Genomic DNA, 57,671 nt, shown 5'->3' on the forward strand with positions numbered 1-57,671 from the left:
GGATATGGATTTGATCATATTTTTTAATGATATTTCCCGCCGACTCCCAATCACCGCATGACGGAGAATGGTTGAATATGCCATTGAAGTCTTCTAAGTATACGTCCTCATTAAGAAAGAACCTGTAGAACATCTGCCGGGTCACGTTTCGGTCGGTCAATGAAAAGGGAGGAGACGCGACTGATTGCTCCAGTTTGATGGTCAGTTCTGCAGCAGCTTCTTCCGGAACAAGACCGAACAGTCCCGTTCCCGCATTCCAAACGAGACGATCCAATTTGTCTCCGACAGCGTGTTTTATAACATCCTCATGTTCCTGTGTAAAACCCTCCAGCTTGAAGCAGCACAAATGGCGTTCACCTAAAAATTCAGTATAAGCATCATATTGCTTCCTTAATGTCTCATTGTGACCAAGCAAGGAAAGCAGGTACTCCAATCCATCGAAGTTCTCCCATGCAACAGATTGAGCGGGCCGTGTCTTTGTAATATTGTTGATGGCTTTGGACATGGCTTTCTCCACATCATCTTTGTCGACAGGTTTGAGCAAGTAGTCGAGCGCACCTAAACGAATTCCTTGTTGCGCGTATTCGAACTCAGAGTAGCCGGAAAGGATGATCACTTTGGTTGGCAAGTTATGTTGATGGATATGTTGAAGCAGATCAATGCCGGAAACCTCAGGCATTCGGATGTCAGTGATCAGAATATCGATGTGGTTTTGAGTCAACATGTCTCGGGCTTCAATCGAATTGGTCATCGTCTCGATCTGATCAATGCCAAAGGTGTTCCAATCGAGCAAGTGTTTCATATATTCAACGACATAATGTCCGTCATCCACAATCAATAATCGCATTAGTTATCTCCTTTCACCTCGGGAATGCTGATGAGCAGCAGGACGGACAAGCCGCCCCAATCATTAGTAGTAAAATGTAACCCGCTACGTTCGCCGTACGTATTTTTCAGACGTTGATTTACATTCCAGAGCCCTACGCCTTTAATTCCTTCAGGCGGGGTATCACTCTCAAGCCGAGCCTCCAGGCTGTGGATATTATCGAGCGAAAGACCTTTTCCGTCATCGGAGACCTTGATCGTTATCGCAGTCTCTGTCTGTTTGACATCAATTGTTACCCGATGCGCACCTTGCTGTCCTTCAATTCCATGTTGAATCGCATTTTCCACCACTGGCTGGATGATCAACGGCATGAGGGGAAGCGAGGCCAGTTCTGGTGGCAGATCAATGCTGTACTCCATTTTTTTGCTGAGAGCCATAATAATCAGGAAATGTTCCGCAAACTGAAGCTCGCTTTCCAGCGTAACTTCATGCCGGTCCAACTTGGTTAAATAACGATAATATTCAGCCAGATGTTTGCTCATGCGCATGACAGAATCAGGTGAAAACTGAGCCACCGACATGATGAAAAACAAACTGTTGTACAAAAAATGAGGATTAATCTGAGCTTGAAGTTGTTGAAGTTCCGCACTTCGTCTTAGTTCCGTTTCGGTTTTCAAAGATACGAATAGATCCTGGATCTCGGTAACCATATGATTAAAACTTCTAAACAAGCTGTAAAACTCTCTATCCGTATTTTCGGTAATACGTGTATTGTGATTGCCTTGTTCGACCTGTGAAAACTTCCTTTCCAACAAACGAATATTACGGTAATAGTTCCGGTAAAACGTAAAGATTACAACCAAACCAAGCGTGAAAACGGCTAAAATGCTGGCAAAAAATACTTTACGGTTACGGTCAATCGGTTGCAGGAAATCATTCGTCTGTGTATATGTAATCAGGTAGGCGTCAATTGATTCAATATATCGGGAAAGAACATAGTAATCGTCCGAATTGGTATGATAATCATATTTTAAAGTGACCTCCGGCTGTGGAGAAAGCATATCAGTAACCGCTTTCAAGAGATCGTTATCAACTTCCTTTTCACTCCATAACTGCTGGGGGTTAAACCAAAAAAAAGCGTTTGAGCTGTCGTTGTTCACAGCCTTTTTCAGCAGATTTTTCAAATATTCGGTATTCAGCTTTACTCCAACTACGTACTGAGTTGGTTCGTTTTGTCCGGATTTTTGGATGTAAGGGTAGAGGGCAAAGTAATACAAGCTATTGCCGACAATTTGCCATCCCCGCTCATGAACATCCTTGAACGGAAGTCTCGCCTCCGGCGTACTGTTGGTGGACAGAAACGTTTCTTCAGACTTCCAGTAAATGCCGATCGATTCAATCGATCGACTGGATAGGAGCGTTTGCCGCAGGCGATCAACGATATCGTTTTTTTTCATTTGGGAATCGTAATTGCTCAGCTCGATAACATGCCTCTGATAAAATCGGACATCACTGTCAGCTGCATATTGAACTCCGTACATGTTAGCCTCGTATATAATCCCGTCCAGAATGCCTTTCACATAATCAAGCTGGTTTTTGGAAGCTCCAATCAGATTTTCTTCAAGTGTCTTGGAGCTTAATCGGTTCATCACGAAAAACAAACTTAACGTCAGCAGCAGAAAAAAAACAAAGAAATAGATGAATCGCTTCATATACATTTTTCTGATCATATGTGTTTCCTTTCATTTCGCTAAACGTAGAAGTTTAAACTCCAGATTGGATTAACTTTAATATAAGCCAAACCTTGTAAAAGCGGAAGGGCAGCATCAACGATAAATGAAAGCGGTTTTAAAATGCTTCAGGGCGGGGTGATGATCTTGAAATTTTGGCATTTTGGAGTGAAAGCGCTTTTGTTAAGCTTATCTTCAAGGATCGCTTTCGAAAAGCCATCATAGAGGAGGTATGCAACATTAACGAGATTGTGCCCGTCAGATCCGCTAAAAAAACAAAAACAAAGCTTTCCCAGCGGACTTCATTCAAAAAGGAAATTAAGAAAAGCTGGCCTTTGTACGTACTTTGTATTCCCGCATTTGTGTTTGTCTGCATCTTTTCTTATGGCCCGATGGTAGGTTTGCTCATGGCATTTCAGGACTACAAACCATGGCTGGGCATCACAGGTTCACGGTGGATCGGGTTAGATAATTTCGAACGAATTTTCCAGTACAAAGAAGCCACACAAGCGATTGTTAATACGTTAATTATCGCCGTTTCTAAAATTATCGTTGGCATTATCGTTCCAATCGTCATGGCTATTCTGCTGAGCGAGATCCGAAATATGGGCATTAAGAAAAGTGTTCAGACACTGGTGTATCTGCCGCATTTCTTGTCCTGGGTTACTGTGGCAGGGTTGATGATCGACATTCTCGGATTAGACGGAGGAATCAATCACATCTTGACACGTATTTTCGGGAACGATCCCATTTACTTCTTGGGTGATCCTGATCTGTTTCGATTCACGGTTGTGATCAGCGATGTGTGGAAGAGCTTTGGCTTTGGCATGATTGTTTATCTGGCGACCATTGCGGGAATTAATCCTTCTTATTACGAAGCGGCCGAGATCGATGGTGCCACACGCCGGCAGCAAATTCGATACGTCACCTTGCCTAGCATGTTGCCTATGATTATCGTCATTTCTACGCTGAGTCTGGGCAATATTCTGGACGCGGGCTTTGATCAGGTCTTCAATCTGTACAATCCGCTTGTCTACAGTACGGGAGATATCATTGACACCTATGTCTACCGTTCATCCTTGTTAAACGGGCAATACGGCTTCGGGACCGCTGTAGGACTGTTCAAATCGGGAATTAGCTTGATCTTGATCGTTGTCTCTTACAGGCTGGCCTATAAGTATGCCAATTACAAAATATTCTAACAAGGAGGGGGAGGGATCATGTACCATAAAACGACAGGTTATAGAGTATTCTCCTATTTTAATTACGCGTTCATGATACTGGCGGGTCTGGCGTGTTTTCTTCCACTGCTTCATCTGTTGGCGCAATCTCTAAGCAGCAAAGCGGCCATTAGCGGTAATATGGTTTCATTTTGGCCGGTGGGGTTCAACGTGGATGCCTATGTAAAAACGTTCAACAATTCTAATTTCAACGGTGCCATGCTGACATCCATCACTCGAACCGTATTGGGTACAACCATCAGCATGTTTATTCTTACCTGTGCAGGATATGCCTTGTCCAAGGAATTCCGGGGACGCAATGTGCTCATGTGGTTTTTTATCTTTACCATGCTCTTCTCGGGGGGATTGATACCTTCTTACATATTGATCACAGCCCTTGGATTAAAGGATACCATATGGGCTCTTGTGTTACCGGGCGCTTTTGGTGCTTATAATTTGATTCTTCTCGTCAATTTTTTCAAAACGATTCCAAAAGCCCTGGAAGAAGCAGCTTTCATTGACGGAGCTTCCTTTTTCGTAATTCTCAGCAAAATATATTTACCATTATCTCTGCCTGGCATAGCGACCGTATCCTTGTTCATTATGGTGGGGCACTGGAACTCCTGGTTTGACGGGATATTGTACATGTCGGATGCAAGTAAGTATCCGCTGGCTTCGTTCTTACAGACCGTTGTCGTGCAGAGCAATATGCAAAATATGGCGATGAGCCAGTCTGAGGTGGCAGCCATGTCTGAACAGAGCATCAAGGCAGCGCAAATTTTTGTCAGTACGCTGCCGATCATTTTGGTCTATCCTTTTTTACAAAGATATTTCGTGAAGGGAATTGTACTAGGAGCCGTCAAAGAATAGTTAGGATGACGAAAAATTGGATCGCTATATATGTTCAACTAAACATTTACACGATAACGTAGAGGACAGAAGAGACCTGAAGAAGCGGAGCGTTCGCCTTTATTCCAGAATTTCACCTTTGTAAAAGTGAATCAAAAATTCTGGGAATAACAGCGATCGGAAGGTTGTTCTGTCATCGGAGTGCCAGTGTAAATAGGCAATTAGTTGAACTTATATAGAAAACAAATTGAGTATGAGTGAAGGGAGCATGTTTCCATGAAGAAAAGAACTGATTTATGGAAAATGGTAAGTATGGTTATGCTGTCGGCTGTTCTTGTGGCTGGCTGTAGCAAAGGGGAGAGTGCTTCCGAGACCGCACCGGCATCGGTGCTTAAAGACGGAAAATATGATCCACCGTTTACGATCACCATCGCCAAACAACAGGATGAAAATGCTGGAAAGTACATCAACGGTGAGACGTTGAATGACAATGTATTGACTCGCTGGGGCGAACAAAATCTGGGTATCAAAATCCAAACCACCCTGCTGGGAGGTGATGCTTCACAATATAATACCAAGCTACGGTTGGCGTTGACAGGTTCCGAGAAGTTGCCCGACGTTCTGCCCGTCTATGACACCATGCTGGTCAATGATCTGATCGATTCGGGGCAAGTCAAAGAGATAACGGAAGACATCTCAGCCTACATGCCTGACCGGATAAAAGAAATATACAAACAATACCCAACCACCTTCAATCCAGTGGTTAGGGAGGGCAAGGTCTACGGGATGGCGATTGCGCCGAATCTGACGGAAGGCGAAGTCATGTTGATCCGCCAGGACTGGTTAGACAGGTTAAATTTGAAAGCGCCAACAACGATTGATGAGTTTGAACAAGTCATCGCGGCGTTCACTAATGAGGACCCAGATGGGAACGGCAAGAAAGACACATACGGCTTTACTTTTTCAGGGAAAGATTCCTACAACACGGGCTGGGTCAGCGATCCAGTCATGATATTCAGCGCATACACGGGCAAACATCTTCCAAGGCAATGGCATAACGACAATGGCAAACTAACCTATGGATCTGTGGCTCCTGGCAACAAAGAGGCACTTGCCAAGTTACGCGATTGGTATGCACAAGGGTACTTGAACAAAGAATTGGCCACCCAAGGGGCCTGGGATGCTCTGTCCGATTTTACGGAGGGGAAAGCTGGTATCATCATTGGTCGTCCTTGGCTGTACGACAGTGTGAAGGACGTAGAGAAAAATGTGGATGGTGCAAAAATTAGTGCTTATCCGACCATTCAAGGTGTGAACGGTGATAAGACCTACCAATCCGCCCAGTTGAACGATGGTGTGTTCATGTTTAACAAGGATTTTCAGAACATGGAAGCCTTCTTCCTGTACTACGATAAAATGTACGACGCAGCGTTCAGCACGGGAGAGTTCAAATACGGCTACGCTCAAGGATACGATTACGATATCGTTAACGACGAAGTCACTTTTGATCCAACGAAATTTAATACGCCATTAGAGGCTGTGCAGGGCGTTGGGAAAATGGCATTTACCAAAAATACGCCGAGTGTTGATGGTCCCGGCCAATCCTACTACGATCTGGCGAATGGAGTTAAAGCCGACACGGGTGTCCTCATTCAGAGCGCCTCGAAGGATCAAACGACGCAGGACGGATACCGGATTTCGTATGAAAACAGAGATGTTTTACTGCCAAATGAGTTTAACGGTCCACCAACGCCAACGATGCAAAATGTGTGGGAACAGTTGACCACTATGGAACAGGAGACGTTCACCAAAATCATATATGGCAATGAGCCGCTTGAAGCATTTGATACCTTTGTGAAACAGTGGCATGAAAAAGGCGGAGACACCGTGATCGAAGAAGTTAACGAATGGTACAACCAAGCCAGTGAGACGGATGTAATGACACTGATGAATTTGAAATAAAGTCTAGTTTCACCTGAACCAGCCTTCCGGCAACAGGAAGGTTGGTCTTCTAAAAAAGGAGATGATGAGACATGATCAAAGGTAAATCGTGGATGGCTATCGTCATTGCATTGATGTTGTTAATAGTGCATTTAACGTCCTCAGCTCAAACCGTTCACGCTGCTGGTGAAGAGACCCATATTGCTGCAACACTGTTTGTGCTGAAGAATGAATCCGAAGTATCCAATGCCAAAATTCATTGGGCACCTGTCCAGGGAGCGACTGCATACGAGTTATACAGATCAGAGAACAATGCGCCTTATACGTTATTACAGACCTTAACAGGTACAACGACGGATGATTATGAACTCAATATAGGCAACACATACAAGTATCAAGTGAAGGCATATGGCGGAACTTCCTTGTTAACCTCCGCTGTCTCACCAGAATATACCCCTTACAGCCTTCCAGAGAACCTCACAACTTTTGATAACACAACGCAATCAACGCTTATGCTCCCCAATGAGCTTAAAGTTGGAGACACCTACTACAGATTTAACTTTGTGCAAAAGTCATCAGGCGGTTTTGGCGAAATGATTCAACAGACGTCAACGGATGACATCTCCTACGGTAACGACAAAGTGGTCCTGTCCTACACGGATCATCCCGATCTGGCGGATTCTAAATTTGAGGGGATCAATATCTTCTATCATGCACCCACGAACAAATTTGTTTTTTGGGCTCACTATGAAAACAGTACAGACTACACACTTGCGAGGGTATCGGTGGCTTCGGCCACGCCTGGAGAAGACTTTACCTTTCACAAAAGCTTTCGGCCGGAAGGGAACCAATCCCGGGATATCTCCATTTTCAAAGATGATGATGATTCGGCGTATCTGATCTCTACGGCCAATAATAATTCGGACACCATCTTATATAAGTTAACCCCCGATTGGTTGGATGTGGATCATCAAGTTTCAGTTATTTATCAAAGTCAACACAGGGAACTGCCCAAGATGATCAAAAAAGATGGCATTTATTATTTGTTCTCTTCCCAAGCGGCAGGTTGGTACCCGAGCATACCCTTGTATTCATCAGCAACAAGCATTGACGGAGATTGGTCTGAATTACGGACGATTGGTAACACGTCAACCTTCTCGGCGCAGTCGGGTTCCGTCATGCGGGTGAAGCCAGATACGGGTAACAACGTGGTTATGGTTGCGTATCGCTGGATGTTCGGCTGGGCAGGCACGCAAAATGGAACAACGGAGGAACGTTTGCTTCCCGTTTGGTTCTCTGATGGTTACGCATTTTATGATTATTTTGATCAAGTCCTGTACAACACAAGCGATGATGTTGTCGTTCCCGTTCAGAATGGAAAACTGCTGTCGCAAGGTAAACCTGCAACAGCCCAAACGGCTACTGGAACAAACCCGGCAAGTTATGCTAATGATGGTAACTATCAAACCGAATGGGTAGGCACAGGCAGTTCTTGGCCACATTGGTGGAAGGTCGATCTCGGCTCTGTTCAACAGTTGAATAATGTGCAAATCTCCTGGTGGATGCAAAAAGGCTCCGAAGGTTATTACAAATACAAAATCGAGACCAGTACGGATAATGTAAACTGGACCGTGGCATTGGATCGAACCAATAATACATCTTACGGTTTCACATCAGATACGCTATCGAGCACTGCTGCCAGGTATGTACGAATTAATATGCAAAATGCGGCACTTCATAACAACCCCAACAATTGGTACACGCCAAGACTATGGGAAGTGAAGGTATTTGGATCGGACACCAATTAACGATGTTCCTATAAGAAGAGAGGTAACGGTGTGAATAATCAATTAACTAATGGTGGCATCTGGAATGATTCAAGCGGTAATCCGATCCATGCCCATGGTGGACATATGTTATTCCATGACGACTATTATTACTGGTATGGCGAAGATCGGAGAGACGATATATATGTGAGTTGTTACCGTTCCAAAGATCTATTCAACTGGGAGTTTCGAAACCATATCTTGACCACCTCTACACCAGCTGCACCCATTCGAGTTCGGACAAATCTGGCATTAGTGAACGATAAAGGTGGAAAAGTAAATCTCGAACGGCCTAAAGTGCTTTTCAACGCGGTGACCAAAAAGTTTGTACTCTGGGCTCACTATGAGAATGGTAACAATTACAACGATGCCGCATGCGCCATTGCCACATCGGATTCTCCGGATAGTCATTTCGTGTATCATGGCAGCTTTAATCCGTACGGGTATATGTCGCGTGACTGCACGCTCTTTCAGGATGATGACGGGACAGCGTATTTTATTTCAGCTGCCAGAGACAATGCGGACCTGCACATCTATCGCCTGCAGGGAGATTACCTTAATGTTGAAAGTCTTGTCGGAAAGCTGTGGCAGGGGGAATATCGGGAGGCGCCAGCCGTCTTCAAACGGAAAGGGAAGTATTATATGGTGACCTCATTTTGCACGGGTTGGGCTCCAAATCAAGGGAAATACGCGATGGGACCATGGGGGATGCTAAGCGATTTTGGCGATGAAACGACGTACCAAACGCAACCAGCATTTGTACTTAAGCGATCAGAAGAGGAGTACCTATACTTTTCGGATCGCTGGAACGGATCGGATTATTTTCAGTCCAGCTATGTGGTACTGCCCATTGAATTCAATGGGCACATTCTGATTCTAAATGATTATTCCACATTATCTTTGCGAGAGGACGCACATCTGATTCATTTTGAACGATAATTTGAACGATAAAACGACTGATGAGAAAAGACTTTGTTCCTACAGCGAATGCAGGTTCAAAGTCTTTTTGAATGAAATTTATAATTTCAAATCCAACGAATAACGATCGCGAAGTACTGATAAATGGTGGAGCTCATGTCCAGCCATAACAAATGCAATCGATCGAGCTGAAGCAGTGTTATCACTGACGATCCCTCTACAGAGCCATGCTTCCGGGGTGAGGCGACGAAGCATAAGAATGGTTGAGCGGCGTGTGACGGCATATTCTTCGCTCAAATCGGCCAGGGTATACGCTTTAAAAGGGTGGGTCTGCATAAGCACGTCCTGATCGTAGCCGGGATGATTCGCTTGGTCACCTCTGGCGATGCGAAGCAATCGGCTACTCATGATGCGTTCGTTATCCAAAAGGTGACCGATGACCTCTTTCACGCTCCATTTGCCTTCGGCGTACCGATAATTTGCTTGCTCCTCTGTCAATGAAGTGAGCAAAGTTGGTACGATGTTGGCTTGCAGCTCTAAGCGTTCGATGATGTTCCCTTCAGGAACAAGCTGGATGTACCCTTCATAATAAGCTGCATATTCCTCTGTAGTTGGTCTTTCAACCATGGTAATGCCTCCTTTGGGATTCGTAGATCTGGAATATATTGTAGCATAAATCTTACTTCCAGCATTAAAATTGGCCCTTCCGCTTGATGTGTGGAAGGGCTTCTTCATGTGATTTGATTTGAACAGTTTATAGCGTTTGGGTGTACCACTTCTAATCCGTACGTCGTATCCTTTTATTTTGAACAAATCTCTCTAAAACCTCAAAATCCTCCGTCACTTTTTTGAACGGCAACGTGTCCAACACCTGTTCCCGGTAACTCTTTTTAGCCGTTGTGCTGAGACGGGAGTCAAGTATGCTGAGTATGCCAAGGTCCGTTTCACTGCGGATCAAGCGTCCAGTTCCTTGCCGTAATCGAAGAAGCATGTCCGGTACAAACACCTCCATGAACGGATTCTCTGTTACAGATGCCTTATATTCATAAACAGGATCCGATGGAACAGGGAAGGGCAGCCGGAAAATAATGACCTGTGACAGGTCAGACCCCTCGATATTCACACCTTCCCAGAATACACCAGTACCCAGGAGGACACCTTTGCTTTTCCTGAAATCAGCGATGACACTGTCCTGGGAAGATCCTTCTTTTTGAACATGGACTGCCCATGTGTATTCATTAGCCTTTGAGATCAACTTTTTGTGAATGTACTTCATGTCCTCTTTTGCTGAAAAAAGGACGATTGTTCTTCCCTGAGTTAGATTACAGAGTTGAACCACTTCGTTGTACGCTGCTTCAAGATAGTTTTCGCCCTGATCGTGGTGGTAATAGGGAACTTTGTTCGAAATATACATCATGGCATGGTTGGTGTAGTCAAAAGGGGAGGGTTGGCGCTCTAAGAAACCTCCCTTATAACCAAGGGAGTGCGTCATATAAGAATATTGTTCCTCCAGTGTATCCCCGCCTTGGCACAGCGTTGCTGATGTTAGGATTACAGGTACCTTACCATTAAATAAAGCGTATTTCAGAAATTGGCTTATATCTTTGGGACAGATGCTGATTGTGGTTACTCTAAGGGGACTGCTTGCCCATAAAAGATAGTTGTCCTCTATTTCAGATAAGACACTAATAAGGGTAATTAGCCCGTTGATGGCTTCAAAAGCGTCATCGATCTCCCGCTCGTGGCGTGAGGTCAAAATGGAAAGGCGCAGACTGAGATCTTTTAAATTGTTTAAGACTTGGTTTAACGGTATTCCTTTGATCTCCGACACTTTGATTCGGTCGTTATCCTGCTTGGCATGGTGGAGCAGATCCGCGTTTACCTGTTTGAAGATGCGCTCAGCGCAGTTTTTGATGAACTTGGATTGTGAGAAGAGACTTTTATCCCCGGACTGCTTCGTTAGAAGCTGCACCGTGGTATCCAGAATGCGGCAAATTCCCCGATAAGTGAACTCAAGTGTTCTGGCATCCCGAACTTTTGCTTCCAGATTATGCGCTTCATCAATGACGATCAGAGCAGGCTGTTCTGAGATGATGCTCTTGGTTCCTTCTTTTTTCTTCATCAGATCCCGTATGAGCAAGTCCTGGTTCACGATAATAAAATCAATCTCGTGAGCTTTTGCATTTAATTTCGCTCTCATATCGTAAAACAAACATGCAGTTTTGTGATGACAACGTTCAAATTTGCAATCATTCACGGAAACGTGGGACCATTCGGCATCACTAACTCCAGCTTTAATATCGGCTCTTTCATCAATTTCATAATCTAATATGCGCTGTGCGAGGGTAGATACGGAGGAGTTTGCATCATCAAGATTGATCCATTCCGCTGCTCTACTTCGGCAGGCATACTGCCCCATGCCTTTTCCCACCACGGAGCGAACCGTTGAGAATCCCAACCGGCTACCAATAATCCTTAAATCTTTATGTATCTGTTCCGAGAGCTGAATGGAGGATGTCGCTATAATGACTGGTTTCTGAGACATTTGATTCGTGAGCAGACTTGGGATCAGGTACGCAAAAGACTTACCGATTCCGACACCAGCTTCAATCATGGCATTATGCCCATGGATATAAGCATCGGCGATATCGAGAGACATTTCTTGCTGTCCAATTCGCTCTCTAAGGCCAATTCGGGGGAACCGGTCATATATTCGGAAGATGGCGTTAACCAAAGAACGTTCGATTTCCTTGTCCGGTTCCTGTTTATTAATTTTGTACAGTTCATTTAACCAATTCATAACGATCGCCTCTCTTCCGAATGATGATCTTCTTGTACTTACTTTGGAGACGATTTACCTCACAATGTAGTTGTAACGGCATTTTTTAATCTGGATACGCCTTCCTGTAATTGTTCATCTGACAAATGTGCAAAAGACAAATAGATACCATACTTCGTACCAACAGACGTTGAACTGCTGACTTCTGAGTATACCACACCTTGTGACCGAGCTGATTCCCTAAAGGCCTCATAAGTGGTCACATTACCTCGCCACCAACCAAACACGTGTAGACCCGCTTCATTCTCCACCCAATCAAACCATGTAGAGAGCTGCTTGTTCAAAAGTTTGAGTAACAGATGGAATTTCCGACTGTATAATCGATTCATTCTGCGCAGATGACGTTCATATTGACCACTTGTCATGAATGCGGCTAATGCCCGTTGTTCGATCAGGTTGACGGGTCTTGGCTCGTATAATGCTTGTGCCTTTCTAAAGGTGTCAGCCAAGGTAGGGGGAAGAACCACATAACCAAGTCGTACTTCTAAAGGCAAGGTTTTGGTAAAGCTACCCAGGTAGATTACACGTCCTGCTTTATCGAGTGTTTTCAGTGGTTCAACATGCATTCCGCGATATCGGAATTCACTATCATAATCATCCTCAACAATCATGGCATCATTTCGCTGTGCCCAGTCCAGCAAGGTTTGTCTGCGTTCCAGACTGAGCATTTCACCAGTAGGAAATTGTCGTGACGGCGTGACAAACAACATACGTGCTTCCCAGTCCTGGGGCACAACGCCCTGACCATCGAGATTAGCTTCAATCAACTTTGCACCCGCAGCCAATATGGCTTTAGAAATCCCGACATAACAAGGACTCTCTGTCACTACATAATCCCCAGGATCTGCAAGTAATTGAGTGAGTAGAGCTATAGCTTGCATGGAGCCTGCAGTTACTGCAATATGATCCGGATCGACTTGAATGCCCCGCATCCTCCGCAGATAGGCAGCAATAGCTTCTCTCAATTTTGGATCCCCGGTTGAACTAACCATGGCAGAGGTTGTTTTCAGGTGATGCTCACGGTGTCTTATCTCTGCATACAATCGATTATTCCATTCATCGTAAGGAAACTTGGAGAAATCAGGTTGATATTTGCTGAAGTCGATCACTTCGTCGCTATTCATTCTGGAATCATGTGTATGAGCATTGGCTGGTGTATTTCTTTGAATCGACTGCTGTTCAAACTGCTGAATACGATTCCCCCAGGCGGATAAGTGATGCGTACAAGCTTTCTCGGTGGACGCATTATTGTTCAAATCCAACTGGTAAGCAACAAAGGTTCCTCTTCCATGCTCTGAATGAATGTAACCTTGTGCAGTCAACGTATCATAGACCTGATTCACGGTTCCTCTGGAAATGTGATACGTCGCGGCTAACTCTCGAGTAGAGGGTAACTTCTCGCCATGTATAAGATTACCTTCATGAATTGCATCACGAATGGCATGATAGAGAGCCTTCATCTTCGTATATTTTCGGTTCAAATATGAACTGTAAGCTACATGAAATTGCATAGGACCTCCAGATTTATAAATGAAGTGGTACAATAAAAACCAAAAATATTGGATCTTTTTATATGACCATTCTCATTCTATACTAAATGATAGATTAGAGCGATGCCTTTATTGAAAATCACCCAAAAGTTAATTAGGAGGACTACAATCATGCAAACAGGTACAGATCGTGTAAAAAGAGGAATGGCTGAAATGCAAAAAGGTGGCGTCATCATGGACGTTATGAATGCAGAGCAAGCTAAAATTGCTGAGGCGGCAGGGGCAACAGCTGTTATGGCTCTTGAACGGGTACCTTCCGATATTCGCGCTGCTGGCGGTGTAGCTCGTATGGCAGATCCAACCATCGTTGAAGAGGTTATGAAGGTTGTATCTATCCCAGTTATGGCCAAAGCACGTATCGGTCATTACATAGAAGCCAAAGTGCTTGAATCCCTAGGTGTGGACTATCTCGATGAAAGTGAAGTTCTTACGCCTGCAGACGAAGTGTTCCATATCGATAAACATGAGTTTACTGTACCATTTGTATGTGGAGCCAAAGATTTGGGAGAAGCTCTTCGCCGTATTGGTGAGGGTGCATCGATGATTCGTACAAAAGGTGAGCCTGGAACGGGCAACATTGTTGAGGCAGTTCGTCATATGCGTCTAATTAACAGCCAGCTCCGCAAAGTGCAAAACATGTCCAAAGACGAGCTGTACGCTGAAGCCAAAAATCTGGGTGTAGCTTATGAGTTGCTGCGCGAAGTTCATGAAAATGGAAAACTTCCTGTCGTTAACTTTGCAGCAGGCGGTGTAGCTACTCCGGCGGACGCAGCATTAATGATGCACCTGGGAGCAGACGGTGTGTTTGTAGGATCAGGTATTTTCAAATCCGATAGCCCTGAGAAATTCGCTCGTGCAATCGTTGAAGCTACAACACATTACACGGATTACAAACTGATTGCCGAAGTATCCAAAAACTTGGGCGCCCCGATGAAAGGGATTGAAATTTCTAAATTGGCTCCAGAAGAGCGCATGTCCAACCGCGGTTGGTAAGATAACAGTGCATTTAGTTGAATAGGTAGTTTGAACATTTATATAGAAGAGCCGATCAATTGAACCTTAATTGATCGGCTTTTTTGTTCTTACTGTTTAGCTTGTTGATATCTTCAAAATGCTGTGGCTATAATAATCGGTATGAAGGAAGGTGCAGACAATTCGCTATCTATATGAGTTTATTCAACATCAGGACGATCTGCCTATGAAACTCTTCGTGAACTCGGTAAAACATATTGATTTTCATTGGCACAAGGAAGTGGAAGTTGTATATGTTCTCCACGGTTCAATCATCATGTATCTGGACCAGCAGCAATATACACTGCATGAAGATGATGTGATCGTGGTTAACAGTATGTCCGTCCACAAGATCGAACGAACCAATCAGGACAATGTGTTATTAACATTGCAGTTCGGTCCCGAGTTAATGAACAATAATGCGTTTATCTCCTGTAACTCTGCTATGAACGTGGAACAAAACGCTCCTCGCCTGCAAATTATTAAACAATATCTTGCGCAAATGGTATGGGAGATCAACAAAAAAACGCCAGGTTATCAAAATTTCACAATGGGCAGATTACAGATGTTATGCGGATGCCTGCAGAGGTATTTTTCCATTGGAACGAATTCCGCATTGGAAGACGGTAGCAGGGATTATGACTATAAAAGACTGAACAGGGTCCTCACATATATTGATTTACACTACAATGAAAAGATTACACTGCAGGATATGGCGCATTCCGAACATTTAAGTTTGCATTATTTTTCTCACTTCTTCACCGACAAAATCGGGATACCTTTCCAAAAGTATTTGACGCTCATTCGTTTGGAGAAGGCTCAAGCTCAGCTGGCAGCCAACGATAAAAACATCTCGGAGATCGCGCTGGATTGCGGATTTGCCAATGTGAAGCTGTTTAACAAATACTTCAAGGAAAAGTACGGCTGTACGCCCGGTTCCTATCGGGAAGCTTCTCGTACACCGGAACTCCATCAGATGAATGTAAACCGCAAACCCAAAACATATGAGGAATCTTCAAGCGGAGATTATTACGAGATGGAAACGCTGAATGCGATTGGTTTACTGTATCGATATCTGGATGTTAAGGTTGACGCCGATCAGGACACGCTTCCTGTACCGTCTGTACATCTGTCAGACCAAACTTATATTGAGATTCGTGCGGATCAGACGTCGTCTGTCTACGAAAAGCACTGGAATATGACCATGACGGCAGGGAGAGCCATTGAAGGTTTACGTGAAGATTGGCGGAAGCAGCTCTCCGCGCTGAAAGGAAAAATCCCTTTTCAATATATTCGATTTCACGGCATCTTTAATGACGAGATGATGGTGTACAGCGAGAATGAGCAGGGCACTCCCCTCTATAATTGGTCTTATGTGGACAAATTATATGATTTCTTGCTGGATCAGGGCGTTCGGCCATTTGTGGAATTAAGCTTTATGCCGAGCCAGCTGGCGAGATCCAAAGAAACGCTGTTTTGGTGGAGAGGGAATATTAGCCCGCCATCCGACCCTGCCAAGTGGCAGACGCTTGTTGGTGAATTTGTTCGCCATTGTTTGAATCGTTATGGTGCGGAAGAAGTGAGGCAGTGGTATTTCGAAGTATGGAACGAGCCTGACCTGGCGGGTGTTTGTTGGGCAGGAAGCAAGGAAGAATACTTTGCGTTTTACGAATCGACCGTTCATGCCATCAAATCGATTTTGCCGGAACTGAAGGTGGGGGGGCCAGCTATGGGTTACGGTTCTCTCTGGAACGATACCTGGGCTGAGGAATTTTTGTCCTATTGCCGCAAGCGTGAAGTGGCTCTCGACTTTTATTCGTTTCACATCTATTCGGAGTATCCCAAGCTAAAAGTTGAAGACGATCGTTTAACCCGGATCATGCCGCCTGCTTTCTATAAAGAGAGTATTGCGCTTATGCGGCAAAAAATGAATACGTCATCGTACGGTCATGTTGAACTTCATGTCACTGAGTGGAACTTTTCGCTGTATGACCGGAACTTACTGCACGATACCATGTTCATGGCTCCGTTTGTCATTTACCACACCATGAACACACTCGGTGACGTGAAAGCGATGGCTTTCTGGTCCTTTACCGATGTATTCGAAGAAAGTATCGTTCCCGCTTCTCCTTTCTACGGAGGTTTTGGCCTGATTAACCGCGATGGGCTGAAGAAACCCAGCTATTATGCATTTGAGCTTATGCAAAAGCTTGGGGATGAGCTGATGGTCAAGGGAGACGGTTATGTTGGAACCCGAAAAAGGGATGGAAGCATGCAATTTTTGTTCTATCACTATGTTCATGTAGATCAGCTGTTTGCAAGTGGAGATTGGTCGGAATTATCCAGCTCAACCCGCTATGACGTATTTGAGGAAAAAGGTAGCAAAGCTTATGAACTTACCCTGAGCAATCTCGAGGGTCCTTATAAATGCACCAGTTATCAACTGGATCGGGAGCATGGATCGGTATTTGATGAGTGGACCCGCATGGGATCGCCCTATTCCTTGACGGAAGAAGAAATCGCCTATCTAAACGGCAGGAGTGGACCCGTGATGGGGACAGAGATGGTAAGAGATGAAAGTTGGCGCAGAGAGATTTTGCTTCCACCGCATGGGGTAATGCTGCTCATTTTGGATAGACAATATTAAAAAAAAGTGCATTTAAGACATCCTTTCAGTTTGAAGGGATGTTTTTTGTTGTTTATTTCTTGTTCAGGCTGGCAAGCTAGAACTATAGCGATGGATTGGGCAAAAAACGAACCATGATGCGGCAAGTTCCAACAAGAAAGCGTTAACACAAATCGATATACTATGGTTGTGGCAGCTTAGAGGAAGACAGGGGGAGTTTTGGATGAAGCGTTTCATGAAATGGATGACAGATTCGTTTGCGCCAAGATTGGAGGCGTTTACGAATAATATTTGGGTTTCTTCGATTCAAGAAGCCATCATGGTCGCCATTCCGATGATTTTCATCGGTTCGATTATTACATTGATTTCGATTTTGCAGGATTTCATTCCGGGAATGCCGGACCTGACACCTATCACGACATTCAGTTTTGGTTTGCTTGGGTTGTTTATTGCTTTTCTGACACCTTATGTCGTGATGGAAAAAAGAGAACGACACAAAATCAAGTTGCTAGCGGGAATGACAGGGATATCTCTGTTCGTCATGCTGCTTAACCCGACGGTAAACGAAGACGGTACCATTCAGTTCATCCTTGAACGATTTGGACCCTCGGGGATGATTACAGCACTCCTGGTAGGTGTATTTGTCGCTCTTGTAATGATCATGTGCAACAAATTTTCGTTCTTCAAAAAGGGGTCTTCACTTCCCGAATTCATTATGGACTGGTTCGATTTTCTCGTCCCGATCGCCCTGGTATTAACAACAGGATGGTTACTTGTATATCAGCTTCATTTTGATATTTTTGGACTGATCGTGAACGTATTTGAGCCGATCAATGCCGTAGGGCAAAGTTTAACCGGATTTTTATTGTTCAATTTCATTGGTGTTGTACTGTATTCTTTCGGCGTAAGCCCGTGGGTTATGACACCGATCTGGTACGCGATCTGGATACCTGCAATCGAAGAAAATGCAGCTCTTGTGGCAGCGGGACAAGATCCCGTCAATATCAACACGTTTGAAACCTTTTTCTCCGGATGGCTGGGTATTGGAGGAATGGGAGCGACCTTGCCGTTAGTTGTTTGGTTCCTGATGGCACGTTCGAAAAAACTGAAATCAGTCGGCAAGGCGACTATTATCCCATCCTTGTTTAACATCAATGAACCCGTCGTGTACGGAGCACCGATTGCCTTTAATCCATTACTCATGGTACCGATGTGGATTAACTCACTTATCACGCCGGTGATTGTGTACTTGGCTCTCGACTGGGGTTGGGTGCGGATTCCGAGCCAGATCTTCCAGCTATGGTACACGCCGATCGGCCTGTCCACCTACATTATGTCCGGATTCAATGGGCTTATCTTGCTGGCAGTCGTCCTGGTGATTGTATTTATTGTCTGGTTTCCGTTTTTCAAACTGTACGATGCACAGGAACTGAAGAAAGAACAAGAACAAAATTGATATCAGAAGGGTGAGTACTATGGATAAATCAATCAATGAATTGTTGTCGGCATTGACGCTGGCCGAGAAAGCTTCACTCTGCGCAGGATTGAATATGTGGATGACAAAAGGAATCGAGCGGTTAAACATTCCGCCAGTTCATATGTATGATGGGACAAACGGCATTCGTAAAACAAACAGCGATGAAGAAATGGGGATTACAACGGAAAATGTACCCGCAACCTGTTACCCTACGGGTTCAGCCATCGGTTCTTCGTGGAATACGGAATTGTTATATGAAGTTGGTGTGGCACTGGGACGTGAATCAAAAACCATGGACGTTGAGCTGCTGCTTGGACCGGGTGTCAATATGAAAAGAACACCGCTTGGCGGAAGAAACTTCGAATACTACTCGGAAGACCCATACTTGACAGGGGAACTTGGGGCGGCGTTTATAAACGGGATCCAAAGCGAAGGCGTGGGCGCTTCTGTCAAACACTTTGCAGGAAATAACCAGGAGTTTGAAAAGATGGTAACCAGTTCGGAAATCGACGAGCGAACGCTTCGCGAGATTTACCTGAGCGCCTTTGAACGTATTATTAAGAAATCCGACCCTTGGACGGTGATGTGTTCTTATAATTTATTGAATGGAACGTATACAAGTGAGAACGAACATTTGCTGCATGACATTTTGAGAGAAGAGTGGGGTTATGAAGGTGTTGTTCTATCCGACTGGACAGCTGTCAATGATCGCATACGCGGTCTGAAGGCCGGGCTTGATCTGGAGATGCCGGGTCCCGCCAATTACAATGCGAAGGCGATCATTGAAGCGGTTCAGAACGGAAGCCTTTCCGAAGAACAGTTGGATCGCAGCGTGGGACGGATTTTGAAGCTGGTAGAGCGCGTAACGGGCAAGAAAGACATGGATTCTTCTCCAAGTTCGGACTATCATGCACTCGCACGTAAAGCGGCGGCCGAGAGTATTGTGCTTCTGAAAAATGAGAACGCGATTCTCCCGCTAGGGCAGGAGTCCATTTCGTCGATTGCCGTGATCGGACGGTTTGCCAAAAAACCAAGAATTCAGGGAGCGGGCAGTGCAAAGGTAACGCCTACAAATGTCGATATTCCATGGGATGAGATAAAAAATCTGGCTGGCGATGCCATGACCATGAATTATGCAGAAGGGTACCCGGAGGATGACTCCATCAATGATGAGCTAATTAAGGAAAGCGTCTCATTAGCGATGAATTCCGATGTTGCTGTACTGTTTGTTGGCCAACCGGAATATGCGGAATCGGAGATGCATGATTTGCAAGGCATTGATCTTCCCGAGCATCAAGTGAAATTGATTCTCGCGGTTGCCGCAGTTCAACCCAAGTGTATTGTCGTAACGAGCAGCGGCTCCGCACTGGCGATGCGCCCATGGGTACAGCATGTACCTGGTGTGATTCATTCTTGGTTGTCTGGTCAAGGCATGGGTAAAGTGATTGCAGATGTATTATTCGGACAGACGAATCCTTCGGGCAAACTGTCTGAGACATTCCCTGTCAAACTGTCGGACAACCCTTCACATATGCGAATTCGCGGAGAGAACGGCAAGCTGTATTATCGCGAAGGCCTGTTCGTGGGTTATCGATATTATGACCGGAAAGAACTGGCACCTCAATTCCCGTTTGGACACGGATTGTCTTACACATCGTTCTCCTATACGGATCTGGAAGTGTCTCAGACCCACACCGGTGTTACTGTCTCCTTCCAATTGAAAAATACCGGAAAGCGCAAGGGGAAAGAAGTTGTTCAATTGTATGTTCACGATGAAGAGTGCACATGGACCCGTCCAGAGAAAGAATTGAAAGCTTTTGCTAAAGTTGAACTAGAGCCGGGTGAAAAACGCAAGATTACTTTTGAACTGGAAGAGAGAGACTTTTCATACTACAACACCAAGTATAACCGTTGGGTGGCTGAGACCGGGTTTTTCCAAATTTCACTTGGCAGCTCGTCCAAAGATATCCGAATTACGGAACGTCTGCATTGTAACTTTGGTAAGGAAGAAATCACGTTCCACAAATTCAGTCTGCTCAGTGAGTGGATGAGTGATCCTGTAGCGAAAAAGGAATTGGAGCATTGCCTGAATGAAATGAACGAGCACGTTACGGACAAGGTATATCTTAACGAGGAGTTTGTGGGATTCTGGGCAGATTTCCCAATGATCAAAGTATTCCAAATGTTCGGTCAACAATGGATGAATGAACGTTCACCTGATGAAATTATTAATGAACTTATCGCCAAGGTTAATCAGGCACGTAATGAATAGTTAAGTAAAAGAAAAGCCAAGTTCAATCCTAACCAAAGGACATGAACTTGGTTTTTCTAACGTTTCGGGATATATCGTTAGGAAACGTAACCTTCGAACCAAGATACCGCAAAAGACAGTTGGTTTGAAGACATCTTGATCACGGCAGGTACACCTGAATGGCCTTTGAACCTGTCACAGATGAATTTTACGATAATCCGATGAATTGAGGCACCATATGAGGGTTTCCTTTTATTCATCAGACTAATGATATTGATTATTGTTCTCATTTACACGCTTCGACAATTACTGTATACTGACAATAGTTATTTTACATATTGGTATAAAAGACAAGAGAGAATTGAAAAGGGAGAGATTATTTACATGTTGGTATCCGTTAAAAAAGGGATGTTTCTTTGTTTAATTACTGCAATGATTTTGGTGCTCGCAGCGTGTTCAAGCAACAATGGTGGCAGCAAAGATGCAAATGGCAGCTCACAGCAGGCTGCGGAGAGCAGTGCCACGAATGAAGCAACAAATGGGGAACAAACCGACGCAGACGCTTCAGCACCTGCCGAAACAACCTACCCGGTAACCGTTTCAAATTATACAACAGAGAACGGCACATGGGTGAAGAAGGATCAAACGTTTGACAAGGCACCTGAACGAGTAGTTGCCAATACCCAAGGTGCAGCCGAGCTGATGATTCGCCTTGGTTTGACAGACAAACTTGTAGGTGTAGCTGCGTTGTTTGGTAGTGTACCTGAAGATATTGCGGACGAGTTTAAACAAATTCCTGTGCTAGCTGAAGGCTATGTAGGCAAGGAAGTGACAATAGGGGCTACGCCTGACCTGGTTGTTGGTCGTGGTGGATTGTTTGAGGATGCGGACTGGGGTGTTGGTACAGTAAGCAGCTTGAATGATATGGGGATCAAAACATATGTACAAAGCACCAGTGTTCCTGATGCATCGTTAGATAGTCTGTATCAAGATATTACTGAATTAGGTGAGATATTTAACGTACAAGCCAATGCAGCGGCATATATTGAGACGCTTAAAGCACGCGAGAATGCCTTGTCGGCCCGAGCTAGCGCTGAAACGATCAACTATGCATCCTTTTCGGATAATGGTGATGGAACCATTGGAATCTACAACGGAAATGGTGATACGTTTATTGAAAGTGCAATGTCATTAATCAATATGCATAATATGCTGATTAATGAAACTGGCACACTCAGCCTGGAGAAGTTAATCGAGATTAATCCGGATGCAATGATTATTTCGAGGTATGCAGGTGGTATTGATCCAGAAGAAACGATTAAAAAGCTGCTTGCCAACAAGCAGGTGCAAAACATTAACGCAGTTAAAAACAAGAAAATCTACATTATTGATTTCAACAACTTCTGGGGATACGGAGATTCCATCTTCACAGGCGTTGAAGGACTTGCTGATGATCTAGGCTTGTAATGAAAATTTCGGCTTAATGACCATTCGTGCCTCAAGATCGTTTCATGGGCCAAGAGCATAGTACCAATGAAAGTCGCTATTTTAGCGGCTTTTTTTGTTTATCAGGGACCAAATTCCTTTCTAAAGCTGATCAAACTTTTATTGGGATATAACGTTATTATTGTAAGATTAAAAATTACATGAAGTGGGTGAGTCGCTGTGAGAATGAAGCACTTAAAAAAAGTAGTTGTCGTTGCATTAGTGATGTCGGTGTTATTACCATTGGGGGCTCAAAAATCTGAAGCAGCATCCAAATATGTTGATTTGGAAATTCAGTGGGCAGACGGTCGAATTAACCATGTTCAGACGTTAATCAAGGATGGAGTCACTTACGGAAGTTTTTTCTCACTGGGTATTAAGGCAGGCCTAGTGTGGGGGATGGAAGATGATAATACCGCCGTACTGAAGAGCAGTCAGAAGCATATTGTTGTGCACTTGGGAAGCAGCATTGCCGAGGTTGATGGTCAAAAAGTAGATATGGGCAGAGAACCTGTGTGGTATATTAGTCACCTTTATGTACCTATAGGATTTCTTGCATCTGCTTTGGACGGGGAAGTGACTCATCAAGATATGAAAACGAACAAGGTAACCGTGACTGGATTGAGCAATTATACTGATACTTTTTATGGCAGCAACATGGGTTACACCTATGTCATTCGCACTGCAAAAGGAGATCTTGAGATTACGAATGCTTCTACTGGACAAAAGAGTTCGATTCCCTTAGGGATAAAGGACATGAATGTGAATACTCATGATCTTAAAATAAATTTTAAGAGGAGTCCCCAAAATCTACTTATTGTCATCATTGAACACACTAATCGAAAAACGGAAGACTACGATCTTTACACCTTGGTATTCAAAAATAAAGGTCTGATTCGCAAATCCATTGCTCACGGGGTAACGGGCCAGCAGGAAATTTTGAATTCAGATAGTACCATTCAACTCATCGATGACAACAGTATACGTATTATTGAAGATGAAAGTGGTAAAGTACTTGAAGTCCTTTCTCGTTGAATAGATATCTGATCCGATATTCATGAATTACATCCCTCACCAACTGATTTTAATACAAACATCTCAAAGAGCCGCTGATCAGAGTGATCAGCGGCTCTTGCATATTTCTTCCCGAATCTTTTCAAAACCAAAAATAGTTAGGCTAACTTTTGTAAATCTAAATACAGTGGTTTTAAATTTTTATAATGATATTAAACTAACAAGATAGCTTGACTTGTGAATGAATTATCAGTATAGTGTGAATCAGTTCACACTATACATTAAGGAGTAGTCTATGCCAAAAAATACTTTCTTTCGTTTAGACGAAGCAAGGCGCGAGGAAATATCGAATAGCGCAATGCATCTTTTTGTTGATAATCTTTACGAGGATATAACTATGAAGATGGTTTTGGATAGTTTGTCCATGCACCCCGGAACATTTTATCGGTATTTTGAAGACAAAGATGACCTTTATTGTCACTTAATACGTAATGTGACCCAGAAAAGAGCTGCATACTTCAGTAACAGTAATGAAGATTCCCTTTACAGCTATTTCCTTACTGGCTTATTTGGTAACGTTAATGGCATGGTGACCGAGCCACTGAATGAGTTGGAAATCAAACTGACTAAAACATTTTCATATATTCCTGAGGACATTTTGCTGAAAGTATATGTGAATGTCTTAAAGGGCGAGTCATTCCCCATGATCAAAGACATTTTACGCCGAATGAGGGTTGATGGATATCTCCGACCGGATGTTGACGACGACCTGATTTCTTTTATGTTTGAGTCAATGCAGCTTAATTTAATCTTGTTTTTTAGGGAATTCGATATTAAGGACTCTGAGCTGCAACATAAGATCAGCAAGTACTTTGCTGAATTTATGGGTCATGGGCTGCTTGAAGATCATAAATATTCTGAAATGGTTAGCGATCTCAAGGGGGAAAGAAAATGAAAACCTATAATGCATTTCCAGAACCAATTGGCGGCCATACTGTCGGTCGAACCCAGATGGATTTTGAGTACACGGCATCAGATTACTCCAAAAGAGAACTGACCGCTTTTGTGTACTATCCGTCTGACAGTAGCGAAGGTAAGACTACATCAACGTACATGTTTCCTGAAGTCTACGAGATGTTTAATGAGCAGCCACTTGTCACCGCGTTGAAGGATGTTTTCTCTATAGATATCAAGACCCAGTGTTACGACGACCTTGCTCTTTCCGGGAAGGAAAAGCGCTATCCAGTGTTATTCTATATTTGCGGCGGGGGCGGATCTCCAGAATGGGGTACAGTGCTTTGTACAGACTTGGCAAGCATGGGGTATGTTGTGGTAAGCATCGGCCATCAGAATAGCACGATGTATAAACGTAAAGATGGGCGCCTGTTTAATGTATCCAAGGATTTTTCGGATGTCATTACAGCGTTTGGTGAAGATCCGGAGATGCTGGCGTTGGCTGGTAAGATGGAGATGCGTCCTGACGATGAAACTGCCATTGAGATGTGCCGTAACGTGCTTGCACTACCGATACTTTCCAAGATAACAGAGTATAGTGAATCACAGGCAGAAGATGTAAGGTATGTAGCCGATTATCTTTACAAACTGGACTCTGGAGAGCTGAATTCCATCTTTAAGGGCAGATTACTGCTTGACATCGGCATGGGTATAGTCGGACATTCTTATGGAGGGCCTACGACGGCGATGGTTTGCCGGGATGACGACCGGTTCGCCTGCGGGATTGGCTTGGATAGCAGTGCGTTTGGACTTCTTGACAGCGATCTTAAGAAACCCTTCTTGTTCCTGTTTTGTGAACCTAACTATAATATGAATGCGGTTATTGGCGCTAACAATAGCATGGAAACCTATTATTTCTCAGTTGATCGTGTTGCACATTTGGATTACTGTGACATCGTGTTTACCAGTGTTAATAAGGAACACAGAGGCGAACGGGATGCTATGGAGATGCGAAATCTTGTTACAGACTATGCGAAGAACTTTTTTGATCATTACATACTGCAGAAGGCAACAAGTGTGGAAAGTCTGGCATACGATGGTGTGGAATTGATCAGGAAGACTAGCAACAAGTGACATAACCGAGAGACTACTGATTAATATATGTCAATTAATTTATATCAATGAGCTAGCCGTACAAACGCAGAGCCGATAACCCCTATTACGCGGTTATCGGCTCTCTGATATTGCAAATTAACTTCCTGGTTCAAATAATTGACGCTTATTCGGCCTTAGTCCCGCCAGTGTTTACTTGCTTCCAGGCTCCATCAACATGATATGACATTCCTTTTCGGCGGAAGGCTTGATCTCGACTCCTTTAGGCACAATATACATCTCGCCCTTGGAAATCTTCACTTGCCCATCACGAAAATCAATTATCATTTCCCCCTCGAGCACAAAAAATAACTTATCGGTCTCCTCATGAACATGCCACTCAAAATCTCCAGCAATCTTAACGATCTTAAATTGATAATCATTCATTTCACCAATGAGTTTCGGAGACCAAAGATCGTTTAATTTCGAAAATTCCTCATTTAATTTAATAGCTTGATAGTGCATCGTCATTCCTCCTGTGTATTAATCCTATATGTTCAGTATACTGATCTAAGCACTGGTATAACATGGATGCCTATTGAAATCAGGATGGATTATTGATGAACTTCAGACGATACTCCGTAGGAGAAATACCACATTGTTTCTTGAACACTCTGCTAAAATAAAAGGGGTCAGCAATGCCAACGCTCTCAGCAATCTGTTGTACAGACGCATCACTTGCCAATAACATTTGCTGTGCCATGTTTATACGATATTTCAATACATATTCTGCTGGCCCCATACCTGCATGTCTTCTAAACACGTAGGAAAGTCGATTTCGATTAACATTATTTTGTTCTGCAAGCGATGCGACAGTCAGACTTTGATCATAGTATTCTTGGATATAGGTAGAGACCCGTTCGAATAAAACATCTGATTCACAACTATTTTGCCTATGATCAACACATATTAAAGTCTCATTCAGTACATCGCGAAACAACATCTCGGTCTGAAACTTTGAAATACCTCCGTGCTGATTATACACATGCCAAAGACGCGTGATTAATTCGATCAGACGTGGGGACTGACCCGTTGATAATTCAAAATGCTGATGGGAAAAGCTTGTCTCTTCGAGGTCCGAACTACATATCCGGTATAAAACGAGGATATATTCCCAGTCCGTTCTATGAAACACGGTTTGATCCAGTTTCATTTTCGCGCCCCCATGTACAACTTTTCCTGGTGAAAAAATATAGGGTGTACCATCAAATTGAAATTGTATTTTTCCTGTAAGAGGAAATACAAATCCAGGAAAAGAATCGGTATAGTCAGCCTGGGGAACCCCTGGATTTCTAGCATATCGATATACGCCTTCAACTTGAAAAGGAATGTGTGCAAAATGCGCTGCTAACTGATTAACGTCTACTTTCACATTACGTACCTCATTTCAAAAGTGTTTGCCGGTCATTCTAAGATAAATCGTTATGGTCCTTACTCCAACATTATTGATAACGATTATCACTGTCAACATATATAATGAAAAAGAAAGCTCTTTTTTACATATGGGCAATAGAATCCATCTTGTGTTAACATGTGCACTAACTAATCCAATTGTTTGCTTGAGAAGGGGAACCCATGTCAATTCGAATAAAAATGCTGCTGTCCTTCACGGGCATGCTTGTTATAAGTCTACTGTTCATCCTGCTTACGGCAAGTCTGTATACGATTGCGGCTACGGGGGATCTACAGAGTTTCCGTGATATATACAAGGTACATTATCAGATCAACCCCCTGACTGAGCAGGGAGAATCGATCTTTCAAGAAATGAAGTTCCTGGCCAAAAATGACCCCGACGACCTGCAGAACAAGGTTTTGCTGCGTGAATATGACATGAAGCTTCGAGCTGAGAAGTCAGGGCTCTACATCAGACGAGAGAATAGTCAGATCTTCGAATCACTGACCTTCAACCAGCCAGAACTGAAGCAAGCACTTCCTGCCTATGATCTTAACAATTATCAGATTCGGAGCACCTTCAATATTGGTGAGCGATTTTACGCGTATGCAAAATTTGATTTTCAATATTCAGACGGGGAACGGGGGAGTATCTTTGTCATTCGTGAGAGAAGTCCCTTTGCGGAGCTTACTCGCAAGTTGCTGCCTGTGATGTCATTCCTGCTTATTGGCGTCCTCATCATTGCAAATCTGCTCTTGTTCCGCTGGATCACGCGCAGCTTCATTAAACCATTGAATCAACTACGAAGTTCAGCCGAACATATTAAGGATGGCAATCTATCCTTTAAACTTCAGCTAAACTCCAATGACGAGGTTGGTCAACTCAGCGAAGCGTTTGAGAGCATGCGGAATCAATTACAGCTCTCTTATGCGTTACGTCAGCAGGACGAAGTGAACCGCAAAGAGCTTATCTCCAACATTTCGCATGATCTCCGTACGCCGATTACCAATATCAAAGGCTATATTGAGGGTATTCGTGACGGTGTCGCTAATACTCCGGAGAAAATGGAGAGTTATGTTAATATCATTCACTCCAAAGCAGTTAGCATGGATAAGCTGGTGGATGAACTGTTTTTGTATTCCAAGCTCGACTTGAACCAAGAGCCTTTCCTGTTCAAGACAGTTGATCTCGCTGATTTCCTTGAAGATAGCATTGAAGAGCTGAGATATGATCTGGAGGATAAAGGTGTTGCCCTGGATTGGAATAACCAGGTGTCTGGTCCCGCTATGGCTGCTGTGGATCCGGAGAAGTTAAAACGTACCGTTGTTAATGTGGTGGATAATGCACTCAAATACATGGAGAATGAACATAAACGATTCGAGATTACACTTCAAGCTGATGAGAACTGGATTACGATGGCGTTTAAAGATAATGGCAGGGGAATACCTGAAGAGGCACTGCCTTATATATTTGAACGCTTCTATCGTGCAGAACAATCTCGGAATTCCTCAACGGGCGGAAGTGGGCTCGGGCTAGCAATTGCCCGCCAAATCATTGATGGACATGGGGGCTTTATCTGGGCAGAAAGCCAGCCCAATGATGGCACGAGCATATATATCAAGCTGAAACGGCTGAATGAAGAGAGGAACTAATGAGTAATGGCAAACATTTTGATCATTGAAGACGAAACAACGATTGCGGAACTGGAACGGGATTATTTTGAGCTCAACGGATTTTCCGTGGATCTCTGCCATACTGGAGATGATGGTCTGAAGCAGGCACTGGAGGGGGACTATAAACTGATCATTGTTGATCTGATGCTTCCGGGACTCGACGGCTTCGAATGTTGCAGGCGTATTCGCGAGGTAAAAGAGGTGCCCATCCTTGTCGTTTCCGCAAAAAAGGAAGAAATCGATAAGATCCGGACATTTAATCTGGGAGTGGATGATTTTATTACAAAACCGTTTAGCCCAAGTGAGTTGGTTGCACGAGCAAAGGCTCATTTGACCCGATACGAGAGACTACTTGGCAAAAACAAACCAGCTGAGCAGGATGAAATCCACATTCGCGGGCTTCACATTGATAAAGGATCACGGCGCGTTTTTGTTAATGGAGAAGAGGTGGCGATTACAACCAAGGAGTTCGAGTTACTTGTATTTCTTGCGAGTCATCCCAACCGTGTATTTAGCAAATCCGATCTGTTCGAGCGGATCTGGGGCATGGATTCCACCGGAGACATTGCAACGGTTACTGTCCATATTCGCAAACTGCGCGGCAAACTGGAGACAGACCCCAAAAATCCGGAGTATATTGAAACCGTCTGGGGTGCAGGCTACCGGTTTACTGCATAAGTTTCGTGAAAATTTAGAGCCAGTTTATATTTTGTTAATAACTTTAGCCTTGGGAGTTTCTTTTTGTCCTCTATTCTATAGATACAGGCAATTACAACCTATAGAGGAGGAATTCAACCATGAATTCTACAACCCGCAAAATCGCTACATTTCTAACCATAACTGCATTAGGTACAGCAGTGTTCCCGTTAACTGCGAATCAAGTACATGCAGCTACATACGTTACTAACATTGCGGCAACAACCACACAGCTTAATCAACAACAGATTGAAGCTGCTATCAAGGATCTGAATAGCTTGGGGATCATGAACGGGTATGCAGATCAATCTATGGGTGAACATCGAGCAATTACCCGTGCGGAGTTAGCTTCATTGGTTTTCAAAACGTTTAATTTGGAGAGCAAGACGGGAGAAACCGTAGAATTGACGGATGTGAATCCGAATGCATGGTATGCGCCATATGCGTCAAAGCTTGTTGAACTTGGCATCATGCAGGCTAACGATGGACAATTCAATCCGCAAACTCAAGTGTCGGATGCTGAACTCGAACAGGTCGTATCCAAAGCGATGCAACGTGATGTAAAGTCCGTTCACCATTGGATGAGCGAGTTCTACTCCGAGAACGGTACAGCAACGCGCGGCGAAACAGCAGTGCTGTTGCAAACTGCACACCAAGCTATTCCTTCGGAGCAAGCTCAAATCAAGAGCGTTAGATCACTGAATGCCATTACGTTAATTGTAACTTTTGACAAGCCGCTGACAGCAGCGAATGAAGCTTTTGCCAAGGCACAAACGGACTTTGCGTTTAGTGGCGGGTTGACGTTAACCAATATGCCCCGTTTGAAAACAGGGTCAATCGCGACTTACATCGTTCCAACGTCCGTACAAGATGCTGGTGAAGTGTACAACCTGACTTACAAAGGCCAAGACGCTGGTTCCTTTGAAGGCAGTGGTACGAAAATAAACATGACAACGGTTAGTCAAGTAACGAATGATACATTCGAGATTAAAGCATTGCAAGTGAACAGTGTCGTGGATTATGGTTACATCATTTCGGCTTACAGTGGTGGTCGAGGAGCTAATGCATTTGTGCTGAATGATCAAGAGCAAGCAGGAGGCAAAACGTATCAGATCATCTCTTCCATGCAGGCAAGACAAGTTGTAATTACGCCAGAAGGTGGCGAGCCTATCGTTGCCAGATATGTTCCGTTCACGCAATCCACAGACGGTAAACAAGAACCGAAGTTCCGTTTGCCTGAGGGACAAACGCTGAAATCAGGTGTCACATATACGGTTTCTTCGGATTGGGCCAACATCGAAAATGCTTCATTTACGGCGAAATCGTTTGATCCACTAGTGGTTGCAAGTGCTCAAGCAGTGAGCGAAACCTCCATTGAAGTTACACTTGACCAGGACCCTGGGGATGAACTGTTCTCTGGTCGAAGTGTAACGTTAACTTCACCTAGCGGGGATGTTCTGACGGCCACTTATAAATATTCAAGTCGAAAAGGTGCGACGGGTGTATTTGACCTAACAAATGATGGGAAGTTGACTGCAGGTACTACGTATACAATAAATCCAGTTGGGGATTGGAGTATCGCTTCTTCGGTCACCTTGACACTGAAGTAAAGGAGGCAGTATGAGTAAAACGCTGATCATCGTTGTCCTGATAAGCAGTATGTTGATCGTTCAAGGTTGCGTGCCTGAAATGAGAAACGACTCTAACGAGGAGGTAAAGGCCATGACTTCAGCAGATGAACAGCTGTTCAAGGCAGTAGAGGACAGCGATACTGAACGCATCGAACAAATGATTCAAGCAGGTGCCAATATCAATGCTCAAGATCAGAGTGGACGAACCGCTACAATGTTTGCAACTTACAATAATGATCTAACATCGGCTAAAGTGTTAATTGAAGCGGGGGCAGATGTGAATATACAGGACGATATGAAAAATACCCCGTTTCTGTATGCTGGTGCTGAAGGATACTTGGATATTTTGAAGCTGACAATCGAGGCGGGAGCGGACCCAGCGATAACAAATCGATATGGAGGGACAGCACTTATTCCAGCTTCGGAGCATGGATATGTGGATGTAGTGCAAGAACTACTCACTCAAACTTCAGTGGATGTGGACCATGTGAATCAATTGGGATGGACAGCACTACTCGAAGCGATCATTCTTAACGACGGCAATGCTCGGCAGCAGGAGACGATACAATTACTCATTGATCATGGAGCAGACGTGAACATACCGGATCGTGATGGCGTATCACCGCTCAGTCATGCGAAGAATAATGGTTTTAAAGAAATTGAAGACATTTTGGTACAAGCTGGTGCGAAATAAAACCCTTTTAGGGTGAATAAATTAACAAACATGTTGAGATATATGTAAAAATGGTTTTCATGGAGCGCCTGATTCCTTCTATGCTGAAGGGCAGGCGCTTCATTCAATCCATCTTACGTGTATGAAACTGGCATAGTCTTAACATGACATGATTAGATACGAGAACGAGGATCTTAAAAATTGAATATCTCTGCTTTGAAGTTTGCTATAGTGTACCACTATACTTCCAGATAAAATGGAAATACCAACCATGTAAGCGTTATCTATTATTGCGCTGCTTATACATGTTGGAATCATTCATGGAGGTGTATGATGAAAAGGAAGTCTTGGTATACTTTGGCGGTAACTGGTGTCGTCTCTTTGTTTTTTTCGGTAAGCGCTTTCGCGGGTTATGTGTTCTGGGAACCTCTAACCTATTTTAACGCAAGTACGTGGCAAAAAGCGGATGGGTATTCCAATGGGAACATGTTTAACTGTACGTGGAGGGCTAACAATGTTAATTTCACAAGTGACGGCAAGCTTAAGCTTGGTTTGACCAGCTCTGCACAGAACAAGTTTGATTGCGGAGAGTATCGTACCACGAATACGTATGGGTACGGCTTGTATGAAGTCAGTATGAAACCTGCCAAGAACACAGGTGTAGTTTCCTCATTTTTCACATACACAGGCCCTGCACATGGCACCCAATGGGATGAGATTGATATCGAATTTTTAGGAAAAGACACAACCAAAGTGCAGTTTAATTATTACACCAATGGGGTTGGTAATCATGAGAAGATTATCAATCTAGGGTTTGATGCATCCCAGGGCTTCCATACGTACGCATTTGACTGGCAGCCGGGACATATCAAATGGTATGTTGATGGTGTATTGAAACATACGGCAACCAGCAATATTCCTAAAACACCCGGAAAAATCATGATGAACCTGTGGAATGGAACAGGAGTAGATAGCTGGCTCGGTCCTTACAACGGGGCCAATCCGCTCTATGCAGAGTACGATTGGGTCAAATATACGAGTAATTAAGCAGACTGAAGCAGCCGTTAGTGGCTGCTTTTTTCTATATTCAGGCATTGTATTTATTCAATATATGTATTCAATATCCAATATCCTAAATTAATGCAATAAATGTTGCAATATTAGTATGGGCATAAATATCAAAAATTCATTATGATTAACCTGTAAGCAACATTACATAGACTGGGGGAACGAAGTTGGACACAAGTAAAAAGAGACGAGTAGGCAGTTTGGTCATGATCGGAGTATTGGCCCTATCTGTAGCCCTGAGTGGGTGTAGTAACGGGAGCGACAAGAAAACAGAATCAAGTACACCAGCGACAACGTTGGAGCTCAAAAATGGGAAGTATGATCCACCAGTATCCATTACGTATTTACGACCATGGGGTCCAGACGTGAAGTTTAAGTCAGGCGAGGATCAGGATAACAACGTCCATACAAAATGGGCCAAGGAGAAACTCGGGATTGAGTTGAAAAACCAGTGGATATCTCCATCCACCAATAATGCATTTGAGACGAAACTGCGCCTGTCACTGGCTTCCAATGCAGACATGCCAGACATTATTTCGTATCGCGGCGAATTCAATCTAGTGCGTGAATTGATTGAGTCCGGAAAATTTGTCGATGCGGGGGAGTTGTTTGACAAATATGCCAGCGACACATGGAAAGCAGCCGTAAACGAAGATCCTTCCGTATGGTATCCATACATGCAAGATGGCAAAAAGATCGGTATTCCGATTCTGGACTATTCCTATAATGGTGATCCTGTCATGTGGATCCGTGAAGACTGGATGAAGAAATTCAATCTGGAAGCACCTAAAACGATAGATGATCTTGAAGTCATTATGGAAACGTTTACGAATCAAGATCCGGATGGCAATGGGAAGCAGGACACTTACGGACTCACCATTGGCTTCAAGAACTGGCTGAACACATGGATGTCTGAAGCTGGGTGGGTATTTGGCGCTTATGGTACAATGCCAAACCAATGGAATCTGACGGCAGACGGAAAACTTGAATACGGTTCCGTTACACCTGGTGCAAAACAGGCTTTGGCCAAATTACAGAGCTGGATGAGCAAAGGGTATATCCCGGAAGAAGCCGGCGTGTATGACGAGACAAAAGCAGCTGAAGAATTTACTGCCGGAAAAGCAGGTATTGTGGTTGGTCCTCACTGGATGCCATCCTGGCCGCTGGAGGATGTGAAGAAAAACAATCCTGAGGCTGAGTACAAGGCGTATCCAATTCCTTCCGGTCCAAATGGTCAAGCAGGAAGACATGGTACGTCAAACGGAAATGGCGTAGTTCTGATTAACAAAGACATGAAGAATCCGGAAGCCTTTTTCACCTATCAGAACTATCTCTTTGATCACTATGCAAATCCTAAAGAGGGCGATGAGTTTGAGCATGGATTTGCCGAAGGGTACGATTGGGTAATGGTCGATGGGAAACCATCAACTGATGCAAGTCTTACGGGTGGTTATGCTCCAGAGAAGTACACCTTAACGTTTGATGGAGCGCGTATTCCAAATCTAAGCATGACAACACTTGCCAAGCTCGCGAGCGGTGAAGAAGCAACTACACCGTTTGAGAAGAAAATCAAATCAGGTGTACCAGTACCTATGCTTGATGCAGCCAAGATTGTTTTGGATCAAAAAGATATCGTGTTCAATCAGATGTTTACTGGAGCACCTTCAATGACAATGCAGATGAACAATGATATTTTGACAAAGATGGAGAAAGATACATTCTCTCAAATTGTATATGGCAAAACCTCTGTTGATGCGTTCGACTCATTTGTTGAGAAATGGAAATCTTCAGGCGGAGATCAGATTACGAAAGAAGTTAACGAGTGGTATGATTCCGTGAAAAGCGGAAAATAGGATGACAAAGGGCTGGCTGAAATGATTCATCCCGGCCACATAAGCACCAAAAAGGCATTGCAGGAGAAAATCTCCGGCAATGCCTTTTTGTAATTGATATAGAGTAGAGGAAACCGGAGAGATTACTAGAACGTCAAGTCTGGCCTGAGTATCTTAAACCGGCAGATTTTCCCGATATTCTTGCGGTGTAAGATCATAAAATTTCTTGAAAACTCGAATGAAATATGCGGTATTGTTGTAACCGACAAGTTCTGCAATCTCAAACACTTTGGCGGTTGATGTTCGCAAATGATAGGCTGCTTTCTCCATTCTTAACCGGTACACATAGGCAGTAAGTGCTTCACCTGTCTCCGCCTTGTATACCTTGGACAAGTAGACTGGGTGCAGATGCACATGGTCGGCAATTGCAGGCAGTGATACATCTCCAGCCAGATGAAGGTCGACAAAACTTTTGACGCTACGCACAATGGTGCTGTGATTGTCTCTAAGCTCTTGTTCAGCATCATCTCGTATGTAATGAAGTGTACGCACGGACCAGTCCTGTAGCTGCTGTGCAGTGGAATAGCTGGGAGCTTGAAAGTAACGATAGGACTCTGCTGGTATCAAAGAAGAGATTTGTTTGCCATTTTTATGAATGATGTACGCAAACGCACCCGCTATAGCAAAATACACCTCAAAGGTTGACTCGGCAATATCATGATGTTCATTGGAATGCAGCAGTTCCGCAAAAATGTGTTCGATTTTCTGTTCCACATCCTCAAAGCGACCAGCTTCGAGCAGGCTAATCAACGTTGGTGGCTGATACAGCGACCTGATCGTATGTAGAGGGTTGGCATCCGTTTCATCGGAAGCGGTGACAAACAAACCTTGCACCTGACCCATCCGTTTACGCATGGACATAACCGTTCGCTCATAGAGTTCTCCAATTTCATGGGGAAACTTGCCCCAACTGGAGACGGAAATGGAGATTGCACCTTTCAGGTATAACTGAACATTGGTTTGAATCTGGGCAGCATACTGCTCAAGCAATGTCTGAGGCGTCTCACTCCTGCTATAACTCATCGTTGTGGAATGTTTCATGCTTACCAGAACAACAATGTAATCATGAACGTCTCGTGTGTGCCAGATATGAAAATGATTATGCATCACTTCACTTATGATATTACATATCGCATATTCCATTAGGGCCAGGTCGCCGTGCGCCATATCGGATAGATGTTTCTCCATACGGATAATCAACATGCCGAGATCTTCTCCTACGGAGTAGGGAAGCTCCAGCAGATCAAGCTTGTCTGCCAGCGTCTTCTGATCATAGACTTTTCCAGTCAGCAACTCATGCAGCATCGTGGATTGAAGCAATGGCAGATGATCCTGAAAGGCGTGTAAGGCTCTTTGATGAGATGCTGCGGTTTCCCACTTTTCTTTAATTCGATGAACAAGACGTTGCACGGATTCGATCAGATCTTCATCACTAACGGGTTTCAGTAAGTAATCAAAGCTTTCCTGCGCAATGGCCTGTTTCGCATATTCAAAGTCGGCGTGACCTGATAACAGAATCGTCTGCACATGAGGCCACTTTTCATGAATCGCTGTAATCAGTGCAATGCCTGACATTTCGGGCATACGTATATCCGTAATTACAATGTCAATGTCGTGGTTGTCCATAATTTCCAGCGCTACTGCACCGGATAATGCTTCATGAACTGTACCGATCCCGCAGCTTTCCCACGGAATGGTCTCTGCCAGCGTTTCCACGACGGAACGTTCATCGTCAACTAATAATATTTGCAGCATGGGTTGTTCACCTACTTGTCTGTATTGTCGTGCCACGTGATGTTAACTTTAATCCCACCCATTGAAGAATGATCATAAGATAGTCCAGATCCTTCACCGTACAGAAAAGATAAACGCTGATGGACATTCCATGTACCACATCCCATATTCTCATCCAGCGGTTTAAGAAGATTATCTCTCAGATGATCAAGTTGTTTCTCAGACATGCCAAGCCCGCTGTCCTCCACGATAATTGTGTACACATCATCCTCGCAGTCCGCATAGATTTTAATCTCACCATCTACCGATTTGGGCTCCAGACCATGAATAATAGCGTTCTCAATAATAGGCTGGAGGGTTAGTCTGGGAACTGTTTTATCTAAAATATCATGGGGCACGTCGATTGTAAAATGCATTCGTTCCAGACGAAGTGACTGGATTTCCAAATAATTTTTGACCATCGTCAGTTCTTCACGAAGCGTGGCTTGATCCTTTTCGGACCTGGTTATGTATCGGTAATACTCCCCCAGATTCAGTGCCATGGCTACCACGGCCTTTTCATTTTTCATTCGGGCCATGTTCTTGATATAGAACAGGCAGTTATATAAAAAATGCGGATTAATCTGCGATTGCAACTGTTTGAGCGTGGCTTCCCGACTTCGTAATTTCTCCTCATATACATTCTCGATTAACTCTTGAATTCGTTGAGCCATGATGTTGAAACGTGCAAATAACAGGCTGAACTCATTGCGTGCAGAATGATGAAGCCGAACGGAAAAGTCTCCGGTGGACAAGCGATTTGTCCCCTTAACCAACTGTAAAAGTGGAAGCTGCACACTTCGGTAGAGTGTATATAATACAACAACGCTCATCACGATCAGAACGGCAATTGAAGCGTAAAAGAGATTCCGGCTGCTCGTAATCGGTTTCAAAATTTGTTGCATAGGCACATAGTCAACATAATACCAGCCGAGGCTCTTGGATTGAATATAAGAGACGTAATATTCCGTTTTGTTCAACGTTGTACTGAATCCACCGCTGGCCTGCAGTTTTGCTTCTTTCAGGGAAGGCAGGATTGCGTTCAAGGTTTCCTTTCCAGAACTATTGCTAATTAATCCATAATCGGGATGGAACATGAACGGGTCACCTTTATTATTTAACTTGTTTTGATTAAGAAGTGCAGTTAAGTGATGAACTGGAAAACTGATTTTGGTAATCAATCTGGCTTTGCCAGGTCTCGCCATCGCTGTCGTTGGATCGGTAGTGTACCAGATAAACTGATTGTCAGCATAGGTCCAGGATTGCGAGAGAGGCTCCTTAAATTCATCATCCATGTACGGAATGTAAGCATAATAATCCGTTGATATCACTTTTTGCATCCTTGGGAAGTATAGTGTGATGGTCGAATGCCATTTGCTTGCTGCGTTGTACAGATTCATTTTCTCCAGAATGGCGCTTCCAACTTTCACACGTTCATAGGGAATGTCCTTATAGTCGGGACGTTGATATTCCTGAATACTCGAATCTTGCCCAATAGACATCCCATACAATGACAGTTGGTAAATATTGGATTCTACTGAATCAGCAAATGTCGAGAGATGATTCATCGTATTGTTCTGAATCTCGTGTTCGATAACACGCACGCTTTCCCGGTTCGAGTATGTATAGAGAAACAGCACCAGAATAAGCAGCATCACAAACAACAGTGTAATTTTGGTAAAGACATTCAAGCGTGTGAACAAAGTCCAACCTCCTTAATCTTATTAAAATATTGATATCGTTGTTGCAATATTAGGATATAGATCACAAATTTCCATTGCTATAATTTTAATATACAAGTTCACGATGACTTGTAAAATACAAAATTTAGAACATGGGGGATGCAGGAGTGAAGGAACATACGTTAGAAACGCCGCATAAACGGCGCTCCACCAGGGTTAAACAGCGCTGGAATATGCAACGGAACTGGACCTTGCATATGATGCTCATTCCAGCTGTATTGCTGGCACTGGTGTTTCAGTACATACCGATGGGCGGCATTGTAATTGCTTTTCAGGATTTCAAACCATACTTGGGATTTTCTGAATCCAAATGGGTGGGTTGGGACAATTTCCGATATTTATTCTTATATCCGGACGTAGGTCAGGTGATCTGGAATACGCTGGTCATTGCATTTTTCAAAATCATCGCAGGACTATTCGCTCCATTCCTGTTTGCCATTTTGCTCAATGAAGTACGCTTGACGGCATTCAAGAGAGTAAGTCAAACGCTTGTGTATCTACCGCATTTCCTATCATGGGTTATTCTCGGTGGTATTCTGCTCGATATCCTGTCTCCTCAGGGCGGCATGGTCAACCAGCTTGTCGTAGCCTTTGGAGGAGAACCGATCTTCTTCCTGGGAGACGGTACATGGTTCCGGATAACGCTGATCCTCAGTGATGTGTGGAAAGAATTTGGTTTTGGTACGATCGTATTTCTGGCTTCTCTCTCAGGAATTAATCCTGCGCTCTACGAGGCTGCAGAGGTGGATGGGGCCAACCGATTTAAACAGACGCTGCACATTACGATTCCGGCATTAATGCCGATTACAATCGTACTGATGACACTCTCTATCGGCAATATCCTGAACGCCGGTTTTGATCAGGTGTTCAACTTGTACAATCCGCTTGTGTATGACAAAGGCGACATCATTGACACCTTTGTATATCGACTCGGGATTCTGAACGGGAAGATGAGTTTTGCCACAGCAGTAGGGTTGTTCAAATCTGTGGTTGCTACCATTTTGATTGTTATATCTTACAGAATGGCTTACAAACTAGCTAATTATCGAGTTTTCTAGAGAGGAGAAAAGGGCTTGTATTATAAAACAAAAGGATACCGCATATTCAGCATCGCTAACTATACTTTTCTTGGGATATTATCGATACTCTGCATTTTACCAATTATTCATATATTGGCTGTGTCATTCAGCAGTATGGCGCCAGCATCATCAAACCTGGTTACCTTCTGGCCCATCGGGTTCACAACCGACGCATATGTAAAAACATTCGGGAATTCAAACTTCATCAACTCCTTAATCGTATCACTTAAACGGACTGTAATTGCGACGATCATTGGTATGGTCATCATGCTCTTAACCGCATTTCCGTTGTCGAAGGAAGACATCAGTTTTAAAGGTCGCTCCTTATATACGTGGTTTTTCGTATTTACCATTTTGTTCAGCGGCGGTTTGATTCCAAGTTACATTCTGATCCAGAAGCTTGGCTTGATGAATACAATCTGGGCGCTTATTCTGCCTGGCGCACTGTCCGTGTGGAACGTTATTCTCATGATGAACTTCTTCCGCGGTCTGCCCAAAGAACTTGAGGAAGCAGCTTATTTGGATGGAGCAGGTCATATCAAAACGTTGATTCTGGTCTACGTGCCGCTTTCACTTCCAGCTATCGCAACCTTGTCCTTATTTACGATGGTGTATCAGTGGAACTCCTGGTTCGACGGCATGATCTATATGTCTGATATTAAAAATTATCCACTTGCTTCTCTATTACAGACCATTATTGTTCAGCAAGATCTCAGCAAAATCAATGTCGATCCTTCCATGTTGGAGAATATCTCGCAGCGAACCGTACGCGCAGCACAGATCTTTATCGGCGCGCTTCCGATCCTGATGGTATACCCGTTTTTACAACGTTTCTTCGTTAAGGGGATCGTTATTGGAGCAGTTAAGGAATAGGCTATGCAAATGCAAGGATAACTGAGCTGAGGGAGGAAGAAGGATGAGAAAAGGACTGGCATGTATGGTGGCATGGAGTTTAATGGCTTCTCTCGTTTATCCAGCAACTGCTGGAGCAGAAAGTGTACAGGGTCAAGCGGAGGTGGGAAATGTGCAGGCGAAAAGCCTGCACTTCTCTGTTCCCTATACAGACCTGACGGGGCATTGGTCACAATCTGCAGTTACACGGTTGCAAGACTTGAATTTATTGAAAGGTTATACGGACGGTACATTCAAGCCCAGTCAGGTCATTAGCCGAGCTGAATTCGTGATGATTCTGGATCGGGCCTTTGGTTTCACCGGTAATGCGGCGACTGGTTCATATGCGGATATGACTTCAGACGATTGGTACTATGACGTGATGGTACGAGCGAATGGTTCTGGCATCATCGAAGGGACAGACCGTGAACATCTGTCACCACAACAACCGATTACACGCCAAGATGCAGCGGTTATGGTAGATCGAGCTTTTCAACTTTCAGCGGTTACAAATGAAGATAGTGAACAATTGAAATTTCAGGATGCAGATGATATTTCCGGTTATGCAAAGAAAGCGCTTACCTATCTGGTGAACGAAAATATTCTTAAAGGTTTCCAAGGCAAATTAAATCCCAAAGCCCCGATTACACGAGCGGAGACGGCAGAGTTACTGTCAGCGATGATTGCAGATGTAAAAAGCACTCCTGGAACATATGAGTCCCGGGTAGATGGCAACTTGATTATTAAATCGACGGATGTCACGTTGAAAAATATGATTGTTAATGGAAATCTGCTGCTGGCAGAAGGCATAGGCGAGGGATCTGTTGTTCTTCAGGGCGTAACTGTTACAGGAAGTGTCATCATTAAAGGCGGAGGCAGTCATTCCATCAACATTAACAACTCCAAGCTGAAGCGAGTAGTCGTTGACAAACGTGGGGAACCCGTCAGAATTGCCATTACGGAAGAAAGCAACATTCAGGAGATGCATGTAAAGCAGAAATCCATTCTGGAGATCTCTTCAAACAGCCTGATTGATTCCATGAATATTCATGCAGAAGCGAGTCAGACTCGAATGGATACCAAAGGTACGATCCAAAAATTGAGTGTAGATGCCGATGATGTTGTGATCAACGGAGAGAAAGTAAAACAAGGATTGCGCACATCCATGGTGGGTGAAGCCCAACAACCTGCTTCATCGCAGCCTGGTGGTTCAACAAATGTGACAAGTACACCCACACCATCTTCTCCAGACGGGCAATCACCGTCTACACCATCAACACCAAGCAATCCGGCTGGCGAAAAACCGGTTCCAGCAACAACGATTCCGCATGATCAATGGGAGCTGGTCTGGAATGATGAGTTTAACGGGCCTTCGATTGATGCTTCCAAATGGACCGTGCAGGATACAGGACTCGTTTATAACAATGAAATGCAATATTATAGCCCTGATAACACTCGCATTACAAAAGATCAGAATCGAAGCGTGTTGCAGATTGAAGCAAAAAAGGGTCCGAAAAACGGTAAAGATTACAGCTCTGGCAAACTGATCTCCATGGGAAAAGGCGACTGGACCTACGGTAAAGTAGTTGTACGTGCGAAGCTTCCTATTGAAAAAGGCATGTGGCCTGCCATATGGATGATGCCAACAGATGAAGCACATTATGGTGGATGGCCTGCCTCTGGAGAAATCGATATTATGGAGCTAATTGGTGGCAAAGAGAGTAATAACAAGGTATATAGCACATTGCATTATGACAGTGTGAAGCCTGACGGCTCCCATGGACATGATCAGGGAAGTCTTACTCTTCCGAAGGGAGAAACTTTCGCTGACGATTATCACGATTTCCAGGTGGAATGGTTGCCGGGTATGATTCGTTTCTATGTGGATGGAAAGCTGCATCATGAAGTGACCAACTGGCAAACGAAGGCCGCCGGCCAACCCGAGTATTATACGTTCCCTGCACCATTTGATCGTCCATTCTATCTGATTCTGAATCTGGCAGTTGGAGGAGACTGGCCGGGGGCACCTGAAAGCAACTTCACTTCCGAAAAGATGAATGTTGATTTTGTGCGAGTATATTCTTACAAAAATCTAGACACATGGCCTGATGTAACAACAAATCCCATCGAGCCTGTGCAACAGCGTGACCCACAAGCCGATGGCAATCAAATATACAATGAACGTTTTGCGGAAGGGTCTGAAGACAATGGAGTGCCTCTTCAGTGGAAATTCATCACAAATGCTGATGGAGCTGGCAGTGTCAAAGTTGTAACGGATGAGCAGAAAGGGAAAGCAGCAGAAGTTACCATTGATGCATCGGGTACTGAAAACTACTCGGTTCAACTCACTCAGATGCCGATGTACATCAAGAAAAACAAAAAGTACAAGATACAATTTGATGCGAAAGCATCTGCTAACCGTACGATCATGTCCAAACTGAACCAATTCGAAAAAAGTTGGACCAATTATTCGGGTGATAACACCTTTGCACTCACGACAGATTGGCAATCCTATGACTATACCTTCAATATGCGGGATGGCACGGATAACAATGCCAGATTCGAATTTAATCTGGGGTTGGATGATACAACCGTTTGGTTTGCCAATGTCAGGCTGATCGAGGTGGGTGAAGCTGATCCGTTAACTGTCGAACGAAACGCGCTACCTGATGGCAACTTTATTTACAATGGCACATTCGATCAAGGCAAGGAGCGTCTGGGATTCTGGTCAAGCAGCATTCAGGACAGTGCGGCAGCCAATATAAGTGTAAATAACTTTTCGAAATTCCCAATTATGGAGCGTCAGCTGGTTGTTGATGTTACTCAAACGAATAATGACCCACAACAAGTTTCGGTGAACCAACCGGATTTGAAACTGGAAGCGAATACAACGTATGGTTTCTCCTTAGATGCCAAGGCAGACACACCGCGAAGTATCGACATTGATGTTGTCAGCAGTAATGGGCATACGGTACAGGTTCATCAAGGACAAAACCTCTCCTTGAACCAAGAAATGAAAACATACACCGGAGAAATCATCATTGGAGATGGAGCATCAATCGCACAATCCGAGCTAAAACTGTTATTCGGCAGTTCTAAAGGTAAGGTATATGTGGACAATGTTCGTCTGACGAAACGCGGCAAACCTCTGTCAGTGAATGGCTACGCACATGTTCCTGCAACCGAAGCCTGGATGATGCAGGGCTTACAACTGGAGGACTCCGTAGAAGGAGGAAAACATGTCAGTTACATGGATCAGGGAGATCTGCTGCAATATAAAATCGATGTAGCTCACGACGGAGTATATGTTCTGTCTGCCCGAATGGCCAGTGGAAAAAGTGATTCCAAGGTTCAGTTCAGCATTCAGGATGAACAAGGTACAACCGTTGCACAATCAGACCTGAGTCTCGGAGACACGGGTGGATGGCAAGCATATAAAACGGTGTATTTTCCAGGGGTCAACTTGACAGCAGGCAAACCCTATTATGTGAATTTTGAAGGAGCAGATTATAATACACGTTGGGTGGATATTTCACAAAACAAAATTCAGAACAGTGAGCTAACAGCTGATCTGAATCATTGGGAGCTAACTCCTAATGATCTGACAGCCTCACATGACGAGGGTGAAGGATTAATGGTTAAATTGCCTGGTACAAGTGAACATTGGTGGGATGCTTTGTTGCAACAAGGTCAGATCAAACTGGATGCAAACAAAACGTACCGACTTACCTTCGAGGGATCTGCTTCCAGTCCTAAATCCATGCAAGCGGTTCTTTCTCAGAATGCAGGGGATTTTGTGAAGTATTTTGAAGAAGAAGTGGAATTAACCGCAGATCAAAAGTCGTATAGTTATACCTTCACCATGGGAGATACCTCAGATTCGGCAGCTATGCTTGCATTTGGATTAGGATATCCGCTTTCTACAGGTGAACACTCGATTCACATCAATAACGTCCAATTATATGAAGTTAATCCGAATGCAGATCAAGGAGGGCAGCCTGCTCATGTTAATCTTATTCCTAATGGAGACTTCTCCAAAGGTAAGGAAGGTTGGTTTACCCATGCGGACGGTAATGCAGCGGACCTTGAGATGCAAGTTAGCAATCAACAGCTTCAAGCCAAGATTGGTCATGCAGGACAGCATCCATGGGATCGTCAAGTCATCAATGAAGGATTCGGCATACAGCAAGGTTTTAAATATAAATTAACGTTTAAAGCCAAAGCGGAGAAGTCCAGGAAATTGGGTTTGGGGATTGGATGGGTCGATGCAGCTGCCAACTATGAATGGCATGGGTTCTTTGGGGCACGAGTTGATTTGACCCCAGAAGAACAGGAGTTCACGTTTACATTTGATGCAACAGAAGACAGCTATGCGAATACTCGAATTTCATTTGATCTGGGTAACATTGATGGTGAGCAAGATGGCAACACAACCGTCTCATTATCCGAGGTCAGCTTGATTAATCTGGGTCCTGCCAATTAGCTTTTGAATTCTCTATAATTTGTCTTATATGCTTGCCTAATTCTCTTATTACCTATACAAGCAGAATAAAGTTGTTCAGGAATGACATCATAAAGAAGTAGTATACATCTCAGTTTCCAGAGGAGGATATCTTGTATGGCTGACCAGAAGAAAAGAAAAGAAGCTGCCTGGAAGTCACGAAAGCAAGAACAGCATCCCCATGGCAAAATCAAATCGCTAAAAAAATTATCCAGCGAATATGAAGAGAAACCTACTACGAATTAAGCAAGAGACTGTCAGTGAACATTGCTGGCAGTCTTTTCTTCATATATCGCAGACATTGAGCGATACGTACTTACTCTATCCTAAAAACGAATGAACAAAAGAGATAATGTCTGTATAGTTCGTAAATAACTGTGAACAAATCGTTAATTCATTGACATTGCATGTAATTTTAATTAGAATACGAAATGGACTTCAGGTTGAAAACAGATATGAGTATCTTTATGTTTAGTTTAGAGCTTAGCTGTTGAATCTTTAAATCCTAACAACGAATATAGGAGCGCGAATATTACAATCCTATATGAAGATTAGGATTTTTTGTTTTTAGCTTTGGAGTATAATTTGAAAGTTGGAGGCTGGCTTTACCATGGACAAATGGTTCAAACTTAAAGAACGAGGCACGACTATCCCCACAGAAATTATTGCAGGGGTTACAACATTTTTCACAATGGTATACATAGTTATCGTAAACCCAGGAATACTCAGCAGCACAGGCATGGACTTTAACGGAGTATTCATAGCAACGGTACTTGCAAGTATTGTGGGAACTCTGATTATGGGAATATGGTCCAATTATCCAATCGTCATTGCGCCGGGTATGGGCCTGAATGCATTCTTTGCCTATAGCGTAGTTGCCGGGTATGGCGTATCTTGGCAGGTTGCATTGGGAGCCGTATTTATAGCAGGGATTTTGTTTATTATTTTATCACTGACTTCATTCCGTTACATGTTGCTAGATGCAATTCCTGCTAGCTTAAAACATGCCATAACCGCAGGGATCGGATTGTTTATTACAACGGTAGGTTTGCAAAATGCCGGGATTATTGCCGATTCAGAATCGAATTTGATTACGATCGGAAACTTGGCTGAGCCAATGGCTTATCTGACCATTATCGGATTGATTATTACCGTTGTGCTGATGGCTTATAATGTGAAAGGTTACCTGTTCATCGGAATGGTGGTAACAGCGATACTTGCCTGGATCATGGGACTATTCCAAATGCCGGAATCGATTGTATCCATGCCGCAAGGCCTCGCGTCAACGGCTTTGCAACTGGATCTGGCAGGTGTATTCTCGAATGGTTTATATACAATCATATTTACCTTCTTGTTGATCACGCTGTTTGATACGACAGGCACGATGCTCGGCGTTGCTGAACAAGCAGGATTGCTTAAGGATGGTAAATTCCCACGCTCGCGTGGCGCATTATTGGCAGATGCCGTAGGAACAACCTCAGGTGCTTTGCTCGGAACAAGTCCAACATCGGCTTACATCGAATCCAGCACAGGGGTAGCTGCAGGAGGAAGAACGGGACTGACAGCGGTAACGGTAAGTGTGCTGCTTGCGCTGACCTTGTTCTTCACACCAATCGTAAGTGTAATATCAAGCATTCCGGCGATTACTTCTCCGGCACTGATTATTGTTGGATACTTTATGATTAACGTTATCAGCAAAATCAAATGGGATGATCTCGAAGAAGCATTTCCTGCCTTCCTGATTATCATTCTTACTCCATTGACGCATAGTATTGCAACAGGCATCGGCGTAGGTTTCATCTTTTATCCGGTACTCAAGCTGCTTCGTGGAAAAGGTAAAGATGTTCATCCAATCTTCTACATTTTTGCGGTATTGTTCTTCATTCAGCTTGTGTTCCTGGACCACTAAAACTGTCTTATCCTATGGAGAACTGCTCTCAACAAGCAGCTCTCTTTTTTTATGTAGTTCATACTCCGTTCATATTCCCGTCACGAAGGGGACATCTTCCATGGTTACACTATACCTATGTCGCAAGAGCGGCTCTACAGATATAAACGACAGGAGAAGATGGAAATGGCAGAAGCAGTGGATGTAACAACAACGGGGACTAAGGGCCGTAAAAAACGGTACTTATGGTTGAAAATAATAGGTGGTATTGTCGGCGCGCTGGTGCTGTTCATGGGCATCACGTTTGTCGTTCATACGATAAGTAATGGGGCCGAGAAAAAGAAAATCGAATCGTACGGCCAACATGTCAATGTTGATGGGAAGAATATGAATGTATCCATTCAAGGTAGCGGCGAACAAACCATCGTGTTACTTCCCGGACAAGGAACACCGTCACCAGTACTTGATTTCAAATTGTTAATCGATGAATTAACTTCCGATTACAAAGTTGTGGCGATTGAGCCTTTCGGTTATGGGTTAAGTGACCAAACCGAAACGGAGAGAACCACCGAGAATATTGTTAGTGAAATTCATGAAGCTGTACAGCAGCTCGGTATAGATCGTTATATTCTGATGGGGCATTCCATCACGGGACTGTACGCGGCGACTTATGTGAACACGTATCCGGATGAAGTCTCTGCTTTTGTCGGGATCGATAGCAGTGTTCCGAATCAACCTGGCATGGATGTTAAATTACCTTTGAACTTAATGAAATTCTTTCAAAAATCAGGCTTAATGAGAGTACTCAATAAAGTGAGTGGTGATTCATATGCATCACTTGACTATGATGAACATACCAAAGAACAGATGAAGTTGATTTCGAATCAAGTCTCAACAAATCCGACATTAGTAAATGAGCTTAAACATCTGGGTTCCAATTTCAAAAATGGAGAAAAACTCACGTATCCTAGTGATCTGCCAGTGCTTCTCTTTGTTCAATCCAATAACGAGAAAAACCCGCAGTGGATTCCGTTACATGAAGCACAAGCCAAACAATCCGCGCAGGGCAAAATGATCCCAATGGAAGGTTCACATTACCTGCATCATACGAAATACAAAGAAATTGCCGAGGAATTCAAATCTTACATGAAACAAATCCAATAGCATGATTGATTAATAAACTGCGGTACCGAATCTGGTGCCGTGGTTTTTTTGTTATCAGGAGAGGCTAAAATAAAAACTTGACCTTAGGTCAGACCTAAGGTTTATGCTTGTAATATGAAAAACAGCAAAGGTGGTGAATTGGTTGAGTGATGAAATTACGATTAGTGAGCTGGCAAAGCTGATGAAAGTCTCTGTACATCAAATTCGATACTTCGAAGAAAAAGGGGTGTTGGCCCCTGCTTATATTGCAGAAAACCAATACAGGATGTATGGGGTAGATGAAATTTACCGTCTATCTCATATTTTGTTGCTTCGCAAAATGGGACTGTCTGTTCAAATGATCAAGGAATGTTTGAGTAATCTGACAACCGTTCAAATCACATCATTATTTCGCCAAGCGTTGGCAGACACGGAAGCAGCCATCACTCAGCTTCAGCAAACAAAGCACCTTATCAGCAAGTTGTTGCATGAGCAAGAGCATATTCCGCTTGAGGATCAAGTGACTTATTATATTGATACTCGTGAGGAGATTCACTTATCCCTGTGGTTCCATATGGAAGCGCAAGAGTACTTGCAAGCAAGGCAACTGATCCAACTTAAAGAAAACATTCCCAATTTATTTGAAGCCGACATCCATTATGCGTACGATGAGACGGACACCGTAGGAATTTATACACAAAAGGAGGGAGCAAACGATTTAGTTTTGCCTAGAGGAAAATACCTTTCTCGTCATGTATATGTACAAATTGAAGCTGAACTCAAAGAACATATCAACGAATTCTATGCTTATGCAGAACACCAGGGCTATCCCTATCACGGTCCACTTATTATGGTAGAAAAATCTTATTTATCTTTATTTACACCAGAAAAGCTTCATTATGAGCTGTTGTTACAAATGATCGATTAGGGGAGGCACACAGTGACAACTTCCATTCAGATAGAACCCGTTTGTCCCCAGTTTCATCAAGCTGTTGCTGAACTCATGGCTTATGGTTTTGGACACAAATTTCAAAAGATCACTTCATTGTCCATAACTGATCTGGCTTACGTATTTGAACAGTTGCTCAATCATCCGCCCATGGAACAAAGTACTCTTCGTATCATTGCTCGTGAAAATGAGGAGATTGTTGGCACCATGTGCTTGAAATGGAAGGAAGCAGATAACAGAGCAGCAATAACAAGCGTTCGTGCCAATCCTCATTGGTGGAGCCAGTGCAATAGAGTTGGCATGTGGAAACTGCTTCAGTTAATAACTGGTTTACATCTGCTGAAGCATACTCCTACATTAGGCGAATGTTATGTGGAAGATCTGGTTGTACATCCACAGCACCAAGGCAAGGGAATTGGTACGCAGTTGCTTCAATGGGCACAGAAATATATGTTGCAATCCAAATCAATGTCATCTCTTAGCTTGCATGTGGCAAGTCAGAATCATCAAGCGATACAGTTATATGAACGCTATCAATTTCGCAAGCAGTATAGCACAAACAGCTTTCTGACCGGCCTGCTCTTAGGCGAAAACCAATGGCATTACATGATTTACAAAGGAGATAGTTATGTTTAATTGGAAAAAACGATACATCTCAGTTATTGTGGCAATCTTACTGATGGTTGGTGCAGGACTGTACATAGTCGATCAAAGTGATTTTGACATGGAGGAACAAACCATTGAAATTCAATCTCCACAGGGTAAGTTAACAGGTACGCTCACGTTACCCAGAAACCATTCAGGCAAGCTAGGTCTAGTACTGTTTATTCACGGTGACGGTCCGATAGACTCTACTCATGGTGAGGGATACAAACCGTTGTGGGAGCGACTGGCATCGATCGGGTATGCATCCTTGTCGCTAGATAAACGGGGAATCGGGGGTTCAGAGGGAAACTGGCTAGATCAAAGCATGGATGATCGTGTTGTGGAGGCACAACACGCAATTGCATGGGCGAAAGAACAATCCATCATTGATGATTCCAAAATAGGCGTATGGGGTGCCAGCCAAGCAGGCTGGGTGATTCCTAAGCTTGCTGGGCAAGAACATCTCGCCTTCAGTATCTTGGTATCACCAGCGATAAACTGGTTGGAACAGGGAGAATACAACACACGTAGCCAAATGGCGAAAGACGGTCATTCCACGGAGGAGATTCAAAATCAGGTCGATTATGAAAACCAGATTAAAGAGATTTTAAAGAAACATGGCACATATGAAGAGTACACCAAGATTGCTCGAGAGCATGATCTGATTTCCAAAGAACGCTGGAACTTCATAAAGAAAAATTTTGCTTCAGATGCCACGGCGGATTTGCATCATTTCAAAACCCCGGTGCTACTTCTGCTTGGAGAAGATGATGTGAATGTGGACATTGTTGATACAGAGCAAGCATACCGTAAAGGAATTCAGCCATCTTCCTTGCTTCATGTGAAAATCTTCTCTAATACAGAACATTCGATGTTACCAACCTCTATTGCAGGCTCGGAATGGAAACAATCACTACGATTTCTGCTTGCTCCGAGAAGCATTACAGTGGATGGGTATATGGATGAAATAGAACATATGCTGACCGCTTTTTCCTTATAACAGAGGGTTTACGATCTCTTCGTATCACCAGATAGATAATTTTCATTTCGAAATGAAAGAGCAGGGTCAGGGAGCGCCCTTATCCTGCCTTTTTGCGTGTTATATGTTAACTACTGTGCCAAATGTTCCAGATCCGGCTGCAATTTGGTCCGCAAAACATATAACATAATGGCCCCAACTAGGAAAGCCACGGCATCCGCAATAACGAGCGACCAGATCACTCCATGAAAGCCATTCATTTGATTAGCGATATACAATATAGGAATTAGTGTAATCCCTTGAATTATGGACATAACAAACGCGGCGGTTCCTTGGGCTGTTGCTTGGAAGATCCCCATAAACAAAGAAGTCATTCCTGTAATAAACAAGGATAAGAAGGTTACATGCAGAATGTAGCTACCCATTTCAATTAATTGCGGGTCAGTCGTAAATAAACCAATCAAGTGGTCAGAGATCAGATAAACGATAACACCGAACATGACGGCTAAGCCCAAAATAGCTTTGATCGTGAATCCAATCGTTTGTTTCATACGTAATTTGTTCGCTGTGAATGAGAAGGCAATCAACGGCACAACTCCCTCGCACAAGCCCATCAGAATAAATTCAGGAAATTGCAGTAAACGTGATGATATTCCATACCCCGCAACGGCCTGATCCCCATATTCGACAAGAAAAAGGTTAAGAATAAGCGACATTGCACCCAAGAAGACACTCATAACAAAGACGGGAACACCGATTTTGAACACATTGCTCAGGATGTCCTTGGTCACCTTGAACCATTTCAGGGAGACGGTTAAGAATTGGCTCTTATAACTCATATGGTAAGCGTAAAATGCACTCGCAACCAAGTTGGAGATGACGGTAGCAGATGCAACGCCAATCACACCCCAATGGAAGACAAAAATGAATAATGCATCAAGGATAATATTTATAACAACACTGAGAATCATACCGGTCATAGAAGTCATTGCTGAACCTTCTGAGCGCACGATATTCTCCAGGGTGAAGAATAAGATGACGAAGGGTGAACCCATAAGCATAATCGTGACATACTCTTTCGTAAATCCGAAGGACTCTGGCGTTGCCCCCAGCCCATGAACGATTGGTTCAATCAGCGGGAGCCCAACGGCCATCACAATAATTCCGAGAACTAAACTGCTGTAAAAGGCAAATGAAGATACATGCTTCAGATCATCTACTTTTTTCTCTCCCAGCAAACGGGAGATGAATGTGCCGCTGCCTATACCAATTAAATTACCAAGGGCCATGATAACCGCGAATAAAGGTAAAGTTAATGCGAGTGCGGTTAACATTGCCGTATTACCCAGTGTGCCAAGGAAATAGGCATTCAAGATGGAGTAAATAACACTCATTGACGTGCCTAGCATCATTGGGACAGCAAAATGAGCTACGGCTTTGGCGATTGGTGCTTTTTCAAAGTAATGGAGGTTTTCTGCATCCATGTGGGTCACTACTTTCTTCGTTAATATTGATCTAATCTAACACCGTTAGATTGAACCTTACAGTGTTAGATGTTATCATGAACTTATGAACCTGTAAAGCATAAACTTACACTGTTAGATAAAAGGGCGGATACTGATGAAAAAACAACAGCCTCAGATTTCGGAAGATAAGATTTTGGAAATTTCGTGGGAGCTTCTCGGGGAAGAGGGCATCGAGAAATTCAGCATGAGACGCTTGGCAGACAAGTTGGGGATTCAGGCTCCATCTCTATACTGGTACTTCAAGAGCAAGCAGACGCTCTACCAGCGTCTGGCCAACCAGATATCGAAAATTATTCTGGACGAGTTTCATACTGAAGGGGACTGGAAGGAGCAGATGGAGGGGCTTGCGGTGACGGTACGGAGTGTGCTCAGCAGATACCCGTGCTCCACACAGCTCATGATGATGACGTTGCCCCATGAACCGGACATGATCCGCTTCACCAACCGCATGTTGCTCTGCATGGAATCAACACCGCTAGAGCAAGAGCAGAAATTACAGGCCGTTCTTACACTGGTCAACTATGTATTCTATTTCGTACTCGACGATTATCAGCATCAGCGCAATATCTCTGCTGTTATTAAGGACCAGGAAGCACTTCAGGGTGAAGAGATGATACATCTTCTGGACTCTATGAGTGAGAAGGAAGCGGGACTTTTCAGCAGGATGTATAAGAACGGTCTGTTTGAGGTGATGGGAACCGACGGAGCTTTCGAGTTCGGCTTGAAGCTTATTTTGCTCGGGATTGAACAAGTCATAAAGAAACCCACCGAGAATTAAACTCCGGTGGGTTTCTTCTTATACTAACGTTAATCCCTTTATCAGTCTAAAATTTAGCCTGAATTTCTTTTAAAAACAAATCCGCAGCGGTCGAAAAGACCTGATGTTTTTTCCAAACGATATTTAACCCAGATTCAAGTCTTGGCTCTAGAGGTCTGAAACAAAGATCGCTTTCACTGGACGTATTCACTATTTTATCAAGTGTTAATGCATAACCAATGCCTTCTTCAACCATAATGGCAGCATTATATGCAAGATTGTATGTAGTTACGACGTTTAATTTGTCAAAATCTTCACCAAACCAATCCGCAAACTCATTTTTCGAAAATGTTTGCTTCATCGACTGTCGTGAACAGATCAGTGGAACATGTAATAAGTCTGTAGATCGAATCGTATCTTTGGAGGCGAGCGGACTTTCTTTTCTCATCACCACTCCCCAAACATCTTTGTCCGAGAAATTGATATAGTTATATTTGGAGACATCCGCTGGCTGGATTAGAATACCGAAGTCAAGGAGTCCCTTGTCAAGCCGCTCAGTTACATCATCTTCGTTACCGCTGTATAGGTGATAGCGTATATCGGGATATTTATTCTGAACTTCTTTTGCCACTCTTGCAATCTGTTTCATGGCTTCCGTTTCTCCACCGCCAATATAAATATCTCCACTTATGGTTTCTTCCATGGATTCAAATTCTGCCTCTAATTTATCAACCATACCTACAATTTCTTCAGCTCTATTCCTTAAAAGCATACCTTCATCTGTGAGAATAATACTGTAACTACTGCGAATAAATAATTTCTTTCCCAACTCTTGTTCAAGGTCTTTCAATTGTCTGGACAAGGTGGGCTGCGTAACATGCAAGAAATCAGCAGCGCGTGTAATGCTTCCTTCTCTGGCGACCGTAAGAAAATAACGCAATACTCTAATCTCCATCGTAACTCCTCCTTTATCCCTTATATTCTACAATAAACCTTACAGAAATGCCTTTCAAGCATAACTTGTTATAAGATATGAGTATTTGCTATGTGGTGTATAAACGCTAAACTAAAAAGCAAGGCAACTGGAGAAGAAATTGAAAGGAATGAATGATATGGATAAGACAAAAGTATGGTTTATCAATGGCGCTGGTCGAGGTATGGGCACAACTATTGCTAAGGCTGCTTTAACTGCTGATGCAGAGCAGAAAATTGCCAACCTTCAGACAGAGATCAATGCTTACCGGGATCTCTCTAAATCCATGGCATATGACAACTAAACGAAATCACCTGCTTGTATTCATTCTGACCTTTGGTGTATTCAGTATTTTAAATACGGAGATGGGCGTAATCGGAATCTTGCCTTTGATTGCAGAACATTACGAGGTCAGTATCTCAACCGCTGGTTTGATCGTGAGTCTTTTTGCGCTTGCGGTTGCTATATCTGGCCCCATTTTGCCCTTATTATTTTCGGGCATAAACCGCAAGCATGTCATGTTGTTTGTACTTGGCATTTTTATTGTGGGCAGCCTGGTCTCCGCCATCACATCAAACTTTACGGTATTGGTCATTGCACGTGTCGTTCCGGCTTTTTTCCATCCGGTCTATTGCTCATTGGCATTTACGGTCGCAGCGGCGTCAGTCCCCAAGGAAAAAGCGCCGAAGGCAGTCGCTAAAGTATTTGTAGGCGTGTCGGCAGGCATGGTACTTGGAGTACCCCTTTCGAGCTTGATTGCCACCAGCACATCGTTGTTCTATGCGATGTTGTTCTTTGCCGCCGTAACGATCGTTGCATTTGTAGCAACACTTCTTTTTGTGCCCTCAATGCCAGTTACGAAAAGAATCTCTATGGGTACTCATCTGTATGTATTGAGAAGATCCGTGATGTGGCTATCCATTGCTGGCGTGATTTTCATGAACGGAGCTGTATTTGGGGTCTATAGTTACCTTGCCGAGTTTCTGAAAACCGTGACAGGATATGACTGGAACACCGTCAGTGTGTTGTTATTTCTATATGGCTTGGCCAATATGGTTGGGAACATGATAGCAGGGAAACTGCTCGCTACTTTCCCTTTGAGAACGATCAAGATGTATCCCATTGCATTAATAACGGTATACATCTTGTTGTTCACCTTCGGACAATTCAGTGTGCCAACAGCCTTCCTTATTTTCATTTGGGGGATCACAGGAGGCATAGGGGGCAATATCACTCAATATTGGGTGGTATCGGCAGCACCAGAGGCACCCGAATTGTCGAATGGGATCTTTCTAACCTCTTCCAACCTGGGAACAACACTTGGTGCTAGTGTATGTGGACTAATCGTAACTGGAATAAGTACACAATATATTGTAGTTGGAGGAATGGTGTTCCTTATCTTTAGTATCGTAACGAATTACTTCAGAATCTCCATGACTGGCCGATTCGAGGGCTCCAAAGTTGAAGGATAAGAGGCGGATGTAGTGATAGCCGTTATACATTACCGTTTCGGCATTTTGCTCTCATCCATATACAATAGGTTCCAGCGGTGACCGTCCAGGTCGGCAAATCCCGCGCCGTACATCCAGCCGTCTATTTCACCCGGCTTGCCAAAGATGGTTCCTCCAGCTAACTCGACTTTTTTAATAAAAGCATCAACTTCTTCTCTGCTGTCAGCACCAATGGAAAATATCACTTCTGCGCTATGGGAAGTATCTGCAGTTTTGGCACCCGTAAATTTCTCAAACGTTGCATCTGGAAACAGTAGAATCGTTGTTGAGCCTATGACAAGCTGGGCTCTCTCGTTGCCAACATTCTCCCCATGGAATCCAATCTCATTGAAAAAGGTAGTGGATTGCACAACATCTTTCACCGGCAGGTTCATCCAGATTTTTTGTGACATGGCAGTAGCCTCCTAGAGTATATTTTCGACACTCTTACTATACTCTACCTCAATTCAAAATTACATAATCGGGTACATACGATTATGAAAGCGTTAGAAATAACCGGTATAATGAAGGATGATTTAGAGAAATCCGAATCGTACTAATCAGTTCAAAATCCAAACCAAAAGAGCAATCTCCAATGAGGTTGCTCTTTTGGTCATGGCTTATTATGCCTAACGGTGTATACGCAGTTTCTTCCTCCGGCTAGAATGTATTCTCCCCGTTCAATATGAACATTATCGCCTAGAACTGTTTTGAATAAATGTAACTCATTCTTGCATAACCCGGTACATACCGCGGCCGCTTCACAGATCGGACAATGCTTCTCAATGAATAGGAGACTGCCATCATCCTGCTCCTTAACCTCGGCCATATAACCTTCATTCGTACGAATTTCGGCCAATTTCTCCAATCTCTCTCTAACTCCTGATGAATCGCCAAGATGCTGAAGATATTGTTCTTGCATATTTTTATTTCGAACATCCAGCAGCTTGTCCAGCCCTTCAGTACCAAAAGCCTCTTTCATCGAATTGATGAGGCTGACGGATAGATCCGAATATCCACTTGGAAAAAAACGATTAGCCGCGGGAGTTAATATCCATAACTTGGTGGGACGACCCATGGGACGGGCCTCTTCCACAGTGGTGACCAATCCTTCTCCTTTTAGCGCATTCAGATGTTGACGAATAGCCATTCCGGATAACGAAAACTGAGAGGAGAGAGTGACAACATCCATTCCCCCGCGCTCTTTTAACAGATTAATAATTGCTCTCCGGGTACTGGTCGAGACATCCTTTTTAGTTTGATTTCCGCTCATGGTGCACCTCCTTGTGACGCAACTGAGTCTACATGACTAACTACATTTTAAACAAAAATGTTGACAAAGTCAAAGCCGGACTGTAGCTTAGACATTATAAACAAAAATGTTTACTAAGTATCCGGATACGATGTATACATACCAATTTTCTTGGAGGTCACATTTCATGTCGTCTAATCATCAAAGTATTTTCAGTCCGCGTTATTTTGCACTAACCATAGGGATTATTTTATCAGTGATGGCCGTTGGATTCGAAGGTCTATCCGTCACCACCATTGCTCCTTCGATTGCTGGAGACTTGAACGGCCTTAGCCTGTTCGGATGGATATTCAGTACCTATCTGCTTGCGCAGATTATCGGAACGCTGGTCGTCGGTCGGATCATTGATAAAAGAGGACCTGCAACACCGTTCACTTTTGCACTTCTGTTATTTATCGTAGGGCTGATCGCTGCCGCAACCGCAGGCGACATGTATACCATGATAGGATCACGGGCTCTACAGGGTTTGGGTGCCGGAGCTATGATGACTTGTGTGTATACAGCTATATCGTTAAGTTACCCGGATGAGTTGCGTGCCAAAATTCTTGGAGCATTTGGTACTGCCTATGTTCTTCCGTCCATGCTCGGTCCATATGTAGCAGGAGTTATCGCAGATCAGTGGTCCTGGCGCTTTGTTTTCTGGGGGATCTTACCTGTGCTGGTGGTTTCAGCATTGCTTAGTTTACCTGCCTTTAGGAAATTGAAAGTGCAGAAGACAGGAGGGGATAGCGGATCTTCATCCACTTGGATGGCGTTACTCTTAACGTTAGGTACAGGGATTTTCCTGGTTGGTCTAAGTAGGCTTCCGAGCATTATGGGATTTGTTTTAGTCGTGATTGGCCTAGTATTGATGATATTTCCTCTGCGTAAATTGCTACCGAAGGGAACACTTACGTTGCGCAGAGGAATGCCAGCTATTTTGGCAACACGTGGATTGTTCTTCGCTGCCTATACTAGTACACAGAATTTCTTGGTATTGGCTCTAATCGATGTGAAAGGAATTACACCTTCTCAGGCCGGATTAATTGTGGCGAGTGCTGCATTAAGTTGGTGTATCATTGCGTATCTGCAAGGACGGTGGGATGCGGCAGATCAGGGCAGTGGACGTCATATGAGAATTATTCTTGGCGTATTGTTACTTGCCATAGGGATTGCCATCGTATTTTGGGTACCTGTTGTGACCGTTACCATCGCAGTTATTGGGCAGATCATTGCAGGAGTTGGTATTGGATTGGCGCATCCGATTAGTGGTGTTGTCGCATTCTCCCAAACGGGGGAAGAAGGCGTGGGCCAAACCTCGGCAAATCTGCAATTTGCAGATTCTTTTA

At 43.7% G+C, this 57,671-nt stretch carries 44 protein-coding genes and 1 pseudogene (2 of these 45 running past the window's edge); 32 read left to right on the forward strand and 13 right to left on the reverse strand.

What is annotated here, in order from left to right:
* Together C161_RS15445 and C161_RS15450 are read right to left on the reverse strand one after the other, a co-directional pair.
* Positions 1 to 847: the 5' portion of a response regulator transcription factor gene (locus C161_RS15445; RefSeq protein WP_036671267.1), read on the reverse strand. 503 nt of this gene lie to the left of the window's left edge; only the first 847 of its 1,350 coding nucleotides appear in the window; it begins with the start codon at positions 845 to 847; the stop codon falls past the left edge of the window.
* On the reverse strand, positions 847 to 2,556 hold the full coding sequence (locus C161_RS15450) for a sensor histidine kinase (RefSeq protein ID WP_036671270.1): 1,710 nt from the start codon (positions 2,554 to 2,556) through the stop codon (positions 847 to 849). Before C161_RS15450 ends, C161_RS15445 begins: the two co-directional genes overlap by 1 nt.
* 155 nt (positions 2,557 to 2,711) lie before the next feature.
* Here C161_RS15450 and C161_RS15455 point away from each other — a divergent pair, with 155 nt between their 5' ends.
* The 5 genes from C161_RS15455 (at position 2,712) to C161_RS15475 (ending at position 9,331) form a co-directional block, all read left to right on the forward strand.
* Positions 2,712 to 3,758: an ABC transporter permease gene (locus C161_RS15455; protein ID WP_235193826.1), complete on the forward strand. Its 1,047-nt coding sequence runs from the start codon at positions 2,712 to 2,714 to the stop codon at positions 3,756 to 3,758.
* Between the two features lie 18 nt (positions 3,759 to 3,776).
* Positions 3,777 to 4,646 (forward strand): carbohydrate ABC transporter permease, encoded by an 870-nt coding sequence (locus tag C161_RS15460; RefSeq protein ID WP_017688372.1) that lies wholly within the window; start codon positions 3,777 to 3,779, stop codon positions 4,644 to 4,646.
* Between the two features lie 255 nt (positions 4,647 to 4,901).
* Positions 4,902 to 6,587 carry a hypothetical protein gene (locus C161_RS15465; protein WP_036671271.1) on the forward strand — a complete coding sequence of 562 codons (1,686 nt, stop codon included), beginning with the start codon at positions 4,902 to 4,904 and terminating at the stop codon, positions 6,585 to 6,587.
* A 71-nt stretch (positions 6,588 to 6,658) separates the two neighbouring features.
* Complete coding sequence (locus tag C161_RS15470) at positions 6,659 to 8,374, forward strand: discoidin domain-containing protein (RefSeq protein ID WP_051449762.1); 1,716 nt, start codon at positions 6,659 to 6,661, stop codon at positions 8,372 to 8,374.
* Between the two features lie 30 nt (positions 8,375 to 8,404).
* On the forward strand, positions 8,405 to 9,331 hold the full coding sequence (locus C161_RS15475) for a family 43 glycosylhydrolase (protein WP_051449763.1): 927 nt from the start codon (positions 8,405 to 8,407) through the stop codon (positions 9,329 to 9,331).
* 78 nt (positions 9,332 to 9,409) lie between these two features.
* On the opposite strand, the gene C161_RS15480 is transcribed toward C161_RS15475, so the two are convergent.
* The 3 genes from C161_RS15480 to pdxR form a co-directional block, all read right to left on the reverse strand.
* Positions 9,410 to 9,937 carry a DinB family protein gene (locus tag C161_RS15480; protein ID WP_036671272.1) on the reverse strand — a complete coding sequence of 176 codons (528 nt, stop codon included), beginning with the start codon at positions 9,935 to 9,937 and terminating at the stop codon, positions 9,410 to 9,412.
* Between the two features lie 151 nt (positions 9,938 to 10,088).
* The gene (locus tag C161_RS15485) at positions 10,089 to 12,110 is read right to left on the reverse strand and encodes an ATP-dependent DNA helicase (protein ID WP_036671273.1); all 2,022 of its coding nucleotides are present in this window, start codon (positions 12,108 to 12,110) and stop codon (positions 10,089 to 10,091) included.
* 59 nt (positions 12,111 to 12,169) lie between these two features.
* Positions 12,170 to 13,660, reverse strand: coding sequence for a MocR-like pyridoxine biosynthesis transcription factor PdxR (gene pdxR, locus C161_RS15490; protein WP_036671275.1), 1,491 nt, complete (start codon positions 13,658 to 13,660; stop codon positions 12,170 to 12,172).
* Between the two features lie 147 nt (positions 13,661 to 13,807).
* Here pdxR and pdxS point away from each other — a divergent pair, with 147 nt between their 5' ends.
* From pdxS to C161_RS15530, 8 genes are all read left to right on the forward strand, one after another.
* Positions 13,808 to 14,692, forward strand: coding sequence for a pyridoxal 5'-phosphate synthase lyase subunit PdxS (gene pdxS / locus C161_RS15495; RefSeq protein WP_200869424.1), 885 nt, complete (start codon positions 13,808 to 13,810; stop codon positions 14,690 to 14,692).
* 151 nt (positions 14,693 to 14,843) lie between these two features.
* Positions 14,844 to 17,357: a GH39 family glycosyl hydrolase gene (locus tag C161_RS15500; RefSeq protein ID WP_327196796.1), complete on the forward strand. Its 2,514-nt coding sequence runs from the start codon at positions 14,844 to 14,846 to the stop codon at positions 17,355 to 17,357.
* A gap of 202 nt (positions 17,358 to 17,559) precedes the next feature.
* A complete protein-coding gene (locus tag C161_RS15505) occupies positions 17,560 to 18,792 on the forward strand; it encodes a PTS sugar transporter subunit IIC (RefSeq protein WP_036671279.1) in 1,233 nt (410 codons plus the stop codon).
* A gap of 19 nt (positions 18,793 to 18,811) precedes the next feature.
* Positions 18,812 to 21,085, forward strand: a complete 2,274-nt coding sequence (locus tag C161_RS15510; protein ID WP_036671281.1) for a beta-glucosidase — start codon at positions 18,812 to 18,814, stop codon at positions 21,083 to 21,085.
* A 363-nt stretch (positions 21,086 to 21,448) separates the two neighbouring features.
* The gene (locus tag C161_RS15515) at positions 21,449 to 22,531 is read left to right on the forward strand and encodes an ABC transporter substrate-binding protein (protein WP_036671283.1); all 1,083 of its coding nucleotides are present in this window, start codon (positions 21,449 to 21,451) and stop codon (positions 22,529 to 22,531) included.
* Between the two features lie 204 nt (positions 22,532 to 22,735).
* Entirely contained in the window at positions 22,736 to 23,584 is an 849-nt protein-coding gene (locus C161_RS15520; protein WP_143781403.1) for a stalk domain-containing protein, read from the forward strand.
* A 274-nt stretch (positions 23,585 to 23,858) separates the two neighbouring features.
* The gene (locus tag C161_RS15525; RefSeq protein ID WP_036671287.1) at positions 23,859 to 24,518 is read left to right on the forward strand and encodes a TetR/AcrR family transcriptional regulator; all 660 of its coding nucleotides are present in this window, start codon (positions 23,859 to 23,861) and stop codon (positions 24,516 to 24,518) included.
* Positions 24,515 to 25,651 carry an alpha/beta hydrolase gene (locus C161_RS15530; RefSeq protein WP_036671290.1) on the forward strand — a complete coding sequence of 379 codons (1,137 nt, stop codon included), beginning with the start codon at positions 24,515 to 24,517 and terminating at the stop codon, positions 25,649 to 25,651. Before C161_RS15525 ends, C161_RS15530 begins: the two co-directional genes overlap by 4 nt.
* Before the next feature lie 145 nt (positions 25,652 to 25,796).
* On the opposite strand, the pseudogene C161_RS15535 reads toward C161_RS15530, so the two are convergent.
* Both C161_RS15535 and C161_RS15540 read right to left on the reverse strand, forming a co-directional pair.
* Positions 25,797 to 26,134 (reverse strand): annotated as a pseudogene (locus C161_RS15535) (cupin domain-containing protein).
* 79 nt (positions 26,135 to 26,213) lie between these two features.
* On the reverse strand, positions 26,214 to 27,041 hold the full coding sequence (locus C161_RS15540; protein ID WP_036671293.1) for a helix-turn-helix transcriptional regulator: 828 nt from the start codon (positions 27,039 to 27,041) through the stop codon (positions 26,214 to 26,216).
* A 203-nt stretch (positions 27,042 to 27,244) separates the two neighbouring features.
* On the opposite strand from C161_RS15540, the gene C161_RS15545 reads away from it, so the two are divergent.
* The 6 genes from C161_RS15545 (at position 27,245) to C161_RS15570 (ending at position 34,656) form a co-directional block, all read left to right on the forward strand.
* Positions 27,245 to 28,714, forward strand: a complete 1,470-nt coding sequence (locus tag C161_RS15545) for a sensor histidine kinase (protein WP_036671294.1) — start codon at positions 27,245 to 27,247, stop codon at positions 28,712 to 28,714.
* A 6-nt stretch (positions 28,715 to 28,720) separates the two neighbouring features.
* Positions 28,721 to 29,413: a response regulator transcription factor gene (locus C161_RS15550; RefSeq protein WP_036671296.1), complete on the forward strand. Its 693-nt coding sequence runs from the start codon at positions 28,721 to 28,723 to the stop codon at positions 29,411 to 29,413.
* Positions 29,414 to 29,532: 119 nt separating this feature from the next.
* Complete coding sequence (locus C161_RS15555; protein WP_036671301.1) at positions 29,533 to 31,041, forward strand: S-layer homology domain-containing protein; 1,509 nt, start codon at positions 29,533 to 29,535, stop codon at positions 31,039 to 31,041.
* Positions 31,042 to 31,051: 10 nt separating this feature from the next.
* The gene (locus C161_RS15560; protein WP_036671303.1) at positions 31,052 to 31,756 is read left to right on the forward strand and encodes an ankyrin repeat domain-containing protein; all 705 of its coding nucleotides are present in this window, start codon (positions 31,052 to 31,054) and stop codon (positions 31,754 to 31,756) included.
* 312 nt (positions 31,757 to 32,068) lie between these two features.
* Positions 32,069 to 32,782, forward strand: coding sequence for a beta-glucanase (gene bglS, locus C161_RS15565; RefSeq protein WP_036671305.1), 714 nt, complete (start codon positions 32,069 to 32,071; stop codon positions 32,780 to 32,782).
* Positions 32,783 to 33,009: 227 nt separating this feature from the next.
* Positions 33,010 to 34,656, forward strand: a complete 1,647-nt coding sequence (locus C161_RS15570) for an extracellular solute-binding protein (RefSeq protein WP_051449775.1) — start codon at positions 33,010 to 33,012, stop codon at positions 34,654 to 34,656.
* A 153-nt stretch (positions 34,657 to 34,809) separates the two neighbouring features.
* Here C161_RS15570 and C161_RS15575 read toward each other — a convergent pair whose 3' ends face one another.
* Together C161_RS15575 and C161_RS15580 are read right to left on the reverse strand one after the other, a co-directional pair.
* Positions 34,810 to 36,450 (reverse strand): response regulator, encoded by a 1,641-nt coding sequence (locus C161_RS15575; protein WP_036615627.1) that lies wholly within the window; start codon positions 36,448 to 36,450, stop codon positions 34,810 to 34,812.
* Positions 36,451 to 36,461: 11 nt separating this feature from the next.
* Positions 36,462 to 38,171, reverse strand: coding sequence for a sensor histidine kinase (locus C161_RS15580; RefSeq protein WP_036671308.1), 1,710 nt, complete (start codon positions 38,169 to 38,171; stop codon positions 36,462 to 36,464).
* A 146-nt stretch (positions 38,172 to 38,317) separates the two neighbouring features.
* On the opposite strand from C161_RS15580, the gene C161_RS15585 reads away from it, so the two are divergent.
* The 9 genes from C161_RS15585 to C161_RS15620 all read left to right on the forward strand — a co-directional run bounded on the left by C161_RS15585 (position 38,318) and on the right by C161_RS15620 (position 50,306).
* Positions 38,318 to 39,268 (forward strand): ABC transporter permease, encoded by a 951-nt coding sequence (locus C161_RS15585; protein WP_017688355.1) that lies wholly within the window; start codon positions 38,318 to 38,320, stop codon positions 39,266 to 39,268.
* A 15-nt stretch (positions 39,269 to 39,283) separates the two neighbouring features.
* On the forward strand, positions 39,284 to 40,162 hold the full coding sequence (locus C161_RS15590) for a carbohydrate ABC transporter permease (RefSeq protein WP_017688354.1): 879 nt from the start codon (positions 39,284 to 39,286) through the stop codon (positions 40,160 to 40,162).
* A 43-nt stretch (positions 40,163 to 40,205) separates the two neighbouring features.
* Positions 40,206 to 44,663, forward strand: a complete 4,458-nt coding sequence (locus C161_RS15595; RefSeq protein WP_036671310.1) for a carbohydrate binding domain-containing protein — start codon at positions 40,206 to 40,208, stop codon at positions 44,661 to 44,663.
* 135 nt (positions 44,664 to 44,798) lie between these two features.
* Complete coding sequence (locus C161_RS32990) at positions 44,799 to 44,927, forward strand: DUF6254 family protein (RefSeq protein WP_235193827.1); 129 nt, start codon at positions 44,799 to 44,801, stop codon at positions 44,925 to 44,927.
* Between the two features lie 364 nt (positions 44,928 to 45,291).
* Positions 45,292 to 46,590, forward strand: a complete 1,299-nt coding sequence (locus C161_RS15600; RefSeq protein ID WP_017688352.1) for an NCS2 family permease — start codon at positions 45,292 to 45,294, stop codon at positions 46,588 to 46,590.
* A 165-nt stretch (positions 46,591 to 46,755) separates the two neighbouring features.
* A complete protein-coding gene (locus C161_RS15605) occupies positions 46,756 to 47,733 on the forward strand; it encodes an alpha/beta hydrolase (protein WP_036671311.1) in 978 nt (325 codons plus the stop codon).
* A 142-nt stretch (positions 47,734 to 47,875) separates the two neighbouring features.
* Complete coding sequence (locus tag C161_RS15610) at positions 47,876 to 48,640, forward strand: MerR family transcriptional regulator (protein WP_036671313.1); 765 nt, start codon at positions 47,876 to 47,878, stop codon at positions 48,638 to 48,640.
* Between the two features lie 12 nt (positions 48,641 to 48,652).
* On the forward strand, positions 48,653 to 49,297 hold the full coding sequence (locus C161_RS15615) for a GNAT family N-acetyltransferase (RefSeq protein WP_036671314.1): 645 nt from the start codon (positions 48,653 to 48,655) through the stop codon (positions 49,295 to 49,297).
* Positions 49,290 to 50,306 carry an alpha/beta hydrolase family protein gene (locus tag C161_RS15620; RefSeq protein WP_036671316.1) on the forward strand — a complete coding sequence of 339 codons (1,017 nt, stop codon included), beginning with the start codon at positions 49,290 to 49,292 and terminating at the stop codon, positions 50,304 to 50,306. The genes C161_RS15615 and C161_RS15620 overlap by 8 nt, the downstream gene beginning before the upstream one ends.
* 110 nt (positions 50,307 to 50,416) lie before the next feature.
* Here the strand turns inward: C161_RS15620 and C161_RS15625 are convergent, their stop codons facing one another.
* Positions 50,417 to 51,769, reverse strand: coding sequence for an MATE family efflux transporter (locus C161_RS15625; protein ID WP_036671318.1), 1,353 nt, complete (start codon positions 51,767 to 51,769; stop codon positions 50,417 to 50,419).
* 136 nt (positions 51,770 to 51,905) lie between these two features.
* Here C161_RS15625 and C161_RS15630 point away from each other — a divergent pair, with 136 nt between their 5' ends.
* Positions 51,906 to 52,589, forward strand: a complete 684-nt coding sequence (locus C161_RS15630) for a TetR/AcrR family transcriptional regulator C-terminal domain-containing protein (RefSeq protein WP_036671320.1) — start codon at positions 51,906 to 51,908, stop codon at positions 52,587 to 52,589.
* 46 nt (positions 52,590 to 52,635) lie between these two features.
* Here the strand turns inward: C161_RS15630 and C161_RS15635 are convergent, their stop codons facing one another.
* The gene (locus tag C161_RS15635; protein ID WP_036671323.1) at positions 52,636 to 53,523 is read right to left on the reverse strand and encodes a LysR family transcriptional regulator; all 888 of its coding nucleotides are present in this window, start codon (positions 53,521 to 53,523) and stop codon (positions 52,636 to 52,638) included.
* Between the two features lie 157 nt (positions 53,524 to 53,680).
* Here C161_RS15635 and C161_RS32995 point away from each other — a divergent pair, with 157 nt between their 5' ends.
* Positions 53,681 to 53,845, forward strand: a complete 165-nt coding sequence (locus C161_RS32995) for a hypothetical protein (protein WP_156946122.1) — start codon at positions 53,681 to 53,683, stop codon at positions 53,843 to 53,845.
* Complete coding sequence (locus C161_RS15645) at positions 53,835 to 55,013, forward strand: MFS transporter (protein ID WP_036671327.1); 1,179 nt, start codon at positions 53,835 to 53,837, stop codon at positions 55,011 to 55,013. The genes C161_RS32995 and C161_RS15645 overlap by 11 nt, the downstream gene beginning before the upstream one ends.
* Positions 55,014 to 55,042: 29 nt before the next feature.
* Here C161_RS15645 and C161_RS15650 read toward each other — a convergent pair whose 3' ends face one another.
* The gene (locus C161_RS15650) at positions 55,043 to 55,444 is read right to left on the reverse strand and encodes a VOC family protein (protein ID WP_036615598.1); all 402 of its coding nucleotides are present in this window, start codon (positions 55,442 to 55,444) and stop codon (positions 55,043 to 55,045) included.
* A 200-nt stretch (positions 55,445 to 55,644) separates the two neighbouring features.
* The gene (locus C161_RS15655; RefSeq protein WP_036671328.1) at positions 55,645 to 56,304 is read right to left on the reverse strand and encodes a helix-turn-helix transcriptional regulator; all 660 of its coding nucleotides are present in this window, start codon (positions 56,302 to 56,304) and stop codon (positions 55,645 to 55,647) included.
* A gap of 166 nt (positions 56,305 to 56,470) precedes the next feature.
* On the opposite strand from C161_RS15655, the gene C161_RS15660 reads away from it, so the two are divergent.
* Positions 56,471 to 57,671, forward strand: the 5' portion of a protein-coding gene (locus C161_RS15660) for an MFS transporter (protein ID WP_036671330.1). It continues 158 nt past the right edge of the window; only the first 1,201 of its 1,359 coding nucleotides appear in the window; it begins with the start codon at positions 56,471 to 56,473; its stop codon lies beyond the right edge, outside the window.

The sequence above is a fragment of the Paenibacillus sp. FSL R5-192 genome, from assembly GCF_000517845.1.
In the GTDB taxonomy this organism is placed as follows: Bacteria; Bacillota; Bacilli; order Paenibacillales; family Paenibacillaceae; genus Paenibacillus; species Paenibacillus amylolyticus.

Excerpts from the sequence above, each read along its gene's own strand:
- bglS (WP_036671305.1), top strand. The coding sequence starts at position 32,069 with ATGAAAAGGAAGTCTTGGTATACTTTGGCGGTAACTGGTGTCGTCTCT.
- C161_RS15470 (WP_051449762.1), top strand. The coding sequence starts at position 6,659 with ATGATCAAAGGTAAATCGTGGATGGCTATCGTCATTGCATTGATGTTG.
- C161_RS15595 (WP_036671310.1), top strand. The coding sequence starts at position 40,206 with ATGAGAAAAGGACTGGCATGTATGGTGGCATGGAGTTTAATGGCTTCT.
- C161_RS15515 (WP_036671283.1), top strand. The coding sequence starts at position 21,449 with ATGTTGGTATCCGTTAAAAAAGGGATGTTTCTTTGTTTAATTACTGCA.
- C161_RS15650 (WP_036615598.1), bottom strand. The coding sequence starts at position 55,444 with ATGTCACAAAAAATCTGGATGAACCTGCCGGTGAAAGATGTTGTGCAA.
- C161_RS15635 (WP_036671323.1), bottom strand. The coding sequence starts at position 53,523 with ATGGAGATTAGAGTATTGCGTTATTTTCTTACGGTCGCCAGAGAAGGA.
- pdxR (WP_036671275.1), bottom strand. The coding sequence starts at position 13,660 with ATGCAATTTCATGTAGCTTACAGTTCATATTTGAACCGAAAATATACG.
- C161_RS15655 (WP_036671328.1), bottom strand. The coding sequence starts at position 56,304 with ATGAGCGGAAATCAAACTAAAAAGGATGTCTCGACCAGTACCCGGAGA.
- C161_RS15600 (WP_017688352.1), top strand. The coding sequence starts at position 45,292 with ATGGACAAATGGTTCAAACTTAAAGAACGAGGCACGACTATCCCCACA.
- C161_RS15555 (WP_036671301.1), top strand. The coding sequence starts at position 29,533 with ATGAATTCTACAACCCGCAAAATCGCTACATTTCTAACCATAACTGCA.
- C161_RS15505 (WP_036671279.1), top strand. The coding sequence starts at position 17,560 with ATGAAGCGTTTCATGAAATGGATGACAGATTCGTTTGCGCCAAGATTG.
- C161_RS15560 (WP_036671303.1), top strand. The coding sequence starts at position 31,052 with ATGAGTAAAACGCTGATCATCGTTGTCCTGATAAGCAGTATGTTGATC.
- C161_RS15630 (WP_036671320.1), top strand. The coding sequence starts at position 51,906 with ATGAAAAAACAACAGCCTCAGATTTCGGAAGATAAGATTTTGGAAATT.
- C161_RS15450 (WP_036671270.1), bottom strand. The coding sequence starts at position 2,556 with ATGATCAGAAAAATGTATATGAAGCGATTCATCTATTTCTTTGTTTTT.
- C161_RS15550 (WP_036671296.1), top strand. The coding sequence starts at position 28,721 with ATGGCAAACATTTTGATCATTGAAGACGAAACAACGATTGCGGAACTG.
- C161_RS15645 (WP_036671327.1), top strand. The coding sequence starts at position 53,835 with ATGACAACTAAACGAAATCACCTGCTTGTATTCATTCTGACCTTTGGT.
- C161_RS15510 (WP_036671281.1), top strand. The coding sequence starts at position 18,812 with ATGGATAAATCAATCAATGAATTGTTGTCGGCATTGACGCTGGCCGAG.
- C161_RS32990 (WP_235193827.1), top strand. The coding sequence starts at position 44,799 with ATGGCTGACCAGAAGAAAAGAAAAGAAGCTGCCTGGAAGTCACGAAAG.
- C161_RS15485 (WP_036671273.1), bottom strand. The coding sequence starts at position 12,110 with ATGAATTGGTTAAATGAACTGTACAAAATTAATAAACAGGAACCGGAC.
- C161_RS15620 (WP_036671316.1), top strand. The coding sequence starts at position 49,290 with ATGTTTAATTGGAAAAAACGATACATCTCAGTTATTGTGGCAATCTTA.
- C161_RS15480 (WP_036671272.1), bottom strand. The coding sequence starts at position 9,937 with ATGGTTGAAAGACCAACTACAGAGGAATATGCAGCTTATTATGAAGGG.
- C161_RS15465 (WP_036671271.1), top strand. The coding sequence starts at position 4,902 with ATGAAGAAAAGAACTGATTTATGGAAAATGGTAAGTATGGTTATGCTG.
- C161_RS32995 (WP_156946122.1), top strand. The coding sequence starts at position 53,681 with ATGGATAAGACAAAAGTATGGTTTATCAATGGCGCTGGTCGAGGTATG.
- C161_RS15570 (WP_051449775.1), top strand. The coding sequence starts at position 33,010 with ATGATCGGAGTATTGGCCCTATCTGTAGCCCTGAGTGGGTGTAGTAAC.
- C161_RS15575 (WP_036615627.1), bottom strand. The coding sequence starts at position 36,450 with ATGCTGCAAATATTATTAGTTGACGATGAACGTTCCGTCGTGGAAACG.
- C161_RS15460 (WP_017688372.1), top strand. The coding sequence starts at position 3,777 with ATGTACCATAAAACGACAGGTTATAGAGTATTCTCCTATTTTAATTAC.
- C161_RS15530 (WP_036671290.1), top strand. The coding sequence starts at position 24,515 with ATGAAAACCTATAATGCATTTCCAGAACCAATTGGCGGCCATACTGTC.
- C161_RS15605 (WP_036671311.1), top strand. The coding sequence starts at position 46,756 with ATGGCAGAAGCAGTGGATGTAACAACAACGGGGACTAAGGGCCGTAAA.
- C161_RS15545 (WP_036671294.1), top strand. The coding sequence starts at position 27,245 with ATGTCAATTCGAATAAAAATGCTGCTGTCCTTCACGGGCATGCTTGTT.
- C161_RS15625 (WP_036671318.1), bottom strand. The coding sequence starts at position 51,769 with ATGGATGCAGAAAACCTCCATTACTTTGAAAAAGCACCAATCGCCAAA.
- C161_RS15520 (WP_143781403.1), top strand. The coding sequence starts at position 22,736 with ATGAAGCACTTAAAAAAAGTAGTTGTCGTTGCATTAGTGATGTCGGTG.
- C161_RS15525 (WP_036671287.1), top strand. The coding sequence starts at position 23,859 with ATGCCAAAAAATACTTTCTTTCGTTTAGACGAAGCAAGGCGCGAGGAA.